The 57,671-nt window shown below is 31.8% G+C and carries 49 protein-coding genes and 2 tRNA genes (1 of these 51 cut by a window edge); 29 read left to right on the top strand and 22 right to left on the bottom strand.

Annotated features, from left to right (window positions below):
* A protein-coding gene (locus tag NHF47_RS05300; protein ID WP_252763952.1) for a DegT/DnrJ/EryC1/StrS aminotransferase family protein crosses the window boundary here: on the bottom strand, positions 1–368 show its 5' end (the start). 760 nt of this gene lie to the left of the window's left edge; the window shows 368 of its 1,128 coding nt (coding positions 1–368); its start codon is at positions 366–368; its stop codon lies beyond the left edge, outside the window.
* 93 nt (positions 369–461) lie between these two features.
* Here NHF47_RS05300 and NHF47_RS05295 point away from each other — a divergent pair, with 93 nt between their 5' ends.
* From NHF47_RS05295 to NHF47_RS05285, 3 genes are all read left to right on the top strand, one after another.
* A complete protein-coding gene (locus NHF47_RS05295) occupies positions 462–1,712 on the top strand; it encodes a 3-deoxy-D-manno-octulosonic acid transferase (RefSeq protein WP_252763951.1) in 1,251 nt (416 codons plus the stop codon).
* Positions 1,713–1,847: 135 nt separating this feature from the next.
* Positions 1,848–4,007, top strand: a complete 2,160-nt coding sequence (locus tag NHF47_RS05290) for a S46 family peptidase (protein WP_252763950.1) — start codon at positions 1,848–1,850, stop codon at positions 4,005–4,007.
* 154 nt (positions 4,008–4,161) lie between these two features.
* Positions 4,162–4,383 (top strand): hypothetical protein, encoded by a 222-nt coding sequence (locus tag NHF47_RS05285; protein WP_140997159.1) that lies wholly within the window; start codon positions 4,162–4,164, stop codon positions 4,381–4,383.
* A 230-nt stretch (positions 4,384–4,613) separates the two neighbouring features.
* On the opposite strand, the gene NHF47_RS05280 is transcribed toward NHF47_RS05285, so the two are convergent.
* Entirely contained in the window at positions 4,614–4,967 is a 354-nt protein-coding gene (locus NHF47_RS05280; RefSeq protein ID WP_252763949.1) for a DUF1508 domain-containing protein, read from the bottom strand.
* Positions 4,968–5,225: 258 nt separating this feature from the next.
* On the opposite strand from NHF47_RS05280, the gene NHF47_RS05275 reads away from it, so the two are divergent.
* From NHF47_RS05275 to NHF47_RS05265, 3 genes are read left to right on the top strand one after another with little or no spacing between them, the layout of a single operon-like run.
* Entirely contained in the window at positions 5,226–5,876 is a 651-nt protein-coding gene (locus NHF47_RS05275; RefSeq protein ID WP_252763948.1) for a hypothetical protein, read from the top strand.
* Between the two features lie 54 nt (positions 5,877–5,930).
* Positions 5,931–6,506: a hypothetical protein gene (locus tag NHF47_RS05270; RefSeq protein WP_252763947.1), complete on the top strand. Its 576-nt coding sequence runs from the start codon at positions 5,931–5,933 to the stop codon at positions 6,504–6,506.
* A gap of 8 nt (positions 6,507–6,514) precedes the next feature.
* Positions 6,515–7,483 (top strand): HTTM domain-containing protein, encoded by a 969-nt coding sequence (locus NHF47_RS05265; RefSeq protein ID WP_252763946.1) that lies wholly within the window; start codon positions 6,515–6,517, stop codon positions 7,481–7,483.
* A gap of 62 nt (positions 7,484–7,545) precedes the next feature.
* Here NHF47_RS05265 and NHF47_RS05260 read toward each other — a convergent pair.
* The 3 genes from NHF47_RS05260 to mutS all read right to left on the bottom strand — a co-directional run bounded on the left by NHF47_RS05260 (position 7,546) and on the right by mutS (position 10,452).
* Positions 7,546–7,631 (bottom strand) — tRNA-Leu (locus NHF47_RS05260).
* A gap of 26 nt (positions 7,632–7,657) precedes the next feature.
* A tRNA-Gly gene (locus NHF47_RS05255) sits at positions 7,658–7,730 on the bottom strand.
* A 151-nt stretch (positions 7,731–7,881) separates the two neighbouring features.
* Positions 7,882–10,452, bottom strand: coding sequence for a DNA mismatch repair protein MutS (gene mutS / locus NHF47_RS05250; protein ID WP_252766060.1), 2,571 nt, complete (start codon positions 10,450–10,452; stop codon positions 7,882–7,884).
* A gap of 199 nt (positions 10,453–10,651) precedes the next feature.
* Between mutS and NHF47_RS05245 the strand changes: the two genes are divergently transcribed.
* The 3 genes from NHF47_RS05245 to NHF47_RS05235 all read left to right on the top strand — a co-directional run bounded on the left by NHF47_RS05245 (position 10,652) and on the right by NHF47_RS05235 (position 12,742).
* Entirely contained in the window at positions 10,652–11,182 is a 531-nt protein-coding gene (locus NHF47_RS05245) for an RNA methyltransferase (protein ID WP_252763945.1), read from the top strand.
* A gap of 106 nt (positions 11,183–11,288) precedes the next feature.
* Complete coding sequence (locus NHF47_RS05240) at positions 11,289–11,432, top strand: hypothetical protein (protein WP_181369148.1); 144 nt, start codon at positions 11,289–11,291, stop codon at positions 11,430–11,432.
* Between the two features lie 179 nt (positions 11,433–11,611).
* On the top strand, positions 11,612–12,742 hold the full coding sequence (locus NHF47_RS05235; RefSeq protein WP_252763944.1) for a DinB family protein: 1,131 nt from the start codon (positions 11,612–11,614) through the stop codon (positions 12,740–12,742).
* Positions 12,743–12,784: 42 nt separating this feature from the next.
* On the opposite strand, the gene NHF47_RS05230 is transcribed toward NHF47_RS05235, so the two are convergent.
* The 3 genes from NHF47_RS05230 to NHF47_RS05220 are packed head-to-tail and all read right to left on the bottom strand — an operon-like array spanning position 12,785 to position 18,712.
* Entirely contained in the window at positions 12,785–13,993 is a 1,209-nt protein-coding gene (locus NHF47_RS05230; RefSeq protein ID WP_252763943.1) for a GIY-YIG nuclease family protein, read from the bottom strand.
* Positions 13,986–15,920, bottom strand: a complete 1,935-nt coding sequence (locus NHF47_RS05225; RefSeq protein WP_252763942.1) for a DEAD/DEAH box helicase — start codon at positions 15,918–15,920, stop codon at positions 13,986–13,988. Before NHF47_RS05225 ends, NHF47_RS05230 begins: the two co-directional genes overlap by 8 nt.
* 2 nt (positions 15,921–15,922) lie before the next feature.
* A complete protein-coding gene (locus NHF47_RS05220; protein ID WP_252763941.1) occupies positions 15,923–18,712 on the bottom strand; it encodes a DNA methyltransferase in 2,790 nt (929 codons plus the stop codon).
* A gap of 384 nt (positions 18,713–19,096) precedes the next feature.
* Here NHF47_RS05220 and NHF47_RS05215 point away from each other — a divergent pair, with 384 nt between their 5' ends.
* Together NHF47_RS05215 and NHF47_RS05210 are read left to right on the top strand one after the other, a co-directional pair.
* Entirely contained in the window at positions 19,097–19,633 is a 537-nt protein-coding gene (locus tag NHF47_RS05215; protein ID WP_252763940.1) for a helix-turn-helix domain-containing protein, read from the top strand.
* 181 nt (positions 19,634–19,814) lie between these two features.
* Positions 19,815–20,225, top strand: coding sequence for a hypothetical protein (locus tag NHF47_RS05210; protein ID WP_252763939.1), 411 nt, complete (start codon positions 19,815–19,817; stop codon positions 20,223–20,225).
* A 246-nt stretch (positions 20,226–20,471) separates the two neighbouring features.
* Here NHF47_RS05210 and folK read toward each other — a convergent pair whose 3' ends face one another.
* A complete protein-coding gene (gene folK, locus NHF47_RS05205) occupies positions 20,472–21,605 on the bottom strand; it encodes a 2-amino-4-hydroxy-6-hydroxymethyldihydropteridine diphosphokinase (protein WP_252763938.1) in 1,134 nt (377 codons plus the stop codon).
* Positions 21,606–21,725: 120 nt separating this feature from the next.
* Between folK and sppA the strand changes: the two genes are divergently transcribed.
* From sppA to NHF47_RS05185, 4 genes are all read left to right on the top strand, one after another.
* Positions 21,726–23,492: a signal peptide peptidase SppA gene (gene sppA, locus NHF47_RS05200; protein ID WP_252763937.1), complete on the top strand. Its 1,767-nt coding sequence runs from the start codon at positions 21,726–21,728 to the stop codon at positions 23,490–23,492.
* A gap of 90 nt (positions 23,493–23,582) precedes the next feature.
* Positions 23,583–24,290: a queuosine precursor transporter gene (locus NHF47_RS05195; RefSeq protein ID WP_252763936.1), complete on the top strand. Its 708-nt coding sequence runs from the start codon at positions 23,583–23,585 to the stop codon at positions 24,288–24,290.
* A 99-nt stretch (positions 24,291–24,389) separates the two neighbouring features.
* Positions 24,390–27,008 (top strand): AsmA family protein, encoded by a 2,619-nt coding sequence (locus NHF47_RS05190; protein WP_252763935.1) that lies wholly within the window; start codon positions 24,390–24,392, stop codon positions 27,006–27,008.
* A gap of 79 nt (positions 27,009–27,087) precedes the next feature.
* Complete coding sequence (locus tag NHF47_RS05185; RefSeq protein WP_252763934.1) at positions 27,088–27,579, top strand: hypothetical protein; 492 nt, start codon at positions 27,088–27,090, stop codon at positions 27,577–27,579.
* A gap of 53 nt (positions 27,580–27,632) precedes the next feature.
* Here the strand turns inward: NHF47_RS05185 and NHF47_RS05180 are convergent, their stop codons facing one another.
* Positions 27,633–28,424 (bottom strand): DUF2797 domain-containing protein, encoded by a 792-nt coding sequence (locus NHF47_RS05180; protein WP_252763933.1) that lies wholly within the window; start codon positions 28,422–28,424, stop codon positions 27,633–27,635.
* Between the two features lie 98 nt (positions 28,425–28,522).
* On the opposite strand from NHF47_RS05180, the gene NHF47_RS05175 reads away from it, so the two are divergent.
* Both NHF47_RS05175 and NHF47_RS05170 read left to right on the top strand, forming a co-directional pair.
* Positions 28,523–30,046, top strand: coding sequence for a GH3 auxin-responsive promoter family protein (locus NHF47_RS05175; protein ID WP_252763932.1), 1,524 nt, complete (start codon positions 28,523–28,525; stop codon positions 30,044–30,046).
* Between the two features lie 346 nt (positions 30,047–30,392).
* A complete protein-coding gene (locus NHF47_RS05170; protein WP_252763931.1) occupies positions 30,393–31,988 on the top strand; it encodes an OmpA family protein in 1,596 nt (531 codons plus the stop codon).
* 74 nt (positions 31,989–32,062) lie between these two features.
* Here the strand turns inward: NHF47_RS05170 and clpX are convergent, their stop codons facing one another.
* From clpX to NHF47_RS05130, 8 genes are all read right to left on the bottom strand, one after another.
* Positions 32,063–33,295 (bottom strand): ATP-dependent Clp protease ATP-binding subunit ClpX, encoded by a 1,233-nt coding sequence (clpX, locus tag NHF47_RS05165; protein ID WP_140997190.1) that lies wholly within the window; start codon positions 33,293–33,295, stop codon positions 32,063–32,065.
* A gap of 60 nt (positions 33,296–33,355) precedes the next feature.
* On the bottom strand, positions 33,356–34,015 hold the full coding sequence (gene clpP, locus NHF47_RS05160) for an ATP-dependent Clp endopeptidase proteolytic subunit ClpP (protein WP_140997191.1): 660 nt from the start codon (positions 34,013–34,015) through the stop codon (positions 33,356–33,358).
* A gap of 81 nt (positions 34,016–34,096) precedes the next feature.
* Positions 34,097–35,422: a trigger factor gene (gene tig / locus NHF47_RS05155; protein WP_252763930.1), complete on the bottom strand. Its 1,326-nt coding sequence runs from the start codon at positions 35,420–35,422 to the stop codon at positions 34,097–34,099.
* A 144-nt stretch (positions 35,423–35,566) separates the two neighbouring features.
* On the bottom strand, positions 35,567–35,911 hold the full coding sequence (locus NHF47_RS05150) for a phage holin family protein (protein ID WP_252763929.1): 345 nt from the start codon (positions 35,909–35,911) through the stop codon (positions 35,567–35,569).
* A 68-nt stretch (positions 35,912–35,979) separates the two neighbouring features.
* Positions 35,980–37,602: a G-D-S-L family lipolytic protein gene (locus NHF47_RS05145; RefSeq protein WP_252763928.1), complete on the bottom strand. Its 1,623-nt coding sequence runs from the start codon at positions 37,600–37,602 to the stop codon at positions 35,980–35,982.
* Between the two features lie 16 nt (positions 37,603–37,618).
* Positions 37,619–38,857 carry an OmpP1/FadL family transporter gene (locus tag NHF47_RS05140; protein WP_252763927.1) on the bottom strand — a complete coding sequence of 413 codons (1,239 nt, stop codon included), beginning with the start codon at positions 38,855–38,857 and terminating at the stop codon, positions 37,619–37,621.
* A gap of 121 nt (positions 38,858–38,978) precedes the next feature.
* Positions 38,979–39,740, bottom strand: a complete 762-nt coding sequence (locus NHF47_RS05135; protein ID WP_252763926.1) for an alpha/beta fold hydrolase — start codon at positions 39,738–39,740, stop codon at positions 38,979–38,981.
* Entirely contained in the window at positions 39,740–40,453 is a 714-nt protein-coding gene (locus NHF47_RS05130) for a pyridoxine 5'-phosphate synthase (RefSeq protein ID WP_252763925.1), read from the bottom strand. Before NHF47_RS05130 ends, NHF47_RS05135 begins: the two co-directional genes overlap by 1 nt.
* Positions 40,454–40,548: 95 nt before the next feature.
* Here NHF47_RS05130 and NHF47_RS05125 point away from each other — a divergent pair, with 95 nt between their 5' ends.
* The 8 genes from NHF47_RS05125 (at position 40,549) to murI (ending at position 48,631) form a co-directional block, all read left to right on the top strand.
* The gene (locus NHF47_RS05125) at positions 40,549–41,208 is read left to right on the top strand and encodes a CBS domain-containing protein (RefSeq protein WP_252763924.1); all 660 of its coding nucleotides are present in this window, start codon (positions 40,549–40,551) and stop codon (positions 41,206–41,208) included.
* Between the two features lie 34 nt (positions 41,209–41,242).
* Positions 41,243–42,121, top strand: a complete 879-nt coding sequence (locus NHF47_RS05120) for an NAD kinase (RefSeq protein ID WP_252763923.1) — start codon at positions 41,243–41,245, stop codon at positions 42,119–42,121.
* Positions 42,122–42,244: 123 nt separating this feature from the next.
* Complete coding sequence (locus NHF47_RS05115) at positions 42,245–42,928, top strand: DUF6089 family protein (RefSeq protein WP_252763922.1); 684 nt, start codon at positions 42,245–42,247, stop codon at positions 42,926–42,928.
* 2 nt (positions 42,929–42,930) lie between these two features.
* Complete coding sequence (locus NHF47_RS05110) at positions 42,931–43,671, top strand: isoprenyl transferase (RefSeq protein ID WP_252763921.1); 741 nt, start codon at positions 42,931–42,933, stop codon at positions 43,669–43,671.
* Between the two features lie 7 nt (positions 43,672–43,678).
* Complete coding sequence (bamA, locus tag NHF47_RS05105) at positions 43,679–46,327, top strand: outer membrane protein assembly factor BamA (protein WP_252763920.1); 2,649 nt, start codon at positions 43,679–43,681, stop codon at positions 46,325–46,327.
* Between the two features lie 119 nt (positions 46,328–46,446).
* The gene (locus NHF47_RS05100; protein WP_308219257.1) at positions 46,447–47,244 is read left to right on the top strand and encodes an OmpH family outer membrane protein; all 798 of its coding nucleotides are present in this window, start codon (positions 46,447–46,449) and stop codon (positions 47,242–47,244) included.
* Between the two features lie 27 nt (positions 47,245–47,271).
* On the top strand, positions 47,272–47,775 hold the full coding sequence (locus NHF47_RS05095) for an OmpH family outer membrane protein (RefSeq protein WP_140997204.1): 504 nt from the start codon (positions 47,272–47,274) through the stop codon (positions 47,773–47,775).
* 76 nt (positions 47,776–47,851) lie between these two features.
* Positions 47,852–48,631 (top strand): glutamate racemase, encoded by a 780-nt coding sequence (murI, locus tag NHF47_RS05090; RefSeq protein ID WP_252763919.1) that lies wholly within the window; start codon positions 47,852–47,854, stop codon positions 48,629–48,631.
* Positions 48,632–48,756: 125 nt separating this feature from the next.
* Here murI and NHF47_RS05085 read toward each other — a convergent pair whose 3' ends face one another.
* Positions 48,757–49,275, bottom strand: coding sequence for a gamma carbonic anhydrase family protein (locus NHF47_RS05085; RefSeq protein ID WP_252763918.1), 519 nt, complete (start codon positions 49,273–49,275; stop codon positions 48,757–48,759).
* 63 nt (positions 49,276–49,338) lie between these two features.
* A complete protein-coding gene (locus tag NHF47_RS05080) occupies positions 49,339–50,343 on the bottom strand; it encodes a type IX secretion system membrane protein PorP/SprF (RefSeq protein ID WP_252763917.1) in 1,005 nt (334 codons plus the stop codon).
* A gap of 157 nt (positions 50,344–50,500) precedes the next feature.
* Between NHF47_RS05080 and NHF47_RS05075 the strand changes: the two genes are divergently transcribed.
* Positions 50,501–51,400 (top strand): NifU family protein, encoded by a 900-nt coding sequence (locus tag NHF47_RS05075; protein WP_252763916.1) that lies wholly within the window; start codon positions 50,501–50,503, stop codon positions 51,398–51,400.
* A gap of 26 nt (positions 51,401–51,426) precedes the next feature.
* Here NHF47_RS05075 and NHF47_RS05070 read toward each other — a convergent pair whose 3' ends face one another.
* Complete coding sequence (locus NHF47_RS05070) at positions 51,427–53,670, bottom strand: inorganic phosphate transporter (protein WP_252763915.1); 2,244 nt, start codon at positions 53,668–53,670, stop codon at positions 51,427–51,429.
* A 158-nt stretch (positions 53,671–53,828) separates the two neighbouring features.
* Here NHF47_RS05070 and NHF47_RS05065 point away from each other — a divergent pair, with 158 nt between their 5' ends.
* Genes NHF47_RS05065 through NHF47_RS05055 form a run of 3 tightly spaced genes read left to right on the top strand, consistent with a single transcriptional unit; the run spans position 53,829 to position 56,919 of the window.
* Positions 53,829–54,029, top strand: coding sequence for a dodecin family protein (locus NHF47_RS05065; RefSeq protein WP_140997210.1), 201 nt, complete (start codon positions 53,829–53,831; stop codon positions 54,027–54,029).
* 54 nt (positions 54,030–54,083) lie between these two features.
* A complete protein-coding gene (locus NHF47_RS05060) occupies positions 54,084–56,108 on the top strand; it encodes a thioredoxin domain-containing protein (protein ID WP_252763914.1) in 2,025 nt (674 codons plus the stop codon).
* The gene (locus NHF47_RS05055; RefSeq protein WP_252763913.1) at positions 56,101–56,919 is read left to right on the top strand and encodes a mechanosensitive ion channel family protein; all 819 of its coding nucleotides are present in this window, start codon (positions 56,101–56,103) and stop codon (positions 56,917–56,919) included. The genes NHF47_RS05060 and NHF47_RS05055 overlap by 8 nt, the downstream gene beginning before the upstream one ends.
* A gap of 6 nt (positions 56,920–56,925) precedes the next feature.
* Here NHF47_RS05055 and tsaB read toward each other — a convergent pair whose 3' ends face one another.
* Positions 56,926–57,585 (bottom strand): tRNA (adenosine(37)-N6)-threonylcarbamoyltransferase complex dimerization subunit type 1 TsaB, encoded by a 660-nt coding sequence (gene tsaB, locus NHF47_RS05050; RefSeq protein WP_252763912.1) that lies wholly within the window; start codon positions 57,583–57,585, stop codon positions 56,926–56,928.
* Between the last annotated feature and the right edge of the window lie 86 nt (positions 57,586–57,671).

The following is a 57,671-nucleotide window of genomic DNA, read 5'->3' as shown; positions in this document are numbered from 1 at the left end:
GTAATTGCTTTTTTAATTCCTTCTAAAGAGATGTTCATATTGGTCATATCTACATCTACCAAAACAGGAGTTAATTGTAATAAAGCAATTACTTCTACAGTAGCAGCAAAAGTAAAATCAGCAGTAATTACTTCATCACCAGGTTTTAAATCCAATCCCATCATGGCAATTTGTAAAGCATCCGTACCATTTGCACACGGGATAACATGCTTTACTCCTAAGTATTTTTCTAAATCTGCTTGAAATTGGTGAACCAAAGGACCATTAATATAAGTATTCGTATCTAAAACTTCTTGAATAGAAGCATCAACTTCCGTTTTTATTTTTTCATATTGACTTTTCAAGTCAACCATTTGTAATTTTTTCATTCGCATAAATTTGGTAACACAAAAGTAAGAAATTATATGCTACTTTTTCGGTTAACCAAAAAGAAACGTATTTTAGCCGTAAAATTGATATTCATGTTTTTTTTATATAATCTTCTGGCCATTTTTGCGGGCTTTTTACTAAAAATAATTGCACTTTTTAGTTCCAAAATAAAATTATTTGTAAATGGTAGAAAGACTGTTTTTGCAACTTTAAAAGAAAGAATTCAGCCTTCCGATAACGTAATTTGGTTTCATGCTGCTTCTTTGGGCGAATACGAGCAAGGATTACCTGTAATGGAAGCTATAAAAGCAACGTATCCTCATCATAAAATTTTGCTTACATTTTTTTCTCCATCTGGATATGAAGTTCGAAAAAAAAACACCATCGCTGACCTTACGGTGTATTTACCTTTAGACTCCAAAAAAAACGCAATTGAATTTATCACCTTGGCACATCCGGAAATGGTGTTTTTTATCAAGTATGAATTTTGGCCTAATTATTTACAACAATTGCAGCAAAGACAAATAAAAACCTATTTAATATCTGGTATTTTTAGAGAAAAACAAGTTTTTTTTAAATGGTATGGCGGTTTTTACAGAGCAGCACTACATAGTTTTGAACATTTCTTTGTCCAAAATGAAAAATCAAAACAATTAATACAATCCTTAGGTTTTACCAATGTCACACTTTCAGGCGATACTCGTTTTGATCGCGTGCAAATGATTTTAGAAAGAAACAACACCTTAGATTTTATTGAACAATTTACATGGAATGCCTCTAAAAATGAGAAAGCTACAATTATAGTTATTGGAAGTTCGTGGCCTAAAGACGAACAATTAATTGTGAATTATATCAATCAAGCTCCTGAAAATGTAAAATTTATTATTGCACCTCACAATATTAAATCAGAACAAATTGCGCATTTGAAATCCCAAATAGAACAAAAAACAATTTTATTTTCAGAGAAAGAAAATCAAAATTCTCTTTCGGAATATACCGTTTTCATTATAGACACCATTGGAATTCTGACTAAGATTTATTCCTATGCTGACATCGCTTATGTAGGTGGCGGTTTTGGAAACCCAGGCGTTCATAACATTTTAGAGCCTGCAACTTTTGGAGTACCAATCGTTATTGGTCCAAATTTTGCGCATTTTGCTGAAGCCACAGCTTTAGTTCATTTAGAAGGATGCATTTCCATTTCCAATTTTAATTCTTTAAAAAATGCTTTCGACTTATTACTTCAAAATGAAGACGAACGCTATGAAAAAGGACATATTTGTAGCACATTTGTACAAATGAATCAGGGTGCTACACAAGCCATTCTTCGTTATTTAAAATAAAGTAAAGCATTGCTTATTTACAATTATAGCATGCGAATCAACTCATCTTATTTTAGTAGCATAAATCTGCATATACATTTTTTTTAAAGCGATTAAAAATTCCGTAAATTGCGCGCTATAACAAACCTATCAATTATGAAGTTTTTAAAATTACTGATTTTATTATTCACAATTCCTATTTTTTCACAACAAGGAGGTATGTGGATCCCCTCTTTATTAAAAGGGATGAATGAAACCGAGATGAAAAATCTAGGTATGAAAATGACCGCGGAAGACATTTATGATGTCAATAAATCCAGTTTAAAAGATGCCATTGTACATTTTAACGGTGGCTGTACTTCTGAAATCATTTCAAATCAAGGACTTATTTTAACCAATCACCACTGTGGTTATGATGCTATTCAAAGTCATTCCTCTGTAGAACATGATTATTTACAAGATGGTTTTTGGGCTAAAAACAAACAAGCCGAATTACCGAATCCTGGTATGGTTGCTACCTTAATTGTTAGTATTAATGATGTAACTACACAAGTATTAGAAGGTGTAGCTACTCTTTCATCAGAAGCTGAAAAACAAAAGAAAATTCAAGAAAACATTTCAAGTGTACAGAATACTTTCGCAAAAGAATCTTGGCAAGAAGCTAAAATCAGAACGTTCTATGAAGGCAATCAGTACATTCTTTTTGTAACGGAAACTTTTAAAGACATTCGACTTGTAGGTGCGCCTCCAAGTTCCATTGGCAAATTTGGATCAGATACGGATAATTGGGTATGGCCAAGACATACAGGCGATTTTTCTATTTTTAGAATTTACGCCAATAAAGACAACAAGCCTGCAGAATATGCAGCAGACAATATCCCTTATACTCCGAAACACTTCTTACCTATTTCTATTGATGGAATTAGTGAAGATGATTTTACTTTAGTATTTGGGTTTCCAGGAAGAACACAAGAATACTTGCCTTCCTTTGCTGTAGAACAACTTGTTAATACATTAAATCCAGCAAAAATTGAAATTCGTGATGCCGCTTTAAAAGTACAAGATGGTTTTATGAGAAAAGACAAAGCTATCAAGATACAATATGCTTCCAAATATGCTAGCGTTGCCAATTATTGGAAAAAATGGATTGGTGAAAAACAAGGTTTAGAAAAGTCAAATGCTATTAAAATTAAACAAAATTTCGAAAGTGAATTTTCCAAAAGAGTTGAAAATGCTGGTAAAAGCACAGAATACGGAACTTTATTAAAAGATTTTAAAGAGAATTATACTAAAATAAATGATTATGCCTTAGCGCGTGATTATTTTAATGAAGTCGTTTTAAGAAATACCGAATTACTTAGCTTTGGTTTCCAACTGTATCAATTGGAGCAAATTTTTAATACTAGAGGCGAACAAGCTTTTATGGATCGCAAACAAAACGCTTTACTACGTTTTGAAGATGCTTATAAAGATTTCAATCCTACCGTAGACGAACGTGTTTTTGAACAATTAATGCGTTTATACAGTACGAAATCTCCTTTTATACCTCCAAGTTTAAAATCGGAAGATATTACCATTTTAGCCAAAAACATCTACAATAATTCAAAATTGACATCTTATAAAGGGGTTCAGGAATTATTAGCGGGTGACAGTAATTTAGTAATAGAGCAATTAAATAATGACAAAGGATATCAATTAGTAAAATTACTAGCCGATTATTATGCTGCGAATGTCGCTGGAACTTATAATGAGCTTAATTTAAAAATTAATGCTTTACAAAGAGACTACATGAAAGCACAATTGGAACTCTTTCCAGATGCTCGTTTCTTTCCAGATGCTAACAGTACACTTCGTGTCACCTACGGTAAAGTAAAAGGCTACAGTCCGAGTGATGCCGTTTACTACCAACCTGTAACTCATTTAGAAGGTATTATTGAAAAATACGTTCCTGGAGATTATGAGTTTGATGTACCAGCAAAACTAATTGAATTATATAATACCAAAGATTATGGTATCTATGGAGAAAACGGAAAAATGCCAGTTTGTTTCATAGGAACCAATCATACAACGGGTGGAAATTCAGGTAGTCCTGCAATTGATGCTTCAGGAAATTTGATAGGATTAAATTTTGACCGTGTTTGGGAAGGTACGATGAGCGACATTCATTACGACCCATCAATTTGTAGAAATATTATGGTGGATATTCGTTATGTTTTATTCATTGTAGACAAGTATGCAAATGCAACAAATTTGATTGAAGAAATGAAATTAGTGCATCCTAAAAATTCAACAAAGAAATCTAAGAAAAAAAGATAAGATTTTTTATTTTTTTTGGCATGTAATTTGCTCATAATGAACACTAGAGTGAAGAATAAAAATTTTTAAAAAAAAATTCAAAAAATATTTTGTCAAGTCAAAAAATTTATATCTTTGCTCCGAATTAATAATTAACCTTTTATAATTTAGTAAGATGAAAAAAGTTGTTTTAAGTTTAGCATTAGTTGCTATGATGTTCGTTTCTTGTAAAGAAAATAACGCTGAAACTCCAGCTGAAGAAACTGCTGTTGAAGCTGTTGAAGCTGTTGAAGCTACTGCAGAAGAGGCTGTTGAAGCTGTTGAAGTTGCTGCTGACTCAGCTACTACTGCTGTTGAAGAAGCTACTGAAACTCCAGCTGAAACTCCAGCTAAGTAATTAGTTGCTAACTAGCAAAAAAAATCAAGCTCCACACGGTGGAGCTTTTTTTATGTCTTATTTTTTCAAAAAGATTATTTTATTCTTTCACACCCCTTAAAAAATACCCTTACTTCTTTTAAAAACAGTTTTTTCCTTATAAATATGTTTTTTTTTACTAAAATAAAAAAGTAACACTGTGTAAAACAAGTGTGTAAAATTTTTACACTTTAGTTTTACAAAAAAAGGATTCATTCAAAAGTTGCAAAAATATCTTCATCCGAAGAAAAATCTAAAATTTCTGCCAAAACCCCATACTTTACAAATTCATCTATACCTTTTTGAAGTAATAATTGCGTGGAATATTTTCTGCTTACCGCGATTTGTTTATCGTCTAAAATAATCCGAAAGAAGAACTTACCATTTCCCGATCTAAAACGCATAAAAATTAGTTTTTCAATATTCGCTTGCAAATGCAAAATATGCTCTTCACATTCAAAGCGCAACTCAAAACTATTACTGGTAAAAATAGTTTTTCCTTTACGAGAGGTTAATTCGTACTTATACTCCCCATTCAATCGTTTCGTAATTACAAAAGTTGCCATGTTTCATGTTTGTTAATTGCAGTGTCGCAAAATACTATTTTGAAATTAACTACAAAACAATATTAAAAATAAGTTATCAAGAAAATCATCACATTTCAATTTCGTAAAATCTATTTTGAACTAAAAAAAAGGGGAAATACCCGTTACAATTTCAGGTACAAACCCCTTTTAATCAATATATTATAGAATTAATTTTATGTTTTTATTGACGTAAGCCGAAAAGTCAACAATAGAGTAGGCAATTAAAAAAATAAAAACATGAAACTAAAAACAATCAGCTTAATTGCATGTCTTGCTTTGGGGGTATTCATACTCTCACAATGCAAGCCAAGAAAATCATTATTGTATAATGAAGCAGGAAATTATTTGGTTGATGGAAATTTCCTCATCCAAAGTACAAAAGAAATCTCCTCAGGAGATATTGAAAAATTACTAGCGTTAAACAAAGAGTATGCTGATCAAATTAAAGGAAAAGCATTTCTTTCTTATCTCGTAAACACGCAGCAAATTCAATTTATTCAAAGAATTCAAAATCTAGATCGAATATCTAGAATTCAAAGAATCAATTTTATCCATAAAGGATGCTTTGAAACCGCACAAATCGACTGGTCTCAATTTGGTGATTTAAAAAGTCAATTAGACGAAATTTTAAACAAATACAAACCCGAGTTAATCAATGGCAATGTTGCAATTAGCAATAATCAAATTGCAACTAAAGCAGTTAGAATGAGCGACAAAGACATTAATACGCTGTCAAAATTAAGCATTTACGGTCTTGATGACGCTAATATTTGTGGGGATTTTATGGGAGTAAATAAATATTCTAGAGTTTTATTCCGAGTGAACAATGTAGCTCCAGATAAAGAATTACAAACTCGCTTAGAAGGGGTTATTCAACAATACCGTTAAACACAAGACAAGACTGATTTAGTATTGGTCTTGTCTTTTTAAAAGTTTACTATAATGAAAAAGAAACTACAATTGATTGGCGTTTTTACCGTTCTTTTCTTGGTTTTCACTGTTGGCTTAAAAGGAACATTTGACGGCTATTATGGTTTTTATTATGCTGAAAAAGAATATAACAAACCCGCCATATACACCCTTTCAGAAGAAATCATCAAACTAAAACCGGTAAGTATTTTTTTATCCTACACGGGTTTTGATACAGGATATAGCTTCTTTGCACCCAATGTAGCTAGCGATTTTGTTTTGTTATTCGAATTAAAAGATGACAAAGGCCAAGTTATTGAAAATAAAATTATGCCTGCTTTTAAAAACAAAGAAAGCATTACACGCTATACTTCGGTATACAATATGTTTTTAGACAAAATATCAGCTGAAGGAGGAACCCTAAAAGACAATAAATACCAACAATATTTAGATATTATCGTGAAACAAATTGCAGTTTCTGTAAAAAATGAAAATCCAGCTACCAAGACCATAACCGCACGATTATATTTATACCATTACCCTGATTTAAAAAGCTATAAAAAAGGAGAAAAATCAGAACAACTAATTCTTATAGGCGAATATAAATAAATTCCAAAATGAAAAAGCTATCCAAAATCTATTCAAAAATTGAACATTTTTTCTTTGCTCCACCAAAAAATGATGAATTTCTATTGTTTTTCAGAGTGGCAGCAGGAATAATTATACTATTACACTTCATATCTATTTTTAGTGATTTCGACCAATTCTTTTCAAGCAAAAGTATCATTCCTATGGATATTATGGCTACTTTTAATCAAGATTGGCAACTTACTTTCCCGTTTATTATACAACAATTAGAAACTATTGGAATATCAGAAGCTACTACAATTGGGGCAACCAAAATAACCTACATCACTTTAGGAATCGCTATCATCCTTGGTTGCTATTCTAGAATTAGCGCCTTCTTACTTCTATTCATTCAAATACTATTAATGAAGGGTAGTAGCTTTTTTATTTATGGTGCAGATTTTTTCACCAGTATGTCGCTCTTTTATTTGATTTTATTTCCTGGAGATACTGTTTTTTCATTACGAAATCTATTCCGTTCCAAACAAAAAAAACACGCCAATTATATGCCTGTGAAACGTCTTTTTCAACTACACCTTAGTATGGCTTATTTTTTCTCAGGCTTTGATAAATTATTAGGATTTAATTGGTGGAATGGTGAATCGATTTGGAAAGCCATAAATTTACCTTATGCCAACAGAGACTTTAATTTTGATTTTGCTTGGCTGGCAGACCATAGTTTTATTCTAGTACTTATCGGCTGGTCTACCATACTCATTGAAATGTGCTATCCTATATTTGTATGGATTCCAAAAACCCGAAAATTATGGGTTATTTTAACCATTTCCATGCACATCGGAATCGCTTTAGTCTTGAATTTATATTACTTTTCTGCGATTATGATTGTTTGGAATTTAACCAATTTTTATTTTGAAGAAAACATAAGCTTAGTTACTGATAAGAAAATGATTGTAAGCGCTCTATTCCCCGATAGAAAGAAAGTTTTAAAGCTACGTTAACAAACTTATAAGAGAAACCGTTTTAAACAAAAAAAGCTCCTAACAAAGTTAGAAGCTTTTTGTACTCAAGGCGGGACTTGAACCCGCACGAACATTACTGTTCACTGGATTTTAAGTCCAGCGTGTCTACCAATTCCACCACTCGAGCAAAAATATTTTTATTTGGTAGTGTTGAGCGAAAAACGGGGTTCGAACCCGCGACCTCAACCTTGGCAAGGTTGCGCTCTACCAACTGAGCTATTTTCGCGTTTGCGTCTTTTTAAGAACTTTAGCAACACTCACTCTTGTTCCGTATTGCGAGTGCAAATATAGCACATATTTTATATTCTGCAAGTACTTTTGGTAAAAAAAATTAAAGTTTTTTATAACCATTTGGTAACGAATACCTTATTTTTAAATTATTTTTTGGTCAACATCCTTTTTATCTCATTTAGCTTCATCAAAGCCTCAACAGGAGTTAACGTATTAATATCAATATTTAAAATTTCCTCTTTAATTTCTTCCAATAAAGGATCGTCTAAGTTAAAAATACTCAATTGCATTTCGGCTTCTTTCTCTAATTTGGTTCCGTTTAAAGCATCACCAGAATGGTCTTTTTCTAATTTCTTTAATAATTTTTGTGCTTTTTGGATCACCACTTGTGGCATTCCTGCCATTTTCGCCACATGAATACCAAAACTATGTGCACTGCCACCTTTCACTAATTTACGAATAAATAAAACCGTATCTTTTAGTTCTTTTACTGAAACATTAAAGTTTTGAATGCGTTCAAAAATCGCTTCCATTTCATTCAATTCATGATAATGAGTAGCAAAAAGCGTTTTCGGTTTGTTAGGATGTTCGTGTAAATATTCAGAAATGGCCCAAGCAATCGAAATTCCGTCATAAGTAGAAGTTCCTCTACCAATTTCATCTAATAAGACCAAACTTCTATCGGAAATATTATTCAAAATTGAAGCGGTTTCGTTCATTTCCACCATAAAGGTCGATTCGCCCATAGAAATATTATCGCTAGCTCCTACTCTAGTAAAAATCTTATCTACAATACCCATACGTACACTTTCTGCAGGCACAAAGCTTCCCATTTGGGCTAACAACACAATCAGAGCGGTTTGTCTTAATATGGCCGATTTACCCGACATATTTGGCCCTGTAATCATAATGATTTGTTGGCTCACATTATCTAAGAAAACATCATTGGAAATATAAGGCACTCCTACTGGCAATTGCTTTTCAATTACAGGGTGTCTTCCTTCTTTAATTTCTAAATCGTAACTATCATCGATTACGGGTTGTACATATTTATGCTCTATCGCTAATTGGGTAAACGAATTCAAACAATCCAATTGCGCAATTAAATTGGCGTTGTGTTGCACAGGTTTAATATAGGTTGCCATCCAGTTGACCAATTGTTCAAACAACTGACTTTCGAGTTGCTGAATTTTATCTTCTGCACCTAAAATTTTACTTTCGTATTCTTTCAGTTCCTCTGTAATATAGCGCTCGGCATTTACTAGCGTTTGTTTTCTAATCCAATCCGCTGGAACTTTATCTTTATGGGTATTTCGTACTTCAATATAATAACCAAACACATTATTAAACGACACTTTTAAAGAAGAAATTCCTGTTTTCTCACTTTCTCTCACTTCTAAATCTTCCAAGTAGCCTTTTCCTTTAGAAGAAATGGCTCTTAATTCGTCTAATTCTGCATGTACTCCTGTTGCAATCGCATTTCCTTTATTCACATGTACAGGTGCCTCTGGATTTAAGGTCGTTTGAATTTTTTCACGCAGCAATTCGCAGGCATGCAAACTATCGCCTATCGCTTTTAAGGCTTCGTTTTTACTTTGTAAAGCGACTTCCTTAATGGGAATAATCGCATTTAAAGAATCGTTCAAATACACCACTTCTCTTGGAGAAACTTTTCCTGTTGCCACTTTAGAAATCAAACGCTCCAAATCGGAAATTTGCTTAATTTGGTACTGAATCTTTTGTAAGGTTTCCGTATTCTCTTTTAAATACGCCACTACTTCATGGCGACTTTGAATGCGTGCAGCATCTTTAAGCGGTAAAGCCAACCAGCGTTTTAACAATCGCGACCCCATAGGCGACAAGGTTTTGTCGATTACATCTAAAAGCGTTACTGCATTTACATTGGTTGAATGATACAATTCGAGATTGCGAATGGTAAAACGATCCATCCACACGTAGGCATCTTCTGCAATACGCTGAATGTTTGTAATATGTTGAATTTTATTATGTTGGGTTTCCGATAAATAATACAAAATGGCACCCGAGGCTACAATACCTTCTTGCAATTCTTCTATACCATAGCCTTTTAGGGAATTGGTTTGAAAATGCTTGGTTAGAGTTTCCATCGCATAATCTTCCTTGTACACCCAATCTTCAAGAAAAAAGGAGTGTAAATCATCACCAAAAATTTCTTTAAACTGAGTCTTGTGGTGCTTTGGTACTAAAACTTCACTTGGATTAAAGTTTTGCAAGAGTTTGTCGATATATTCCTCATTCCCTTGAGCGGTTAAAAACTCACCCGTTGAAACATCTAAAAAGGCAATTCCTAGGTTCTTTTTACCAAAGTGTACCGATGCCAAAAAGTTGTTGGATTTCGCTTGCAGCACCTCATCGTTCATGGCTACTCCTGGTGTTACTAATTCGGTAACGCCTCTCTTCACAATGGTTTTGGTCATTTTTGGATCTTCTAATTGATCACAAATAGCTACTCGAAGTCCTGCCTTAACTAATTTAGGCAAATAGGTATTTAAAGAATGGTGAGGAAAACCCGCTAAAGCAGTTTCGCTATCAGAACCCGCACCTCTTTTGGTTAGCGTAATTCCTAAAATTCCAGCCGAACGAACAGCATCTTCTCCAAAGGTTTCGTAAAAATCACCTACACGAAACAACAAACAAGCATCGGGATATTTGCGTTTGATTTCATTGTATTGCTTCATTAAAGGAGTTTCCTTTTTCTCTTTGGTTTTCGTTGCTTCTTTCTTAGCCACAATTTTTAAATTTTAGTATCGTTGCGAAGGTAATAAAATCAAGAATAATTTCAAGTGGAAGAACAAGAACAATTTTAATTTCCCTTACGCGTTCAAATTGACGTATTGACGCATTGTCAAATTGCCGCATTATCTCTATTTTTGCCTCATGAGAAAATTAGCCAACGCAGAACTAGAGCGATTAGACAAAGAAGGCTTTAAAGAAGCAGAGAAAACACCGCTCATTTTAGTATTAGACGACATTCGAAGTTTACATAACATTGGTTCGGTATTTAGAACGGCCGATGCCTTTTTAGTAGAAAAAATTTATTTATGTGGTATTACTGCCGTGCCGCCCAATAAAGAAATTCACAAAACCGCTTTGGGTGCGACTGAAACGGTGGCTTGGGAATATGCCAAAGATGTATTAGAAGTGGTAGACCGCTTGCACCAAGAACAAGTTGTGGTGTATTCTATTGAGCAAACCGAAAACTCGATTATGCTGAACGATTTTAAAGTAGATGCTACTAAAAAATATGCGTTAATTTTTGGAAACGAAGTAAAAGGGGTGTCTCAAGAAGCAATTAATAAAAGTGATGGGGTTATTGAAATTCCTCAACTGGGTACCAAGCATTCTTTAAACATTTCGGTGAGTGCCGGAATTGTGGTTTGGGATTTGTTTCAAAAGATGCAAAACTAAAAAAACTCTTTATTTTAACGCTCTTTTACAATAGTTTAGGATAGTTTTAAGAGAATTTGAATTTATATTTTTTATATTCTTCCTATAACATTAAAACACACATATTATGGGAATTATTAAAGATTCAAAAAAGTTTAAAACAACCAAAGAACAGACTAATCCGACGAATCCTACTGGGAATGTCGATCAGAAAACCAATCAATTTGATATTGATAAAAAAACCATTAAAAAGCAACAGCAAAAACACTAGTCCATAAAAACAAGGACTACGGTTTGTGCATGAAAAAAGCGTTCTCAACAAAGAACGCTTTTTTTGTATGCTGTTCTTTCAAAAAAAAATCATAAAAATGTTAATTTTTCTATTAAAAGTGCTAAACCCAAAATGCGAATTAATGAAAAATACTAGTTTTGCCCTCAAACTAAAACATCATGAAAAAAACATTCTTACTTATTGGATTATTGATCCAATTTGCATTACATGCACAAGACACAAAAGTAGTTTCCAGTACATGGACATCGTTTACACAATCGATTAACGTAGAATCTAAAACCGAAAAGAAATTTAAAATTGAAGCCTCTGTAAAAGCAGTTATTGCAGATGAACATGCTTGGGCAGGTGTGTGGGCAAGAGTAGACAAAAAAGACGGCGGTTATGGTTTCTTTGACAATATGGGAGACAGACCTATTAACACCGACACTTGGCAAACCTATGCTGTGGAAGGAACTTTTGATGCAACTTCTAAATCCATCAATTTTGGAGGTTTATGTGAATACAATGGTAAATTTTATTTTGACGATTTTAAATTATACATTGAAAATGACAAGGGCGTTTTAGAACCTGTAAAAATAACCAATGGCGATTTTGAAAAGAAAGTAGAAAACGGAACTGTTCCAAGATGGAGCTTTGGCGTTTCAAAAGGAAAAAGTATCAAGGTAAAAGAATTTGACGTTACCTCAACTACTGACAAAGCCGAAGGAAAACTGGCATTACTTGTAGAAGGCAAAGGCATAGTCTTTAAAGACTCTTATAAAATTAAGCCTATGGAGGATGTTTCTCCTCAAATTGGAACTTTAATTGCCATGTTAGAAAACTTAAAAGACCGTGTTGAAAATCAGGTAAAAAATATGAGTCAGTATGAATTAGACTACCTTCATGATGACAAAGCCAATCGTATTGGTTCATTAATCATGCATTTAGCTGCTGCTGAAAAATACTACCAAGTATATACATTTGAAAACAGAGGTTTTACAGAAGAAGAAAGCAAAATGTGGCAAACGGCTTTAGATTTAGACCAAGGCGGTCGTGATGAATTACGCAATCATGATGCTCAATATTATTTGGATATTTTTAATGAAGTAAGAGCTAGGACCATTGCCGAATTAAAGAAAAGAGACGATGCTTGGTTGATGGAAGTACATGAAAACAGTGGAATGAATAACTTTTTTGGTTGGTTCCATGTTATGGAACACCAATCGAGTCATTTAGGACAAATCTTATTTTTAAAGAAACGTATTCCACCAGAACCGGAGGTAAACTTGGAACAACCGATTAAAAATTAAAATAAAAAATGCGTTCTATTGAGAACGCATTTTTTATTTAATTTAGTTTATATCATTTTTAAACAAAACTTTCATAGTTTTATCATATTTATATTTCAAAACCTCTCCTGACAAAATTAATCTTATAACCTTATCAATTATAGGCAATGGAACAACAAACCATTCTCTTGGAGTTATTCTTCTACCTTTATCATCATGAATATCTACATTTAAGCAAACTTCAGCAAAAAACCTATGAAGCAACTGTTCAAATTTATGAGGATTAAGGTTGTAACATTTATAAGTTGATATTATTTGAACATCAGCCATTAAATACGTTGGTTCTTTATTAGCATTTTTGATACGGTCCTTAACATCAACTTTGGAAAAACCAATTTTATATAAATCTTTAATTTCTGAAATTTTTGCATTTGTAGATTTAGATTTTAAAATATAAATCCAGCCGGTTTCTAAGTCCTCTTCCTTAACAATATTAGCATTCTTAAACAATTCATTTTCTGATCCTAAATCGGTTTCTGAAACTATTTTACCGTTATTATACAAAGCTTTTGCTAATGAACGGTAATACATGTTACTTTCCGTACCATTCTCGAAAATAATCCTTGTTCTACCGTCTTTTCTAACTCTATCTTTAATTTGTCTATCTTCAACACCGTCACTTTCTAAAAATAAAAGAATACCATCTAAAATATAATATTTACCTTGTTCTAGATTTTGTTCAACATCTTTAAACTCTGAAAGTTTTCTTTTACCTTCTCTTAAATCTTTATGTATTTCTTTGAATTTTGATTCATATGGAGCAAAATCTTTGTCTTTCATTTTTTTTCGTCTAGCAACAAAATCAGTTTCTGCTCTTTCATCTGAAGTTGGAATATTTTTAATTTTAAAAATTTCTAATGTTTCATCAGTATCTAATATTCCTAAAATGTCATCATTTAAAATATCATTTACTGAATTAATTTCAACAGTAACTTCTCCCAGTAGATTGTGAATATCATAAGGTTTTAGAATTTCAATATCTTTTGAGTTATTTCTAAAACCTTTTAATCGAACACCTAAACTTCTTTCATTAACTATAAACACATCAGGTTTAGGTTCTCTTTTATTTTTTTCAAAAAAAGCATTGATTTCTTGGAACGAATCTATTAATCGTTCATCCTCTGATTTTACATTAGATACTTTAGCCTTAGTGTCTAAAATACCTAAATCATCATCGTTAAAAATATCTTCTAATGTTTTTTTCTTACTCATTTATCATTGCTTTACGCTTTTGTTCTTTTAAATAGATAATGATTTCAGCCATCCTTTTTTCTTTTGGGTCTAAAGCATCTATTCTTGGTTGCGTACCAGTTCTTTTAATCCATTCTTTTATAGTAGGCCATTTTTCTATTGCTTCATCCTCGGTTACTTCAATTCGAGTGGCTTCAATGGTTTCTTGAATGGCTCTAAATACAGATGCTGTTACTGACTTAGATAAGATTTCAAAAGCCTTTTGAAATGGATTAATCTGGTCTATTAAATCAATATGTATATCGTCTATATTTACAAAACTATCAGCCATACGGATAAAACGTTTATCACCTTGCGTCTCAATAGTTCCATTTTTAATTACTGAATCGACCACAACATGTTGACGTACTTCTTCAACTTCATCATCAGTTAAATCAGGATATGTTTCTCTAATGATTTTGGGAATTAATACCTTATTAATGACTTCTGGGTCAACATTCCCAGGTAAAGCTTTTATCATAGTGTCATCTTGAAGAATCGTAGCTTTTAAATCATTAATATCTGATTCAATAATGTTTTGTACTCTTGCAGAAGATGGTACTTTGAATCCATTAATTCTAATTGTATTCTCATCATCTTCCGATTCATCACCTTCCTCTGGAAATTTTGGTTTAAATTTGAAATTAGGTGCTAAAACTTGTTCCATTAACAACGATGCAGTAATAGCCTTCAACATATTATTTACAGATAGTTTTACTTCTCCATCTTCAGCATCGGGTTGAGCAATAAGATTTGTAAACTGTGCATGTGTTTTATTGCTACTGTCTCTTGTTGCTCTACCTATAATTTGAATAATTTCTGTTAACGAACCTCTATAACCAACAGTTAAAGCATGTTCACAATAAGGCCAATCGAAGCCTTCTTTTGCCATTCCTAAAGCAATAATAATATCAATATCATCTGGGCTTTTAACCTCTCTTAAATAAGCTTGAATTTTATCTCTTTCTTTTTGAGTATCATGCACCAAATCAGCAACTTTTAGTGTATTACCAGTTTTATGGCTGATTACATACATTACACCTGTTTCAGGGTCTTGATAATCTAATTCTCCTAAACTATCAATAATTCTGCTTACTTCTTCATATTTGTCTTTTGTAGATTCACCTGAATTCACACTAGGTATGTGAATAATAGTTTTCTTCTTTTCATCTAATATTTCATCAATTGCAGAAGTATATTTTCCTTGATAGAAATGATAGCCAATTCCCAATGATTTTAAATATTCATAGCCATTTAATTGCTCATAGTAATTATAGGTAACTTTTATAAACTGAGCCTCAACTTCAGGCAATAAAACAGGAACACTATCACCTCTAAAATAAGAACCCGTCATTGCTACTACATGAGCAGTCGATTTTTGCATAACTGACCTTAATACTTCTCCTAATCTATTATCACCATCGGCAGATACGTGGTGGAATTCATCAATAGCTAAAACCACATTATTAAAAGCTTTCTCTTCAACAGCTTCAAAGGCAAAACGTAAAGTTGCATGTGTACAAATTAAAATTTGTTCATCACTTTCTAAAAAATTTAAGAATGCAGTTACCTTGCTTTTTTCACCACTTGCAGTACATAAATTGTATTTTGGATTTGGATTCCAATTTTCAAAGAAACCATACGTTTTTAAATCTGTTTTATTGAAAGAACTACCAATACTTCTTTCAGGAACTGCAACAATAACTTTTTTTAACCCTTGGTTTACTAACTTATCTAGACCAATGAACATTAAAGCTCTTGATTTACCAGAAGCAGGTGGTGCTTTAATTAATAAATATTGTGCTGAACGTGCCTCAAAAGCTCTTGCTTGCATTTCACGCATACCATATTCATTAGTGCTTTTACTTTTTCCTGTTTGGTTGTATGTTACGTGTACTATATCTGGCATATTTACTTAGCTTTTTTAGTTTTCTTTTCTTTTTGAAATAAATTATTTTTTTGGGTCATTTCCTCATACATTTTGAATAAGTATTCTAAACGCTCTGTGTCACTATCAAAAGGTTTTAAACGATAACATCGCTCAATAGCTAAATCTAATTCTTGATGAGCCTCTTTTAATCCCATTGGCATTTTCTCTGGGTCATAAAGTTGTGCTAGAGTTTTACTAGGATGCTTTGCTCTTTCATCTAGAACCCCAAATACATGTAAGTTGATAGTTTCTTTTTGTTTTGCTGAAATTTCAGGAAATGGAAATGTGTTATAGCATAATTTAGCTGAATATCTATAATCAGTTTTTAATTTTCCACCGATGTTTTTAACCCAAATCATATGCATTTTTGAAGTTACCAAACCGAAAACCCACGGTTGTGCATTGTAGATTGCTTGAGCAGAATTTTTGATTATTATTCCTTTTTCGAGAAAACCAATTGGAATATAATTTCTCTTTTCAGAAGAAGTTGCTGGAACAATTATACTTTCTGTCTCTTTATGTCTATCTTCTCCAAATTGGTGGGGATAATTAGATAATACATTTGTTGCTTGACGGGGGCTATTTTCTCTATAAACTTTTACATTCTTGATTTTTTCAAGTATAAATCTATTTTTTGAAGCCTCTTCGACTGACTCATTATCTATCCATAAACAATAAGATTCTATTCCTTTTATAAATTCTTGACCACCTAAAATAGGTCTGACAAATTTTTTATAGTCATCATCTAAATTTTTAAATTCATCAATTGTAATTGATAAGTGTCCACCATCATTAGGCATACTTCCAAAGCACATTTCTGGAATTTGAGAAAGAGGCTTACTTCTTTGTAAAACAAATGTGGAATTTCCCTCAACCAAATATGAATTTATATTTAAAACATTCTTTTTAATATTATCAATATATAAATACTTTTGCTTTGATGATTTATTTCTTAATCCAACGATAATTACTGTAACACCAGCATTTCCCTTTGCATTGTTGGTCCACTTAAATGATTGGTGTGCAAAGTCAATTTCAATTTCATCATTGAGAATATTTGGCCATATTAAGGCAACTTGCTCTCCTTGGCATATTGAATTTGTTGATACTAAAGCACATTTTGCATTAAAATCTTGAATATATTTAGCTCCTAAGTAAAACCAGCAGGCAATATAATCCATATTGTTATATCCATTAATTTTATTAAAAACAATACTCATATCTTTTTTCTGTTCCTCATCTTGAAGTCTTGCACCTAAATAAGGAGGGTTCCCCAAAATATAAACCTCATCATCTAAATCAATTGGACAAACTGTTTTCCAATCTAAACGGGTTGCATTTCCCTCGGTAATATTTCCTGCTTCTTTTAAGGGTAAAATAGGTTTTGCTCTACCATAATCATGTAATTCATCTACAAAGATTTTATTCATCTGGTGTTCAGCCAACCATAAAGATAGTATTGCCATTTCATGAGCAAAGTCATCTAACTCGATACCATAAAACTGTGAGAGTTTTATTTCAGTAAACCATATTTCAGTTTGTCTACCTGCAAAATTCATTTTTGCTTGTGGAGCATTTGAAACTATTTGATGTCCGTTTTTAGTAAAATGTATTTTAGACTGGCTACCATCGAAGATTATTGCGTTATCTGGAGTATTTATTTCTTTAATAATTTCTATTTCTAAACGTCTTAATTCCTTATAAGCAATAATCAGAAAATTACCGCTACCACAAGCAGGGTCAAAGATTTTAATTTTTGATATTCTATAAATTAATTTTCTTAATTTGTTTACATTGCCTTTACTTCTTTCAAACTCTTCTCTAAGTTCATTTAAAAATAAAGGTTCAATTACCTTCATAATATTGGGAACTGAAGTATAGTGCATCCCTAAACCACTGCGATAGTCATCATTTACAACAGCCTGAATCATGGACCCGAAAATATCAGGGTTAATTTCACTCCAGTCTAAATCACCGCATTCTAAAATTATTTTTCTAGCCTTACTTGAAAATATAGGAGAGTGGATGTCATCTCTAAAAAGTCCTCCATTAACATATGGAAAAGCTATTAGATAGTCAGGTTCATTGCTATTATCTTCAGTATTTAATATTCTAAAAAGTCTGTCTAAAAATAAATGAGTATCACTACCGTCTGGCTTAGTGTGTTGTGCTATTGCTTCGGTAAACATCCCCTCATTCGGAAAAATGTTCGTGTCTTCAGCAAAGAAGCAAAATAAAAGTCTTGATAAAAAAATATTTAGATTGTGGCCACCATCATCATAAATGTTTGGGTTTTCATGAACCAAAATATCATACAGCTTAGCCATTTCATAAGATGCTTTTCGGTCTGCATGATTTTCATTTTTTGATTGGTATTTTTCTTGTCCAGCCCAAGGTAAAAAGAAATCGTATCTTTTATTTAGATCTTTGATTGGAGTATCTAAAGTTACCCCAGTTCTAATATCTTTTGCTAATAATGTTTTATAGTCTGTAACAATTACAAAGCGTGGGTTATGTTTTAAATCTTCTTCACTCTTTGTTAAATCGTCAATTGTAGTAAGAAGTTTATCATTAGCTACTTCTTTAAAAAGGACTTTCTTTTTGTAAAGAACTTCTCCTTCAACTTTAGATAAGTTAAAATCACCTTTTTTTAATCTGGTAACCGATGTTTTTGATATACCATAGGCCATTAATAAATCATAAATAAAATTTTCTTTATCTATTGATTTTACTAATTCATCTAGGTTTTTTTCTATTTGAGATTTATTCATTTATATAATATTCAAGGATATTCAAACCAACCAAAATTAAACTATTTCAACAATATTTGTGTAAGTATTTCAACCTGTTTTTCAAAGATAAAAAACAATAATAGAATTTCATATGGTTTTATGTATTCAAAAACCATTATAAAAAATATTGTGCTTTTCTTTAAATTTTAAAAAAAATGTCACGGTTTTTGTTGCATACTTAAAATATAATTAAAAATGTCACGGTTTTTGTTGCAAAATGCAATTTTGAATAAAAAAGCCACAGAAGTTTAGACAGGAAATATTTTCCAATCATATTAAAATAATTGGCTTATTTATTGCAAAAAATCATATAAAGAAATTTTAAAAAAAACAAACAATTATAAATGTACAAACATATTAAACATGAAAAAAGAAAATTTAAAAATTACAGAATTATTAGGGATGAAACAAGAAGAGGTTGCTCTAATATTAGAAATATCAAGAAGTCATTGGTCTATGTATGAAAGTGGTAAACGTAATTTACCTACATCTGCCAAATTAAAATTAGCAGAAATACTAACTTTTGTTCAACAACCTGAAACTTTTTGGAAAAAACAATTTCCTTTTTTAAATGAAAAGAAAAATGAAAAGAAAAAAGTATTAGAAGACTTACTTGTTATGAATAAACATAATCAATTAGTAACAAATAATAAATTAAATGATATAAAAAAGAAATATGATATAAGTGTCAATCGATTGAAAGTAATGCTTTATTTTGAATCTAATCCCATAGAATTAAATAACAATGCAGATGATTTACTATTTGAAATAATGAACAATGGAGCAAAAATTAATTTAGAAAAAAAAGGGGATTTAGTGCAAATGGAGTACGAAATTAAATTAGAAACCTTAAAGAAAGAAGAAGAAATTATAAAATATAAATTGCAAAATTTAGTATAAAGATTTATAAATAATTAATATTAAATTTCATTCAATAAAAAATCTTAATTTTTTCTTAAATTTTAACTCATTTTTAAGCAAATTCTTACAAATGGTTAATTTTTTTATAAATTAATTTTTACCTTATTTATTGGCATTTCGTTTGATGATTATGTAATATAACATTTAATTTTTTAAAAACATGAATTACTCAATCAACAATGTAACTCAGGTTACAGACTGCGACGTGCTAATCTCTTGGGCGGAAAAAGAGAAAGCTGAATTAACTTTTAAAAAAATTTCAGAAGAACGTTTAACAAATAAGTATGCTAGTACTTCATTAGAGGTAGAAGCTATTTTACAAGGTGTTTTAGCTGAAATTTCTGCTGTTGAAACAGTAATTAGCGTTTTACCTGATGGTCAAACAAAAGACGAGGAGATCAAAAAGAAAGTAAAGTTAGAGTACAAAAAATTCTTACTGGAAAACCGTAAAGAAAGTTATGGCGCCGTAGCATTACTGGAAAAAGAACTTGATTTGGAACGTATTAATAAAGAGCTACTAGAAGTAGATGCTTTTATTACTACTATTACTAATCATAAAGCTAACTTATAGTTAACTTTTATAGGTAAGAAAAGGGTTGACTAAAATAAGTCAACCCTTTTTATTTTATTAGATTTTAAAATTACTCACAAAATCCTCAACCGCCAATTCACCTCACGCCAACGCGAATATGAACTAATTATTTACGACCATTTGTATCGCTATTATAAAGCCAACTATTTTAAGAAAGTACTAGTTCGTAGCTAAAAATCTACTAAATGATAAAGGGAAACTGAAAACTGAGACTGAAAACTGAAATTACCCCAACTTCTCTTTAATACGTGCCAATAAAAACACATAATCCTCTTGGCGTTTTACAAAATCCAAATCGGAAACATCAATTACCAGCACGTTTAAGTCGGTTTGCGTTTTGATATAATCCAAATACCCACGGTTGATTTTCTCTAAGTATTCTGCCGGAATTTCTTGTTCGTAACTTCTCCCGCGTTTTTTAATATTGGCTAACAGGCGTTCGGTATTTTGGTACAAGTAAATATACAAATCGGGTTTAGCCGTTTCGCGATGGATAATGTCAAACATGGTTTTATACAAGCGAAACTCGTCTTCTTGCAAGGTAACCTTAGCAAAAATTAACGATTTAAAAATATGATAATCGGCTACGATAAAATCTTTAAACAAATCAAATTGCGCCAAATCATCGGTGAGTTGTTGGTACCTGTCGGCTAAAAAAGACATTTCCAAAGGAAACGCATAGCGGTTTTGATCTTTATAAAATTTAGGCAAAAACGGATTGTCGGCAAAGCGTTCCAGCACCAATTTCGCATTGCAATCTTCCGCAATTTTAGTCGCCAAAGTGGTTTTTCCTGCCCCAATGTTCCCTTCAATCGCAATATAATTGTATTGCTGCAAGCCCAAGCTTTCTACCGGAGAAACCAGCTGATGTACTTTGGCACACACACTCGTATCGCTAGTGGTAGCCAGCAATTCAGCAACCGATTTTTTAAGAACAGGATGTACCCAATTAGGCACTACCTCTTTTAAAGGTAATAGCACAAAATTGCGATGTTGCAGTTGCGGATGGGGAATTTGTAAGGTTTCAGTAGTAAGTTGTTCTTCGTCGTAACTAATAATGTCTAGGTCAATTATTCGAGCTTGATAGCCTTGGTCTTGCGTACGCACGCGACCCATTTGCTTTTCAATTTTAAGCAATTGCGCTAAAATCTTTTGCGGACTTTTATAAGAATGCAAGACTACCACTCCGTTATAAAAAGCAGCACTCTCAAAGCCCCAAGCAGGAGTTTCATATAGTGGAGATACTTTTACCACACTGGCCACTTGCTCGTGTACCAAATGAATGGCTTGTGTAAGGTTCTCCAACCGATTGCCCACATTACTCCCTATAGAAACTAGTATTTGATGTTGCTTTTTCATCGGAGGCAAAATAACAAACAATTTTAGACTTATAATTTCTATTTTCTATTTTTTTATGAACATGTAACATTTTAACATTTTAGCAGACATATAAGGCAGATAAAATTAAATGAATAGAAAATGAAATTTTTAGGAAATGTATTTGCCACCGTAATTGGAATTTTTGTGTTCTGTATGGTGTTCTTTTTTGGACTTCTATTTTTAGGAGCTATCATGGGTGGAGACAAAGACACCGTTAAGGTGAAAGATAATTCGGTTATTGAATTAGACTTGTCTAAAGTAACACTCGACTATGGTGGAAAAGTAAACTTTAAAGAATTCAATTATTTTGAAACCAAACATGATGGTTTGATCGATGTGATTAATGCCATAGACGCAGCCAAAGCAGACGACCAAATTAAAGGGATTTCTATTTTAAATAACGAATCACAATTAGGGATGGCGCAAAGTAAAGCGTTGCGCGATAAATTAGAAGACTTTAAAAAATCGGGGAAATTTGTTGTTGCGTATTCCAACTATATTTCACAACGGGATTATTATTTGAATTCGGTTGCCGATTCGTTGTATTTGAATCCTATTGGAGAGTTAGAATTTAAAGGGTTGTCTTCTGAAATCTTATACTTAAAAGAATTACAGGAGAAAACGGGTATTAAAATGGAAGTTATTCGTCATGGAAAATACAAAAGTGCCGTTGAGCCTTTCTTAGCACAAGAAATGAGCCCAGAAAACAGAGAGCAAATTTCGGTATTATTGAATGGGGTTTGGAACACGGTAGTGACTGATATTTCAAAAAGCAGAAACATCTCGGTAGACAGTTTGAACAGTATTGCCAATTCTTTAGGAGCGCGTACTCCAGAATTAGCCTTATCGAAACACATGATTGATAAAATTGCGTATGAGGATGAATACCACAATGCGATTAAAAAACAGTTAAAGGTAAAAGAGGATGAAGATTACAAAACCGTTGCCATCTTAGATTATGCTAAAAAAGTAGCGACATCTGCTGTGGATTATTCGGTAAAAGATGTAATTGCGGTTGTGTATGCACAAGGTGAAATTCAAGGTGGTGAAGGCGATGTAAACATTATTGGCGAAGGTGCTGTAAAAAGAGCTTTAAAAGCGGCTAGAGAAGACGAAGATGTAAAAGCCATTGTATTGCGTGTGGATAGCCCAGGAGGAAGTGCTTTAACTTCTGAATTGATTTGGAGAGAAATTGAAATTACGAAGAAGGATAAACCTGTGATCGTTTCTATGGGGAATGTAGCCGCTTCTGGTGGGTATTATATTTCATGTAACGCAGATCGCATTTTTGCAGAACCTAGTACAATTACCGGTTCGATTGGTGTTTTTGGAATGTTACCTAACATGAACGAATTAGGAAAAAACATTGGTATTAATGCAGAACAAGTAGCAACGCATGACAACGCAGCGGGTTATAGTTTATTTGAACCGGTTAGTGAAGACTTTAAAGCGTTTACACTAGAAAGCATTGAAAATATTTATACCACTTTCTTAACCAGAGTGGCTACAGGCAGAAAAATGACTACCGAACAAGTAGATGCTATTGCACAAGGACGTGTTTGGACGGGTACAGACGCTTTAAAAAATGGTCTAGTAGATGAATTAGGTGGTTTAGATGACGCTTTAAAATATGCAGCTAAAGTGGCTAAGATTGAAGATTACCGCATTGAAAACTACCCAGAATATGATAAAAAATTGGAAGATTTGATTGCTAATTTTACAGGGATTTCCATGTTCCAATCGAGAGAGGCTTTATTAAAAGAACAAATTGGGGAAGAGAATTTCCAATTATTAGAACAAATTAAAAGAGCCAACCAATTGAAAGGAGTTCAAGCCATGATGCCTTTTGAATTGAAGATAAAATAAGTTTTTCTTATAAAACTAGTTTAAAAAGCTATTTCTTTCCAAAGAGAGAAATAGCTTTTTTTTGTAAACTTGTATTCTTAATTTTACTCCATGAGCATACCAGACAAACTTTTAGCACAACGCATCTATTTAATTCTTGCGAGTTTATTTATTTGTTCTTTAGTGGTTTCTAATTTAATTTTTCAAAAGTTTTTTTACTGGTATCCATTTGGAGATGTGGAAATTTTTGGAGCCAAATTATTCCAGATTTCGGTAGGTATTATTCCCTATCCTATTACCTTTTTAATTACCGATATTATTTCGGAAATCTATGGCAAAAAGAAAGCGAACCAAGTGGTTACCACAGGGATTTTTGCTTCGGTTTTTTCTTTAGGAATAATTTATATTTCAAATGCTGTTCCTGCTATAGATAATTCTCCGGTTACGGATGCTTTGTTTACCCAAGTATTTGGACAAACAGCTTTAGCCGTTATTGCTTCTATGCTGGCTTATTTATTTGCGCAATATATCGACATTCAGGTATATCACTTTTGGAAAAAACTTACGAAAGGTAAAAAATTGTGGGTGCGTAATAATTTTTCAACCATTACCTCGCAAGCGGTCGATACGTTTTCGGTCTTATTGTTATTATGCAGCTTTAAAATTCTTACTTGGGATTTATTTCTACCCTTGTTTGTTAGTGGTTTCCTTTTTAAAGTGGGAGTTGCCCTGTTAGACACTCCTTTTATGTATTTGGCGGTTTACTTTTTTAGAAAAAGATTTCAGTTGAAAATGAATGAAGAGTTAAGCATCGATTAATCAAAATTATATAAAAATTTATCGGAATCTTAATACAATATTTTTTAATTTGGTAGTACATTTGTATATCTAACCTATAAATCTTCAAAAACAATTACTATGGCTAAAAAGTTCACATTCAAGAAAGTACTTAAAATTGTAGGTATATTTCTTCTCGTAGTTATTATTGCTTTAGCAGCTGCTCCTTTTCTTTTTAAAGATAAGATTAAAGCTTTGGTCTTAAAATCAATTAATGAAAGTGTAGATGCTACCGTAGCATTTGAAGATGTAGATTTGAGTTTGTTCCGAAATTTTCCAAATGCTACTGTTAACATTGATAAATTAAGCATTATCAACAAAGCACCATTTGAAGGAGATACGCTTTTTTATGCGGGTGATGTCAATTTAAAAATGAGCATTAAAGAATTATTCAAAGGAGATGACGAGCCAATGAACTTACAAGGTTTTAGTAGTTCCAATGCCGTAGTAAATGTAATTTTTAATAAAGACGGTTTAGGTAACTTTGATATTGCCCTAAAGGACCAAGAAGAAGATACTAGTACTAGTGAAAGCAAACCTTTTGCTTTAAACATTCAGGAATATGCTATTAACAATTTACGTTTTACCTTCTTAGATGAGGGCGCAAATATGAAAATGGTTTTGGATAGTTTGAACCATACTGGTAAAGGAAACTTTGCCCAACAAAAATTAGATTTGGAAACGAAAACGACTACCAAAGTATCCTTTGAAATGGATAGTACGAACTTCATGAAAAATGTTACGTTATCGCTAGATGCGGTTTTAGGTATCGATTTAGATAATAGCAAATATGAATTTAAAGACAACAAGGCTTTAATCAATCAATTGCCTTTAGAATTCAATGGGTTTATCCAAATGTTAGAAGACGGACAATTGTACAACCTAACATTTAAAACGCCAACTTCCGATTTTAAAAACTTCTTAGGACTTGTTCCAGAAGCCTATGCAGGAAATATCAATCAGGTAAAAACAACAGGAGAATTTAAAGTAAGTGGTAAAGTAGACGGTAAATTAACCGAAACTACGATTCCTAAATTCAATATTGAATTGGCATCTAATAATGCTTCTTTCCAATATCCTGATTTACCAAAAGCAGTTCGTAATATTATTATAGATACACACATCGTGAATGAAACGGGTTTAATGAATGATACTTATGTAAATTTAGACCAACTATCCTTCTCGATTGATCAAGATGTCTTTAATGCAAAAGCAACGATTAAAAATGTAGCGGAAAATCCTTTAGTAGATGCCGCTTTAAAAGGAACTATTAATTTAGCGAATGTTACCAAAGCCTATCCAGTACAGTTAGACAAACCACTAACTGGGATTTTAAAAGCAGATGTAACGACTAAATTTGATATGAAATCGGTAGAAACAAGTCAGTACCAAAACATTCAAAACGCAGGGACGCTTTCTTTAACTGGATTCAAATATGAAGGTCCAGAAATGGCAAAACCTTTTGAAATTAAAAGTACGTCTTTGGCCTTTAATCCCAATCAAATTCGTTTGAATGAGTTTGACGCTAAAACAGGTTCATCTGACCTTCAAATTACTGGTGGTTTAGACAATTTATATGGCTTCTTATTTAAAAAACAAGTTTTAAAAGGAAGCTTTGATATGAATTCTTCTCGCTTAGTAGTGTCTGATTTTATGGCTCCAACTACAACCACATCTGATGATGGTAAAAAAACAACAACTGAAGCGGTAAAAATTCCAGATTTCTTAGATTGTAGTATTTCTGGTAAAGCAACAAATGTGGTATATGATAATTTAGATTTGAAAAATGTGAGTGGTAACTTAGCCATTAAAGATGAAGCTATTTCATTAAGCAATCTAAAAATGGATGTATTTGGCGGAAGCATTGGGTTAAACGGAATGGTTTCTACCAAAGGAGCCAAACCCATTTTCAATATGGATTTAGGTTTAAATGCGGTTAATATTGCAGAATCATTCACTCAAGTGGAAATGCTGAAAAGCATTGCTCCTATTGCCAATGTGATTAACGGTAAATTAAATTCAACCATTAAATTATCGGGAGATTTAACAGATGATATGACACCCAATTTAAAAACTCTTACTGGTGATTTAGTGGGGCAATTGTTATCAACTACTGTAAATGAGAAAAATTCGACTTTATTGACAGCTTTAAGTTCGAATGTAAAATTCTTAGATGTAAGCAAATTAAATTTGAATGATATTAAAGCTGCTTTATCTTTTAAAGATGGAAAAGTAGCTGTAAAACCAATTGATTTAACCTATCAAGATATTAACATAACTGTGGGTGGAACGCATGGCTTTGATCAAACCATGAATTATGACGTTCAATTTGATGTGCCTGCTAAATATTTAGGAACTGAAGTAACCAATCTATTGAGTAAATTAACGCCAGCAGACCAACAAAAACTGGAAAGAGTTCCAATAACCGCTAATTTAACAGGTAATTTTACCAATCCAAATATTAAAACCGACTTAAAACAAGCCACTACTAATTTGGCTACTCAAATAGTAAAACTGCAAAAAGAGAAATTGGTTAATGAAGGCACTAGTGCTTTAACCAATTTATTTAATGGCACTAAAGACAACACCACTTCTACTGACACAACGAAAACAACCACACAAACTCCTAAAGAAGAAATTAAAGAAGGTGTTAAAAATGTGATTGGCGGTTTCTTAGGTGGTAAGAAAAAGAAAGAATAAATAATTTATTTCATATCCTGAAATCCCTATTTCATAAAAAATAGGGATTTATTTTTTAACAAATAAACAACAACAAACTATGAAAAAAGTAACGTATTTATTTATGGCACTAACGCTATTTATGAGCTGTAAAGAAAAAACAGAGGAAGATACTACTACAGTGGCACAACCAAATGAGGAGCAAATTATAGAAGATGATAGAACTTCAGAAGCAACTCCTGTGGCATTATTAGAAAAAGGGTGTTATACCTATAATCAAAATGGGAACGCTATTGAAATGAAGATTACTACTATTGGTGATAGCGTTAAAGGAAATTTAAAAATAGCTCTTGCAGAAAAAGACGGAAATGAAGGTACCTTTGCAGGAACTTTACAAGAAGATAAACTTATTGGAAGTTATACTTTTTCATCTGAAGGTGCGGTAAGCAAAAGAGACATGGCTTTTTTAGTAAAAGACAATAAACTCATAGAAGGATATGGTGAAATGATTGAAGGTATTACGTTTAAAAACGTAGATCAACTTACCTACTCTTCGACTATGCCTTTGACTAAAGGGGATTGTTTAGAATAATATAGAAACCAATTAAAAAATCCCTAATAGTAAAACGCTATTAGGGATTTTTTTTATACACTCATTTTTACCACATATCCTTCATAGGTTCTTATGTTAAAAACGGTTCCATCTTCAAATAAAAGATACTGTCCTTTAATTCCAATAATCTTTCCTGCATAATTAGGTGTTTTATCTAAATTAAGACTACTCACCTTTTTGGGATAGTGCAATACTGGAAATTCTAAATCATAGATTTTTTCTTGTGTAGCAAAATACGGTTTTACTTCTTCCGGAATCCAATCAATTGTTTTTTGCCTTTCCGCTTGTAAATCCACAGGTAACACTTCATTTTTTAGCATTTTTTGCCAGCTGGTTTTATCGGCAAAATGATTTTTCAAAGCTACCTCAGTAATTCCTGCTAAATAACGATTCGGTACTTCTACTATAGGAACTGCTTGTACAGCACCTTGATCAATCCACCGCGTGGGAACTTGCGTTTTTCGGGTTACCCCTACTTTTACTTCACTAGACAAGGCTAGATATACAATATGAGGCTGTAATTGTACTTTCTTTTCATACTCTAAATCGCGATCTTCAATATCTAAATGTGCTGTACTTAGCTCTGGTTTCATTATCCAATCTCCCACAGCAGGACTACTCATAAAACAATCATAACAAAAACCTTGTCTAAAAATCTTCTTAGGCTGTCCACAATTTAAACATTGGTAACCTTGAAATTGCAATTCTATTTCTTTGTTTAATAACTGATTAACATTTAAAAAACTATCGTCAAAAACTAAATAATATTGAATAGGTTGCGCAAATTCGGTTTGCATTTTTTGAAGTACACCTTGATATGTCATGTGCTTTTTACTTTTTAATGAGTTTAGATTTAAAAAAAATGTTATTTTTGGTAAAGTTATCATTCGTATTTTATAATTCATAATTTGTAATTCTAAAAATGGCATTCCCTATTATCAATTCAATTGCTTCGTGGATTTTAAAAAAGCGAATTCATCAAATGGAGTTGTTTTTAAAATACCCTCATGAGGTTCAGGAAGAGTTGCTTTTAAATTTGATAAAGTCAGCTGAGAATACGTATTTGGGTAAAAAGTATGATTTTGCTTCTATCAAAAACTATCGTACTTTTTCAGAACGAATTCCTATTTCAACCTATGAAGAATTAGAACCTCTTATAGAACAAACGCGCAAAGGAGAACAAAATGTTTTTTGGAACACCCCGATAAAATGGTTTGCTAAATCGAGCGGAACTACTAACGCCAAAAGTAAATTTATACCTGTCAGTAATGAAACTTTAGATCTTTGCCATTATAAAGCGAGTAAAGATTTATTGTGTTTGTACTTAAATAATAATGAAGATTCACAATTATTTACTGGAAAAAGTTTACGTTTAGGAGGTAGCAAACAATTGTATGAAGATAACAATACTTTTTTTGGTGATTTATCGGCTATCTTAATTGATAATATGCCAATTTGGGCAGAATTTAGTTCTACACCTAGCAATAAGGTATCTCTTATGGGAGATTGGGAAACCAAATTACCTGCAATTATTAATGAAACTATTCAAGAAAATGTAACGAGTTTAGCAGGAGTTCCTAGCTGGATGATGGTACTCTTAAACAAAACCCTTGAAACCACAGGTAAAAATAACTTATTAGACATTTGGCCAAATGCAGAAGTTTATTTTCATGGTGGTGTTAATTTTGAACCGTATCGCGAACCTTATAAAAAATTATTCCCAAAAGATAATTTTAGATATTATGAAATTTATAATGCTTCTGAAGGATTTTTTGCGATTCAGGATCAAAATGATTCTAATGAATTATTGTTGATGCTAGATTACGGAATTTTTTATGAATTTATTCCAATGGATACTTTTGGCACCAGCATGCAAAAAGCCATTCCTTTGAACGAGGTGGAACTTCATAAAAATTATGCTATTGTTATTTCTACGAATTCTGGACTTTGGAGATATTTAATTGGAGATACGATTCGTTTTACTTCAATAAACCCTTATCGTATAATGGTTACTGGAAGAACCAAACATCATATTAATGTTTTTGGAGAAGAATTAATGGTTGAAAACACAGATAAAGCCATTGCTAAAACCTGTCAAGAATTGAATTGCGAAGTAATTGATTATACTGTTGCTCCTATATTCATGCAAGAAAGAACCAAAGGCGCACATGAATGGATTATTGAATTTAAAGTGAATCCTGAGGATTTACAAACTTTTTCTGCCGTTTTGGACAAGAACCTTCAACTCTTAAACTCTGATTATGAAGCTAAAAGACATAATAATATGACTTTAAATCCGTTAAAAGTAAATGTGGCAAGACCAAATTTATTTTATGACTGGTTGAAAGAAAAAGACAAATTAGGAGGACAACATAAAATTCCTAGATTATCGAATGAAAGGAAATATTTAGAAGAATTATTACAACATCAGATGTATCAAGTATAAAACCGAAAACCCCAATGAAAAAAATACTAATCCTACTTCTTTTTACAAGTATCTTTTTATCTTCTTGTGGACCGAAAAGATATAAATGTGGCCCTTACAGAAAATGTCAAATAGAGCAATTCAAAGAGCAAAAATCTCTAACAGACATTATCCTTTGTTAAACCTTGGTCAACCACTTAAGAAATTGATTCTTAATTTATTAACTATTTTATTAGTAAGTTAAATTTATAATTTAAGTTCATATGGCTATATAACGAGTTTTTTTAACAATTAACCGATTATTCTTTTTTTATGCGGTATTTAGACTTAATATTTGCACCTGCAAAGTCTAAATTAACCTATGATTATGAGAAAATTATTTTTTTGTGTTTTTTGCATCCCTTTTTTAGGCATGAGTCAAGATTCATTTATGGATGACTCGATAGCTAAAAACAACACTACATTAAATAATGATTCCTTATTAAAATACATCCTTACGGACACCGGTATTAACACCGAACTTTCTGAAATTGGTGCCAGCTTTTTTAAAGATAAATTTCTTATCGTTTCAAACAAAAAAAGAAGACATACCAAAACTACTTTTAACGAAAAATCAAATCAATTCAACAACAATATTTATTGTACCAATGTGGATAAAAACGGGAATTTATCCTTCCCTTTACAGTTTTCTACCGTATTAGATTCTGATTTCAACGAAGGTTCGATGACTTTTTCTAATGAAGACAAAACCATTTATTTTACGCATACAACAGAAAATTCGGATAATTTCAAATTATACAAAGCCGATTTAGATGTTGAAATACAAGGGTATTGGAAGGATGTGGTTGAAATTGAAATTACAACACCAGAATACTCGGTAGAAACTCCTTATTACACGGCTGGTACGAATAAAATTTATTTTTCTTCTAACATGCCAGGTGGTTTTGGAGGTTACGATTTATACGTGGCAGATATTAACACTAATGGAACTTTAGAAAATATTCAAAATTTAGGCAAAGAGGTAAACTCTTCTAAAGATGAAAAATATCCATTTGTTACTCCCGATTCTAAATATCTTTATTTCTCATCTACAGGACATGATACTTTTGGTGGATATGATGTTTTCAGAAGTTCAATTGTTAACAATGCATACATCAACAGAAGAAATATTGGTTCGGGTTTGAATTCAAATAAAGATGAAGTGGGCTATATTTTAGTTAATAAAGACCAAGGTTATATTTCTATCAATAAAGAAGATGATAAAGAAAATTTCGATGTATTTCGTTTCGAAGTTCAACAATTGGAGCAACAATTAAATATTTTGGTTGTTGAAAGCGATTCAAAAATCAAATTACCAAACGCAAATGTGGTTATCACTGATGAATTTGGTATTACTATCAAAGAAACAAAAACAAATGATAAAGGAGAAATTAAATTAATTATTAACCCTTTAACTGCTTATACTATTTCAACTTCAAAAGATGGTTACGAACCGAATTTAAATGCAGTAACGGCATCGACTGAAAATAATTTTGTTTCTGAAACCATCAAAATGACTCAGAAGAAACCAGAAATCGTTAACGACGCGATTGTTATGGAAAATATTTTCTTTGACTTTAATAAAGCTACTTTAAAAGAAGAATCACAATTGTCATTGAATAAAGTAGTTGCCGTAATGAATGAAATGCCAGACATGACGTTGACTATAAACGCTCATACAGACAACAAAGGTTCAGATAAATACAATTTAGCTCTATCTCAAAAAAGAGCAAAATCAACTTATGACTATTTAGTTTCTAAAGGGATTGACAAATCACGCTTAGCTCACAAAGGGTATGGCGAATCAAAACCGTTACATGATTGCCAACAAAATTGTACGGAAATTCAAGATTCTGAAAACAGACGTGTTGAATTCCTAATCAACAAAGCAATTGAATTTACAGACGCTACAACCAATAATTAAAATAAACAGGTAAACAATAGATAAAAAAATCCCGAGAGTCATTTTCTCGGGATTTTTTGTTTTTATTTTAGATTTTAAGATGCCGTTTTTAAACGCTGCAACAGGTTTTTATTCAAACTGTGTTCTGCAAATTCTTTAGTTACATGCAATTCTTTTTCAGAAGAACCAGGCAAATCAAACATTGCATCAGTTAGTATAGCTTCACACAAAGAGCGAAGTCCTCTTGCTCCTAACTTATATTCTAAAGCTTTTTCTACAATAAACTGTAATGCCTCTTCCTCCATTTCAAAATGCACATCATCCATTTCAAACAATTTTTTATATTGTTTTACCAAAGCATTTTTAGGCTCTGTAAGAATAGCTCTTAACGTTTCTGCATCTAAAGGATTCATATAAGACAATACGGGTAAACGACCAATAATTTCTGGAATTAATCCAAAATCTTTTAAATCTTTTGGAATCACATATTGCAACAAATTGTCTTTGTCAATTTCGTTGTTATCTTTAGAAGTACTATACCCTACTGCTTGACGGTTTAATCTTTTGGAAATTATTTTTTCAATTCCATCAAAAGCTCCACCTGCAATGAACAAGATATTTTGCGTATTAACCTCTACAAATTTTTGATCTGGATGCTTTCTTCCCCCTTTAGGCGGCACATTTACAACAGTTCCCTCTAAAAGTTTCAATAAAGCTTGTTGTACTCCTTCACCCGAAACATCACGTGTGATAGACGGATTATCGCTTTTACGAGCAATTTTATCAATTTCATCTATAAAAACGATACCTCTTTGCGCGCGATCCACATCATAATCTGCAGCTTGTAATAACCGTGTTAAAATGCTTTCTACATCTTCACCTACATAACCCGCTTCTGTTAATACAGTAGCATCTACAATAGCCAAAGGAACATTTAACATTTTTGCAATGGTTTTTGCCACTAAAGTCTTGCCGGTTCCTGTTTGACCTACCATTATGATGTTGCTTTTTTCTATTTCAACCTCATCATCAGTCTGAGCTTGCATTAATCGTTTATAATGATTGTAAACTGCAACACTCATTACTTTTTTAGTCTGATCTTGACCAATAATATATTGATCTAGAAACGTTTTAATTTCTTTAGGCTTTAACAAAACTAAATCAGACAACAGTTCTGTTTTACCACTTTGTTTTAGTTCTTCTAAAACTATTCCATGCGCTTGCTCAATACAACGGTCACAAATATGTGAATCTATACCTGCAATTAACAAATTAGTTTCTGGCTTTTTTCTTCCACAAAAAGAACACTCTAATACTTCTTTTGCCATTTTTACTCTTTTAGACACAACACATTAAGAAAAAAACTTAATCCGATGCCTCTTGTTTTTTTATTTTCTTTCTAAAACCTCATCAATCATTCCATACTCTTTTGCCTCAGAAGCAATCATCCAGTAATCTCTTTCACTGTCTTTATATACTTTATCGTAAGGCTGTTTGGAATGCTGAGAAATAATACGATATAACTCTTCTTTTAATTTTAACATTTCCCTCAAGTTGATTTCCATGTCTGTTGCAACACCTTGTGCTCCTCCTGATGGTTGGTGAATCATTACTCTGGAATGAGGCAAAGCTGATCTTTTACCATCTGCGCCTGCACATAATAGAACTGCTCCCATAGAAGCTGCCATTCCTGTACAAATGGTAGCCACATCAGGCTTTACCAATTGCATCGTATCATATATTCCTAAACCAGCATACACACTTCCTCCTGGAGAATTAATATAAATACTAATATCTTTAGAAGCATCTGTACTTTCTAGAAACAACAATTGCGCTTGAATAATATTGGCTACATAATCATCAACTCCTGTTCCTAAGAAGATGATGCGATCCATCATTAAACGTGAGAAAACGTCCATTGAAGCCACGTTCATCTGACGTTCCTCGATAATATAAGGAGTCATACTATTAACAATTTTATCATAGTACAAACTATTTACTCCATGATGCTTAGTAGCGTATTTTTTAAATTCTTTTCCGTAATTCATAGTAACTTTATTAATGGTTTATAAACTAAGAACGTCAAACCACAGTTTGACGTTCAAAGATAATTATTTTTTGTGAGAAATTTATTCTCCGTACATCTCTTTAATAAACTCTTGATAGTTTACTTTTTTAGATTTTGCTTTGATTTTCTCTTTGAACAAGCTCAACATTTTTTCGCTCATTACTTGCTCAGACAAACGTTTTACTTCTTCTTGATTAGAAAGTACTCTAGCCACAATTCCATCAACCTCTTCATCTGTTGGATTCAATTGTCCAAACTGAGCCATTTGTTTCTTAATTAACTCTGCAGTATGTGCTTTTAAATCTTCAAATTGAATTTGCAAATTATTAGAAGCGATGATTTTGTTTTCAATCAATTGGTAACGTAACCCTTTTTCCGATTTAGCATATTCTTCTTCTGCTTGTTCAGTAGACAATGGATTTTCACCTACAGTTTGAATCCATTTTTTTAAGAATACAGCAGGTAAATCAAATTTTGTATTATCAATTAATGACTCAATAACATCATTTAAGAATTTTTGATCGGCTTGTTGCGCAAATTGTGCTTCCGCATCTTCTTTTATTTTAGCTTTTAATTCCTCTACAGAAGTTACATTTCCTTCTCCAAATAACTTATCAAACAATTCTTGGTTTAATTCTGCTTTTTCAACTGCATTGATTTCTTCAATAGTGAAATCAACCGTAATATCTAAACCGTGAACATCATCATGAGAAACTTTTAAATAATCCATTAATTTATGGTCGTCATCAAAAAGTCCTTTTGTTTCTAAAGAAACAACATCACCTACTTTTTTACCAACAAATTTCTTTGCTGTTTTTTTATCATTAAAAATATCTAAAGTAATGGTAGTGGCATTGTGAATTCCTTTTTCTTCGTTTGAAAAAGTCCCTCTTAACGTATGATCTTCTGCAACTTTATCTTGAGAAATCATCTTTCCATATTGCTTTTGAATACGCTCAACTTGTTCGTCAAGCATTTTATCATCAGCAACTATATCAAATTTAGTTACATTGGATTTTGCATCTAAATCAACTGCAAATTCTGGAGCTAAACCTAATTCAAATTCAAAAGTAAAATCGTCTTTGTTCCAATCGAAATCTTCCGTTACTTTTGGAAGTGGATTTCCTAAAATATCTAATTTTTCTTCCACTAAATAATCATTTAAAGAAGCTTGTAATATTTTATTTACTTCATCTAAAAGTACTGCTTTACCATATTGTTTTTGAATCAAACTCATTGGCACTGCTCCTTTTCTAAAACCTGGTATGTTAGCATTTTTTCTATAGTCTGCTAATACTTTTTGCACTTTATCTGCATAATCCTCTTTAGTAACCGCAACTTTAACAATTGCGTTTAAAGCATCAACTTGCTCTCTTGTAATATTCATTATATTATTTTTTATTGACATGAAAATTGGGTTGCAAAATTAAATATTTTTTACAACTCAAGCAACTTTTTAATTGATTGAATTTCAATTCTGTAAAATTTATTCCTTAGAATTCTATTCTATCCATTTCTTTGCATACAGAAATTAGTCTTTTTCGATAAAAATCCCATTTAATATTGATTGACAAACGGAAAGAATAATACTAAATAAGAAAGCCGTCCAAAATCCTGAAACAGAAAAGCCATCTACAAAATAATCACCAATCATTATAATTACCGCATTAATAACTAACAAAAACAATCCTAAGGTAAGAATAGTTGCTGGTATAGTTAAAAATATCAAAATTGGTTTTAAAAAAGCATTTAACAATGCCAAAACAATAGCCACAATAAAAGCACTTTGATAACTTGCAATACTTATACCAGGCAAAAATTTAGAAATCACAACTACTAGAACAGTTGTAATTAAAAGTTTGATCAGTAAATTCATTTTTTATTTTAAAGATAAAAAAAAGACACCTAAAAAGGTGTCTTTTAAAACAATTTTTTATCAACTTATTAGTTATTACTAGCCAAAATATGAATTCCTGGATAATCATTTGGATTTAATAATGGCAAGTTTGCTTTGTAATGTGAATTAATCACTTTTATAATTTCATTTGATATTACTGAATAACCTCTTGCATTTGGATGCACACCATCTAAAGAGAATAAAACTTTAAACTCTGTTGTACCGCTGTTAAAATAATTAGCAGTATATAATGTTCCATTATCTGCTCTTAAACCACTCACTAATTTGTTTAAAATAGTATTCATATCAGCAACAGCTAAATCTTTTGATGCTGCTACTGAAACTATAGCATTATTATAAGCCGCTGTAGCAGTAGCAATAGCCGTTTGTTCTGATGGGATTAATATATGCTGATCTTGTAAAGGATAAGTTATTCCATATTTATCCAAAGGAGCAGGAACACCAGCAGGAGCAGTTCCTATAACAGAACTTGTTGTTAACAATACTAAATCACTAGCTGTAGCTTGTCTTGCTTGCCCAAAAACACTTCCATAAAAAGCTGCTGTAGAAGCACCTAAAGTTGGAGTAAATGCAGCAGTTAATTGAGCTGATAAATCAGGCAAAGTTTCATCTTTAATTAATAGTGGGTTTCCTCCAGTAGTTACCAATAAATCAATTCTTGAACCTGCATTAAAAGCTGTTAAAGCTTGCTTAAGTGGCCCATACAATTGCGCATTTAAAGCATTTATTGTAGCCTCTCCGATAGCTTGATTATTCCCACCTAAAGAACAAGCTGTCAAAGGATTGTAAGGAACTGTTGTAAAGAATGGAATTGAAGTTACACTTGGAATAGTTGCTACAACCCCTTTTGCTCCATTTGCAGTCAGACCTGTTACTGGACCAAAAGACGGATGTGTACCTCCATTGATGATTAAATTATAATGAAAAGCAAAAGTTTGAGGATCCGTAATATCATTCATTCCATATGTAGCGATATTTGAATTTCCTGTTTGATTCACGCCAATTCCACCAGAAGTAGCATAAGCCAACACATCGTTTGCACCAATCCAGTTAGTAAAAAAAGTTGGATTTTTCATCATTGCATCCCCTAATACAGTTGAAGTTGAAGATGTTGCATGTCTTGCATAATATGGGTTTAAAGAACCATATCCAGGAAGTAATAAATGAAATGATTTTGCTCCAGGAACCCCCATATTATTATAAGCAGTGGCTTGTGGTGCTAAAGTAACTGTTGATGTACCTGCAATTGGCTGCAAACCTTTTAAAATTGGATTCCCATTACAGTCTAATAAAATATTTCCGCTTCCATCAGTTTTTGGTTCAGTATTAATTATTAATCTTGTACTTGAAAATCCAGCTATACCACCTAAGTTGTTAACATCATCTTCGTAAGAAGGTTGTGTAAACGCACCTCCTCCTACAACAGAAAACTGTTTTGCTAATAGATTGGGAAAAGAGTTTTCTTGACCTGATTTATAAACAGTACCATCCATGTACCCAGCAGTTAAAGAGTTCCCTACTGCAACATAAGAAGAAAAATCAGCTTCTCCAGCAGAATAGTCATCAGTTGATACTGGATTATCAAATTCTGGCTCACATGAAGCAAAACCAGCAGCCAAAATAGCTAAGTATATAAATTTATTTTTCATTTTCTATATTTTTTTATTAAAAACCATAAGTTATACCAACACCTGGAGAAAACACAACCGATTTGTAAGTTCCTCTAAATTCACCATTAGGATTGTAATCGTAAGAATTCTCAATTTCGTCAAAATGAATATATAAGAACGAAACATCAATTCCAAATTTTTCATTTAATTGATATGTTAAACCTCCAGTGAAAGCATTAGAATCATTACGTGGCGTTTCTGGCGCAAAATAGCCATCTTGAACTGGACTTTCGTCAAAATAATAACCCGCTCTAAAAGTAAATTTATCGTTAGCTTTATATTGAGTTCCAAATCTATATGTAGATGCATCTTTATAATTTCTTGGATTTACAGAAGTTGGTAATCCATTATTAAAACTTACATTTAAACTTTTGTAAGCACTCCACATTGTATGATTAAAATCAAATGCAAACAACCATTTGTCAGTTACTTGAACCGAAATACCAGCAGTTACTTCTGCAGGCAACGGCAAATCTGCATTAAAAGTTGTGTTGGTTAACGACGTTTGAGCAAAATCTGGAACATCGTTAAATGTAGCATCTCCATCTCTAGCTTCCATCATTATTTCTGAACGGTAATTTAAACCTAATCTAATTTTATCCGTCGGATTAAACATCATACCTATATTATATCCCCAAGCAGAAATCCCTTTACCTTCAATAGTTAAATCCGTTGGATCACCATCTACTTGAAAAGTAGTGTTTGAAGCATATAAATTTCTATTAAAAGTAACAGCGCCAGTAGCATATATAGGTCCTCCACCAATACTGAAATGTTCACCTACTCTAACAGAAATAGTTGGTTGAATAAAAATTGCTTTTAAATCAATATTATTAACCAAGTAAGCTCCTTGCCAGTTTTGATCCCAATCTACAGCACTTCCATATGGAGTATAAACTGCCAAACCTGCTGTTAACCAGTCATTCAATTTATAGGTAGCATAGGCATTAAATGGTGTACCAAAATTATCCGAAGAAGCCGTCGTATTAAACGTATTTTCTTGAAATCTTACTTTTGCAAACAACCCACTAGCTCCAACAGATAAGTTAAATTTCTTATCTAGATAAGCCATCCCAGCAGGATTAAAAAAAGCTGTCTCTGCACTATTTACTACAGCGACACCCGTATGCCCCATAGCCAATTGTTTCTGACCTTGAATACTCACCCTATAACCACCCGCAAAAGCAGTAGAGCTCGCTAAAGCCATTAATGTTAAAGAAAGTAATTTTCTCATAATGTTAAAATGTGTTAGTTTTTCTTGAATTTATTAATATCTATATACCAAAATTATAATAAAATATGGAATTTACAATTTTTTACCTTAAAATATTATGCATTCATAATAAATTTATTTTTTATTTCAAAAAATTCATTACTTCCATAAAAAAATCTTTAGGATTTTCAGCATGCAACCAATGTCCAGCGTTTGAAATTGTAACTATCTCACTCTTAGGAAATACTATTTTTATAGTCTCAAAATCTACATCTTCAATATAATTAGATTGCGCTCCTCTTAAAAAAAGAGTTTCTTTTTGAAAAGTTAAACCTATTGGTAATTCTTTTCCAATTTCGTTACTATTTTTTGTCAAGCTTTTTAAATCAAAACGGAAAGCCAGTTGACCCGACTCAATCCAATACAAGTTTTTCAACAAGAATTGACGTGTTCCGAAATCGGTAATATACTTTGACACTATGTCATCAACATCGTTTCGACTTGGTTTAATATCAAAATTGACTGCATTTAAACCTTCTAAAATAGTTTGATGATGAGGCGCATAAAATTTAGGACCTATATCTGCTATTATCAATTTTGAAACCAAATCAGGGTATTGACATGCGAATTGCATCGCCACCTTACCACCCATCGAATGACCTAATAAAACAACATCCTTCAACTCATTTTCATTACAGTAAGCTACTACATCTTCTACCATTACATCATAATTAAAGATATCGGAATGAAAACTTCTACCATGATTTCTCATATCAAGCAAATGTACTTCATATCCTTCATCAGCAAACTGCCCTCCTAATGTTTTCCAATTATCAGACATCCCTAAAAACCCATGAATGATTAAAAAAGGTTTTCCTTTACCTTCTACTTTTGAAAAAATCATTATTTTAGTTTTTGAAGATACATATTTACAACATTTTCTATTCCAAGATAAATAGACTCAGAGATTAGAGCATGGCCAATTGAAACCTCTAACAAGTTAGGAATATTTTCTTTAAAAAAACGTATATTCTCCAAACTTAAATCATGTCCTGCATTGATACCTAATCCTAAATCATTAGCTCTAACAGCAGCCGCTACATATGAATCAATTCCATTAGTATTGCCTAACTCATATTGTTTCGCAAATTCTTCAGTATATAATTCAATCCTATCCGTTCCTGTTTCTTTGGCTCCATCAATCATTTCAAGGATTGGATCCACAAAAATAGAAGTTCGAATCCCGTTTTTTTTACACTCTTGTATCACATCAATTAAGAAATCTTTATGTTTTACAGTATTCCAACCAGCGTTAGATGTTATGGCATCATCAGCATCTGGCACTAAGGTAACTTGGGTAGGTTTAATTTGTAAAACCAAATCCATAAATTTTGGAATTGGATTTCCTTCAATATTATATTCGGTATGCACCACAGTCTTTAAGTCGAAGGCGTCTTGATATTTAATATGTCTTTCATCGGGTCTAGGATGAATGGTAATGCCTTGTGCTCCGAAGTGTTCTAAATCTTGGGCTACTTTTAATAAATTAGGAACATTTCCACCTCTAGAATTTCTTAAAGTTGCTATTTTATTAATATTTACTGATAACTTTGTCATATTCTTTTTTATTAACTTTACAAAAATACAAAGTATTAATAGCTTTGATAAGCAATTTTTGATTAATTTGCAGTAAAATAATTATAAAATCTACAATGAACACATTAATTGATTTTTTAAATATAGACATTAAACCTCTTAAAAGCAAAGAAACTATTGCTGAAGCACAAGATTTATTTGCTGATTATAATTATTCTCATTTTCCAGTTACTGAAGAAAATGTTTTCATAGGTTGTATTTCCAAAGAAGAAGCCGAAATTCATCCAAGTCATAAGACTATTGGAGAATGTCGTTATGAATTTGACCGTTTTTATGTTCGTTCTGAAATGATTTGGTTAGACGTCTTGGAAGAATTTGCAAAAAACGAGGCCAATATTGTTCCCGTATTAAACGAACAAAATAAATATATCGGTTATTATGAACTTGACGATGTTATAAAATTTTTCCACGAAACCCCTTTTCTAAGAGAAGAAGGAGGCATTCTTGTCATTAAAAAAGAAATTTCAGGATTTTCGATGAGCCAAGTTACCCAAATAGTTGAAAGTAATAATGCTAAACTATTAGGTCTTTTCATTTCAAAAACAGAAACTAATTTTATTGAAGTTACATTAAAAATTAGTGAGAGTTCCTTAAATGAGATTATTCAAACTTTCCGAAGATATGAATATGAAATTATTTCAGAACATCAAGAAGACTCTTATCTTAAAAATTTAAAAGAGCGTTCGGATTATTTAGACAAATATTTAAACATCTAATTGGCATATCCAATTAAACAAACAGCATCTCTACATGAAAATTGCAATTTTTGGCCAATATTATCAATCCGATACAGAAGAAATTGTAGAAAAGGTACTTCAAATACTCCTTGAAAATAAAGTTGATGTCATTATTGAAAAAAATTTCAAACAAAATATTAAGACAGAATTAAAACAAAAGTGTCATATCTATTCCTCCCATGAAGAACTGGAAAACGATATCGATGTTTTAATTAGCATTGGTGGAGATGGAACCATTTTAAGAGCAGTCACCTATGTCCGTGATAAAAACATACCTATAGTAGGTATTAACGCGGGAAGATTAGGTTTTTTAGCGACGGTACAAATCAAAAGCATTGAGCCTTTTTTGCATCGAATTTTAGCCAAAGAGTATTCCATTTCTAAAAGAAGTTTACTAAGCTTATCTTGTACTCCTAAAAATCCAGATTTAGTAGATTTAAATTTTGCCTTGAATGAAATAACCGTTTCAAGAAAAGACACCACATCAATGATAACTATTGAGACCTATTTAAATGGAGAATATTTAACATCGTATTGGGCTGATGGACTAATTATATCTACGCCAACAGGTTCAACAGGCTACTCGTTAAGTTGCGGAGGCCCTGTTCTAACTCCAAATGTAAATAGTTTAGTCATCACTCCTATTGCTCCACACAACTTAAATGCAAGACCTTTAGTTATCCCAGATGATACTGAAATAACACTAAAAGTTTCTGGAAGAGAAGAACAATACTTGGTTTCGCTAGATTCCAGAATTACTTCTGTAACTAACGAAACACTATTAAAAATAGAAAAGACCTCATTTGAAATAAATATGGTAGCATTTAATGAAGAAGGATTTTTAAAAACCATCCGAAAAAAACTGCTCTGGGGTGAAGATCGAAGAAATTAATGCTCCCCATATAACTTTTACTTTTTTTTTGCGTTTATACATAACCGATTAAATAGGAATAAAATTTTCATTTAAGTGCGGTAAAGAAATCTATATTATTATATTTGCAAACTATTTTTAAAAATGAGAAAGTTTTTTATTTACATATTCTTATTCTTGAGTACAACTGCTATAACAGCTCAAATTAATGAATTAGGTGTTTTTTTAGGAGGTTCCAACTATATTGGTGATGTTGGACCAACTGATTATATTTCCCCTAATAAAGTTGCTTTTGGGTTTTTGTATAAATGGAACAAAAGCACAAGACATTCCTACCGTTTATCTTATACCTACTCCAAAATTGAATCAGCCGATCGAGATAGTGATGTTCCAAGTAGATATTTAAGAGATAAAAGTTTTCAGAATAGCATTCATGATTTCACTTTAGGACTAGAGTTTAATTTTTTTGAATTCAATTTACATGATTCTGAAAAAGCATTTACCCCATATGTTTCAACTGGAGTAAGTTATTTTGTATATAATGAAATTTTTTATCTTACCAAAACAGAAGAGTTAGATTACAGATCCAGTCAAATTGCTATACCTATGATTGTAGGCTTAAAGACTAGACTGTATCGAAACTTTGTTTTAGGAGCAGAAGTAGGAATACGATATACATTTACAGATAATTTAGATGGAAGCAATCCTAAAAACAATAATTTAGCTCCGCTTCGATTTGGAAACCTAAATAGTAAAGATTGGTATGTTTTTTCAGGAATTACTTTAACTTACACTTTTGGTCAAAACCCATGTTTTTGCGCTAATTAATTATGAGTATAAAAGAACAAATAGACATCACAAGATTACCAAGTCATTTAGCTATTATTATGGATGGTAATGGACGCTGGGCAAAACAAAAAGGTCTATTACGAACTCTAGGACACGAAAGTGGCACAAAATCAGTAAAAACAACTGTAGAAACTTGTACCAAACTTGGAATAAAGAATCTAACACTTTATGCCTTCTCTACTGAAAACTGGAATCGTCCCAAATTAGAAGTTGACACCTTAATGAAACTCTTAATTTCTTCATTAAAAAAAGAAATGAAGACATTATCACAAAATAATATCCGATTAAATGCAATTGGAAATTTAACAAATTTACCCGTTAAAGTTCAAAAAGAATTAAATGAAGTAATTCAAAAAACTTCCGAAAACACTAGAATGACATTAACTTTAGCTTTAAGTTATGGCGCTAGAGAAGAACTTATTCAAGCTGTTAAAAAAATTTCAGATAAAGTTAAAAATAATATAATTTCTACTAACACTATTGACGAATCAATTATTAATGAGCATCTTTACACGCACAATTTGCCAGATGTTGATTTAGTAATTCGTACCAGTGGTGAACACCGAATAAGTAATTTCTTACTTTGGCAAATTGCATATGCTGAATTTTATTTTATAGATGTCTTATGGCCTGATTTTAGCGAAGAAGATTTATATAAAGCAATCTTAAGTTATCAAAGTAGAGAAAGAAGATTTGGAAAAACAAGTGAACAAATTTCATAAGAAAAAAATGTTAAAAAAAGGTTTACAATTACTTTTTACCATTGTGATTATAGGTAATAGTACTAAATTAGTTGCACAAGAAACAAAATTAGAAAACGGAAAAGAATACATATTAGGAGGTGTAGAGGTAACTGGCAAAATTAAATACAGTGAACAAACTGTTGTTACCTTTTCTGGACTTGAAAAAGGCCAAAGAATAGTGGTTCCTGGTGAAGACATTAGTACAGCTATTAAAAAATTATGGAAATTAGGCCTTTTTAGCGATGTTAATTTTTATGTAAACAATATTAAAGGAGATAGTATTTTCTTAGAATTAAACTTAATCGAATCTCCAAAATTATCTGACGTTAAAATCCAAGGAATTAAAAAAGGTAAAGCCGAAGATTTAATCAAAGAAGTTGATTTAAAGAAAGGTAAAGTAGTCAATGAAAATTTAGTAACTACTACTAAAAATTACATAGAAAACAAATACAAAAAAGATGGCTTTTACAATACCAAAGTATTTATAACTACTACTCCTGATTCTACTGAAACACAAGTAAAAATGCTTGTTAACATAGACAAAGGTGACAAAGTAAAAGTTAGAAGTATTGACTTTGAAGGTAATTCTGAAATTTCAGATTCGAAACTCAGAAAAGCATTCAAAAATACCAAACAAAAAAATCCAATTCGAATCTTTAAAGCTTCAAAATACATCAAAGACAAATACAAAGAAGACTTAGTTACTGTTATTGATAAATACAAAGAAAAAGGGTATCGAGACGCCCGAATTATTTCTGATTCAGTTACTTATGATAAAGAAAAAAACCTTATCGATATAAAAGTAAATCTTGAAGAAGGTCGCAAATATTATTTTGGTAACATTAGATATTTAGGTAACACGGTTTATACAGACCAACAATTAGCACGATTAATTGGTATTAAAAAAGGCGATGTATATAATGGTGTTCTTTTACAGAAAAGAATAGCTGACAACACAAAACCTGACGCAGAAGATTTGACTAATTTGTATCAAAACAGTGGTTATTTATTTTCTAGCATTAACCCAGTTGAAGTGAAAACCGTTAATGACACAATTGATTTTGAAATTCGAATTACGGAAGGACCTATTGCTTATTTTAATAAAATTACAGTAGTAGGAAACGACAAAACAAATGATAAAGTTATCTATCGTGAATTACGCACAAAACCAGGTAATAAATACAGTAAAGAAGATTTAGTACGTTCTATTAGAGAAATAGGTCAATTAGGATTCTTTGACCCAGAATCTATTAAACCCGATTTCAAAAACGTAGATGCTCAAGCAGGAACTGTTGATATTGAATATAATGTAGTAGAAAAAGGAGCTAGCCAAATTGAACTTCAAGGAGGTTATGGTGGCGGAGGATTTATAGGTACCTTAGGTCTTTCTTTTAGCAATTTCTCAGCTAGAAACATTTTCAACAAAGATGCTTACAAACCGTTACCTATGGGAGACGGACAAAAAATGTCTTTGCGTTTACAAGGTAGTTCTTATTTCCAAACGTATAGCTTATCCTTTTCTGAACCTTGGTTTGGAGGAAGAAAACCAGTAAGCTTCTCAACCTCTATTTCACACAGTAAACAATTTTTATACAACTATAGTACAAGAGATGTAACAAGAAATCAAAGTTTCAACATTACTTCTTTAAGTGTCGGAATTGCTAAACAATTAAATGTACCAGATGATTTCTTTGTATTGTCTCAAAGTGTATCCTTTCAATATTACGATTTGAATAATTACAATACTGGATTATTTACTTTTGGTAATGGAGCCTCTAGAAATATTGCTTATACAATTGGCCTAAGTAGAAATAGTAAAGGGGTAAACCCCATTTACCCAACGTATGGTTCTGAATTTAGCGTAACTGGTAGATTTACACCACCTTACTCTTTATTTAATGGTGTAGATTATGCTGACTTGAAAAACCAAGATGAATATAAATTGAGATACTCTTCGAGCAGTAATTTATCAACTGGAATTAATTCAAATGGAGAACTAGTTCAAGAAGGTGATTATATTGCTTATTCATCTGCAACTGGAAAGTATTTAAAAGTTGATGCAAGTGAGGCTGACTTAGACCAAGGAAAATATGACCAAAAAAGATTTAATTGGTTAGAATATTATAAAATCAAATTTAAAGCGGATTGGTATACAAGAATTTATGACAAATTAGTATTACGTTCTTTAGGTGAGTTTGGGTTTATGGGAGCATACAATCAAGATAGAGGATTAGTCCCATTTGAACGTTTCTACTTAGGTGGAGATGGATTAGCCAATTTCTCGCTAGACGGTAGAGAAGTAATTCAATTAAGAGGTTATCCTAACAATTCCCTATCTACAACAGACGGAGGTACTATTTACAATAAATTCTCTTTAGAATTAAGATACCCTATCACACTAAAACAAGCCGCATCCATCTACGGATTAACCTTCTTAGAAGCGGGTGCTGCTTATAATGAGTTTAAAGATTACAATCCATTTAAAATGCAACGTTCTGCCGGTTTTGGATTACGCGTTTTCATGCCTGCATTCGGATTATTAGGTATCGATTTTGCACATGGATTTGACCCTATTCCTGGACAAGGAACAAAGAGTGGATGGCAAACCCATTTTATCATTGGACAACAATTTTAGTATTTTTTACGTTTAGTTTAAAATCAAAAGATGAAAACAAAACTTATAAAAACATTTCTTATCTTTCGGACAGTTTTTTGAGTTGCATCTGAAAATTAAAAACTAAAAATAAACAACAGATGAAAAAAATATTTTTTATAACATCAGTATTACTTTCTCTCACGAGCTTTTCACAATCAGCAAGTGTTCGCATTGGATATATCGACATGGAATATATCTTAGAAAAAGCTCCCGATTATGCAGAAGCAAAAATGCAATTAGAGCAGAAAGCTTCAAAATGGAAAGAAGATATTGAAATTAAAAAAAACGAAATAAAAAAATTAAAAGAAAGTTTAGATACCGAACGCGTATTACTTACTAAAGAACTTATAGAAGAAAGAGAAGAAGAAATTGCTTTTCAAGAGAAAGAACTATTTGACTACCAAGAAAAAAGATTTGGTGCTCGTGGTGATTTAATTATACAAAAGTCTATCCTTGTAAAACCGATTCAAGATCAAGTTTTCACTGCCATTCAAGACATTGCTGAACAAAAAAGATATGATTTTATTTTAGATAAATCTTCGGACTTAACCATTCTATTTGCTGACAAAAGGCACGATATAAGCGACTTAGTGGTAAGGGCTATTATGCGATCTGAAAGAAGAGAACAACTGTCTAAAAAAGAACTAAAAGCGCAAGAAGCTAAAGAAGCTAAAGAAGATATTCAAGATGAAAATCCAGCCTTAGCAGAAAGACAAAAAGCTTTAGATGAAAAGAAAGCCGCTAGAGAAAAATTAATGGAAGAACGAAAAGCAGCAAGAGAAAAAATTATTGAAGAGCGAAAAAAAGCAGCCCTAGAAAAAAGAAAACAACTCGAAGCTGAAAAAAATGGCACAGTAATTGAAAAAGATAAAACAGACGAAAAAGAAGATAAATAATAACCTAAATAAATTTAAAATAGAAAAATGAAACAATTAAAAACTTTAGCTATTGCATTCGTACTTTTTATTACAGCTCAAGTATCAGCGCAATCAAAAATGGCTCATATTGATGTTAAGGAATTGATGACGAATATGCCAGAAATGAAAGCGGCTCAATCGCAATTAAAAACAATCCAAGATACTTATGATAAAGAATACAAAGGTATGGTTCAAGAGTATCAAACAAAATTACAAAAGTATGAGCAAGAAGCTCCTACTGCTGGAGAAGCTTTAAACGAAACACGTTCTAAAGAAATGCAAGGAATGGGACAACGTATCCAAGAATTCCAACAAAGTGCTAGTAAACAATTACAACAAAAAGAATTGGATTTATTAAAACCAATCATGGAAAAAGCGCAAGCTGCAATTAAAAAAGTAGCAACTGCTAAAGGTTATGATTATGTAATTGACGCAACAGAAGGAAGTGGTTTATTAGTAGCAAATGGACCAAACATTCTTGCTGATGTGAAAAAAGAATTAGGTTTCTAATAAAAAAACAAAACAAAAGCATATTTAACTGTTCAAATTTTAATTAATTTGAACAGTTTTTTTTTACATTTGTTTTATGAGTAAGGATTACCCTATAGGCCTTTTTGATTCTGGTATTGGAGGCACTTCAATCTGGAAAGAAATTCACGCGTTATTACCCAATGAAAACACCATCTATCTTGCCGATAGTAAAAATGCTCCATATGGTTTAAAAACCAAAGATGAAATTATAGCACTATCCATGAAAAACACAGAATTCTTATTAAATAAGAATGCTAAAATCATTGTGGTAGCCTGCAATACTGCAACTACAAATGCTATAAACGAATTACGAGCAAAATATGATGTCCCTTTTATAGGTATTGAACCGGCAATAAAACCTGCTGCCAACCAATCAAAGACACAAACTATTGGCATTTTAGCCACAAAAGGGACATTAAACAGTGATTTGTTTCATGAAAAACTCTCTCACTTTAAAAACATCAAAGTAATTGAACAAATTGGCCATGGTTTGGTACAATTAATTGAAAATGGTGATATCAATTCTGCAGAAATGAATGAACTATTGGAAAGTTATTTAAAACCTATGATTGATCAGAATATCGATTATTTAGTATTAGGCTGCAGCCATTATCCGTATCTTATTCCTCAAATTAAAAAAATCATACCAGAACATATCCAAATAATCGATTCTGGTGAAGCCGTAGCACGACAAACTAAAAAAGTATTAGAGAAACATGATTTGCTTTCTAACACTACAGAAGCTAGTTGGCAAAAATTCTATACCAATGCTAATCCTCGTGTATTAGAAAGCATTTTAAATCACGAACAAAGTGTGTTTGAGAGGGATTTTTAATTCCAAATAATACACAAAACAACCCATTTTAACCCTGATGGAAGTGATAGCTTTCTAAAATTAATTTTAGAAACTAAAACGAACAGCAGGATTACGGTTAAAAAACAAGCCTAAAAGACTCGTTCCTATTCTTCTTCTTTAAACCAACTAGAATACATTACATAATTATTCGAAATACGTTCAATTTCACCCGAAAAATCGCTTTCATCAATTGCTTTTACTTTCTTAGCTGGCACACCTGCATAAATGGTTCCCGATTCAACAACGGTATTTTGAGTAACTACAGAACCTGCCGCAATAATGGAATTACTATTTACAACACAATTATCCATCACAATAGCACCCATTCCAATTAAAACGTTGTCTTTAATTTCGCAGCCGTGAACAATTGCATTATGACCAATTGAAACATTATTTCCAATTTTAGTAGGATGCTTTAAATAGGTACAATGAATGACGGCACCATCTTGAATGTTCACCTTATTCCCTATTTCAATTCGGTTAACATCGCCTCTAATAACAGCATTGAACCAAACACTACATTTTTCGCCTAATTGCACATCTCCCACAATAGTCGCATTTTCTGCCACATAACAATCTTCAGGTATTTGAGGGAATTTACCTCTTACTTCTTTAATAATCATAATAAGTTATATAAAAATGTCCCGAAAAATCGGGACATTAATTATTTGTATCTATTCAAGGAATTAATTAACCGCAGGACAATTACAACTCCATTCTTTCGCTTTACAGAACACATCAATACCTAAAGTAATTTGATGAAATCCACCATTATCAAATTTAATATCGCCTATAATGTGAGAATAGGTGTAAGCAAACATAAATTGTTTGTAATTAACTCCTAAAATTGGGGTGATATATTGTAATTTTTGCTCTCCAATTGCATTTCCATCTAAATATTCAGCTCCGTCAAAACTTCTTCTGTAAGAAAGACCTCCCCATACTCTACCAAATTCAACACCTTTATAAACTTTTAAGTTTAAATCAATTGCCTTTTCAGTAGTTTCTTGCGTATATTGAAACATAAAAGAAGGCTCCCATAATAATCTATCCTCATCTCCAAAAACTGCTCCAGCACTCCATAAGAATTTTCTTAAATTATCAGACTCAATTCCTTCAGTATAAATTTCTCTTCTATTGGCTAAAAAGTTTTTAACAGTCACATGAGTAAAAAAATCAAGAAAATGATACGATACCCCTAAATCAACATTAAAATAAGCGTCTTTTTGATAAATCCCTCCAAAAATAAAAGGGTCAAAAGCTTGATTTGTAAAACTAGTCTCATCTAATTGACTTTGAATAAACGCTGCACTTAATCCAAAAGACAATTGATTTAAGTCAGTCGTTCCTCTTGAAAAACGCAAATGGTGCGCATAAGTTAATTTAGCTCCTCTTTGAGAGTGATATCCATTTTTATCATTAAAAACAATAGCTCCTATACCTGATTTACCGTCTTGATCTATCGAAGTATTAAAACTTAACGTTTGCAAAGAGGGTGCGTCTTCTTGTCCAAACCATTGTTGGCGACCTGTTAAACGTATTTTTCCACAATTTGCAGCACCTGCCATGGAAGGGTGAATTAAATAATAATTATCAGATAGATAATCGGAGTAAACAGCAATTCCTTCTTGGGAAAATGAGAGTTGTGTTAAAAACAACACAATAATTAAATAACTTTTTTTAAAATCCATTTCTTTTATCAAGATTTTATTTGATTAAATGCCTTTTGTCTAATTTTTCAAAGATATAAATTTTATGTTATTATCAATGGTTTTTGCTTACAGATTTAAAAGTTAAATTCTTTTTTACGTTATAAGTTCGTTATCTTTGCAAAAAGATTACTAAATAATGTCAAAAATAACCATAAAAAACACCACTAATCCTTCCATTTTAAAATTTGAATTGGAAGAGACCATCATTAAAGGTCAAAATTTTGAATTTAAAAACATTGACGAGACTAAAAATTCACCATTAGCCATGCAACTGTTTTATTTACCCTTTGTTAAAACAGTATATATTTCAGGTAATTTTATTGCAATAGAAAAATTTTCTATAGTAGAATGGGAAGATGTTCAAGATGCGGTAGCCAATCAAATTGAAGAATTTATCAAAAATGGAGGAGAAATTCTGAAACAAGAAGTTACTTCTGTAAAAAAACAACCTATTACGATTTATGCAGAAACCACTCCTAATCCAGCGGTTCAAAAGTTTGTAAGCAATAAATTATTAACCAAAACCTTAATTGAATGTAAAAATATTGATCAAACTAAAGCTTCTCCTTTAGCTAAGGAATTGTTCCAATTCCCCTTTGTCAAAGAAGTTTTTATTGATGAAAATTACATCTCAATTACTAAATATGAAATTGCTGATTGGAGTGAAATCACAATGGAATTACGCTCTTTTATAAAAGAATATATTGAGAACGGGAATCTAGTAGTGGATGAATCACAAATTGTAACGACTGAAACCCATAAGAAACAACAAGAAACATATTTTGAAAATTTAGATGTAACCTCTCAACAAATTGTAAATATTCTAGAAGAGTATGTAAAACCCGCGGTACAAAGTGACGGAGGTAACATTATGTTTGAATCCTTTGATGCAGACTCCAAAAAAGTGAAAGTAATTTTACAGGGAGCTTGTAGTGGATGTCCTTCATCAACTTTTACCTTAAAAAACGGGATTGAAAATATGTTAAAACAAATGCTTAACGACAGTGGAATTGTGGTTGAAGCTACTAATGCATAACAAAAAAGAGCCTTAAAGGCTCTTTTTTATTTTTTCTTTTCGACTTGTTTATTAAATTCTTTAAACAACTCTAGTAAATTCATAGTTGCTTTTACTAAATCATTGGTTTCTAAAAGCAATCCAAAATATAATTTACTGTTTTTTGGACTATTTTCAGTAGTTCTAATTCTTATGATTTGCTTCTGAATTAATTCTGAAATAGATTCCAAAAGATTTGCCTTTTCTTTTAATATTTCATCAATTTGAGAAAAGTCTTCTTTCTGGAAAGTTACTGTAAGTCTATCAAATAGATGCTTTAATTTGTTATCAACCGACTTTAAATCTCTAATTTGATTGAACTTTAATTGCTTGTGATTGTTATTAATATGAGAATGACTATTTACCGTAATATATCCAATCGATTGAACCATATCTTGTAAGTAGCCTAAAATAAGAACATAAAACTTACTTGCTTCTAATGAGGTTTCATCTAAATTTTTAATTACATAGTATACATTACTCTTTAAGTCATCAATATCTTTTTCTAACTTTTTAAGTTTCTTTTTATTATCTTTTAGTTTGGCTAAATCTTGCAATCCTAAATTGTTAATTACATCTGTATACAATGCATTCGTTTTACGAATCACTTTACCTACTTGAGAAGAACTTTCAGAAATAACTTCTTTAATAGAAAATATATCTTCTTTCTTTAATTTTATTTCTTCTTCTTTTTCCTTTGTTTTTTTCATGTGCTTTCTAGCACTTCTATATAAAAGAATTCCAACAGTCACCATTAAAGCAAAAAATGCAAACACTTTCCCAAAGGTTAAAAGTACGGCTATCGTTCCAGCCATTAAGAAAGCAACAAACGCCGTTACAAACCAACCTCCAATAACATTAATAACTCCCGCTACTCGATAAACAGCACTTTCTCTATCCCAAGCTCTATCTGCAAAGGAAGTACCCATAGCTACCATAAAGGTTACATAGGTTGTAGATAAAGGTAATTTTAAAGAAGTCCCTATGGCAATTAAGATACTAGCAACCATTAAATTTACTGATGCTCTCACCATATCAAAAGCAGGTTGTTCACTCTTTTTAGAAGTAGGTACTACTTTGGTAAACTGCTTATCAATTTTAACTTCTAATGATTTTGGCAAAAAGTAATTTAATACTTGACCAATATACATAACACCTCTTACAATAACTCTTGATAAATTATTCGCATCAAAACGTTCCGTTCCTTCACTCTGCCTTGATAAATCTACTCCTGTAGCAATTACTTCTTTTGCTTTTTTGGAAGTCCAAAGCGTATATACCATAATACCACCACCAATCAATAGCAACCAAAAATTAGCTTTTAATTCGGAAGATGCTAAAGCACCCATCAACATCGTAGAATCACTACCACTTGCGATATAAATATCATAGGATTGTAAAGCAGCAATAGGCACCCCAATAAAGTTTACTAAGTCATTACCTGCAAAAGCTAGTGCTAAAGCAAAAGTTCCAATTATAATAATAATTCTAAAGATGTTTACTTTTAAACTGATTAAAACTTGAGACAATAACGTCCAAAACACAAAACAAACTGCAATAATTAGCATTTGATTTGATTTCATCAACTCTTTTACATCAGCGGTCATGAAAGAAGAACTTTTCAAACCTTTAAATAAAATAAAGTAAGTAATAGCTGTAATACCAATACCCCCGAAAATAGCACCAAAGTATTTTATTCTTTTTTCATAGTGAAAAGAAAATATAATTCTAGATACATATTGTATTAATGCCCCAATAGTAAATGAAAGCGCTACAGAAATTAAAATACTCGAGACAATTTCAGTTGCTTTCTCTTGATTGATAAAGTCTAAAATCGTGTTGGTATTATTAGCATTGGAAATCATTTTATAAACCCCTAAACAAACAGCACCTCCTAACAAAGAAAAAACAACAGAAACTGTAGTAGAAGTTGGCAATCCTAATGAATTAAAGATATCTAATAACAAGACATCTGTAATCATTACTGCCAAGAAAATAATCATTACATCATTGAAGGTAAACATGGCAGGGACAAAAATACCACTACGAGCAATTTCCATCATACCACTTGAAAACAAGGCTCCTAGTGCAATTCCAATACTTGCAACTATCATTAAAGTTTTAAAAGATACTGCTTTAGATCCTATTCCTGAATTTAAAAAATTAACAGCATCATTAGCTACTCCAACCATTAAATCTATTGACGCTAATAATGCTAATGCCACAAGCATTACAAGATATATTTGTTCCATCTACTCTTAAAGTTTTTTCTTTTGCAAAAGTCCTGCAACTATTTCTTTTCAATGTTAAGTTAATGTTATTAATTTTTATTTTTAAAAATATACAATTTGCAATTTCTCAATAATTTGACTACCTTTAAATACATTATTAACAACAAAATAAACAAATTATGGCAGTATTAAAAGTTATAGAAATTTTATCCAGCTCAGAAAAAAGCTGGGAAGATGCAACAAAACAAGCAGTTGAAAAAGCATCAAAAACATTGAACAACATTAGATCTGTATATGTTAAAGAACAAAGTGCAGCAGTAAAAAACAATCAGGTAACTGAATTTCGTGTGAATTTAAAAGTCACCTTTGAATTAGATTAATTTTAATTCTTTACTTACCTTTAAGCGTTCTTTACGAACGCTTTTTTTATCCCTATGAACGAACTACATTTAGAATCAAGTCCTTATCTACTACAGCATGCCACAAACCCAATCCATTGGAAAGCTTGGCATACCGAAACACTTAATTTTGCTCAAAAAAACAATCAATTAATCATCGTTAGTATTGGTTATGCTGCTTGCCATTGGTGTCATGTTATGGAACATGAATCTTTTGAAGATGAACAGGTAGCAGAAGTGATGAATCGTTCCTATGTATCTATAAAAGTAGATCGTGAAGAAAGACCTGATGTGGATGCCATTTACATGAAAGCGATTCAAATTATGAGTGGACAAGGGGGATGGCCTTTGAATGTAGTATGTCTACCCGATGGAAGACCAGTTTGGGGAGGCACTTATTTTCGTAAAGAAGAATGGACAAATGCCTTGGAACAACTCCAAGAACTTTTTGTAAATAATCCGCAAAAAATGGAGGAATATGCTACTAAATTACATCAAGGCATTCAATTGCTAGGTTTAGTTCAAAAACCTAAAGAAACTATCCTTTTTTCCAAACAAAACATGAGTCTATTAATCGAAAAATGGCAAAGAAGTTTTGATTTAGAATATGGAGGTTATTCTCGAGCACCAAAGTTTATGATGCCAACAAATTTAGAATTTTTACAACGCTATGGTTTTCAAAATAACAACCAACAATTGTTACACTATGTAGATTTAACTCTTACAAGAATGGCTTGGGGTGGTTTATTTGATACCGTTGAAGGTGGTTTTTCCAGATATTCCGTAGATAGTAAATGGCACATTCCTCATTTTGAAAAAATGCTTTATGATAATGCCCAATTGCTTTCTGTTTATGCAGATGCATACAAACGCACAAAAAATGAGTTATATAAAGAAGTCATTGAAAAAACCATTCGCTTTTGTGATAATGAACTTCTAAATAAGAAAAAAGGCTATTTCGCCTCCCTTGATGCGGATAGTTTAAATGCAAACCAGCATTTAGAAGAAGGAGCCTATTATAGTTGGACCAAAGAAGAATTACAGGCAATTTTAGAGGATGACTATGATCTATTTTCAACAGTATTTAATATTAATCCTTTTGGATATTGGGAAGAAGAAAAAAAATACGTCTTTATTCAAAAGGAAAGTCTTGAATTAATTGCAAAAAAAACTTCTGTTTCTGTTGCTTTCGTCAAAGAAAAAAAGAAAATTTGGGAAGAAAAATTGTTTCACATTCGTAAAGAAAGAAACAAACCTCGTTTAGATGATAAAAGTATTACTTCTTGGAATGCTTTGCTCATTAAAGGACTTGTTGATAGCTATACGGCTTTAGGAAACATAGATTATTTGGATAAAGCGGAAGGAATAGCTGCTTTTATACAGGACCAGCTCACAGCTGTAGACGGAAGCCTTTGGCACACCTATAAAAATGAAGAAAGTAAAATTAATGGCTTTTTAGATGATTATGCTTTTACCATTCAGGCCTTTATTCGATTGTATCAAGTTACTTTTAATTTTCATTATTTATCTCAAGCCAAGCAATTGACAGATTATTGCTTCGAAAACTTTTACAATGAAAACGAGTTATTTTTTACTTTTACTTCCAGAAATGCACCTGCCTTAATTGCTACACATTTTGAAATAGAAGACAATGTTATTCCTGCTTCTAATTCAGTTATGGGGCATAATCTTTATAAGTTGAGTATTTACTATGACAATAGTTATTATGAAAAAGTGTACCAAAATATGTTGGCTCAAATTTTACCGACCATTGATTATGCTTCTGCTTTTTCCAATTGGCTCTCCTTATGGATGAACACTTTAGAAGGACAAAAAGAACTTGCTATTTGCGGAAATAATGCTGTAGCAAATACTATTCAGGTTCAAAAAAACTATGCACCCCAACTTTTAATTGCAGGAACTACTACTGCAGTCAACCTTCCCTTTTTACAGGATAGATTTGACAAAGACCAAGACTTCCTGTATCTTTGCACTAATAAGACGTGTCAAATTCCTGAGATTAAAGTAGAAAACATTATAAACCAAATAAAAAATGACTAGCGAAAAAATTGAAAAATATACTGAAATTGTAATTAAAACCATAGTTGAATATTCTCCCAAAGTAGTAACGGCAATTATCATCTTATTTTTAGGATTGTGGCTAACCAGCATTCTTACAAAAACCATAAAAAAAATACTTCTAAAAAGAGAAGTTGATATTACCCTTTCAAATTTTATTGGCAATTTTATCTTTTGGACCCTTCGTATTCTCGTATTTATTACAGTAGTTTCTAATTTAGGTGTTCCTACTTCTTCTTTTGTTGCTATTTTAGGTGCCGCTGGTTTAGCGGTAGGTTTAGCACTACAAGGTTCTTTATCTAATTTTGCTGGTGGGATTTTAATAATTTTATTCAAGCCATTTAAGTTAGATGATGTTATTGAAGCGCAAGGCGAAATTGGCACTGTAAAAGAAATTCAAATTTTCAATACTCGACTTTTAACAGCCAATAATCAAACCGTTTATATTCCAAATGGTGCTTTATCAAATGGTGTCATTAAAAATTATACCCAAGAAGGCATTCGTAGAATTGACTTAACTATTGGTGTTGATTACAATTCCGATTTAAAACAAGTAAAAGAAGTCATTTTAGAAGTATTAAGTAAAAATGAATTGGTTTTAAAAGAACCTGCGCCAGCGGTAGTTGTAATGGCTTTAGCGGATAGCTCCATTAATTTAGCGGTGCGACCATGGGCAAAAGCAGAAAACTTTTTAACTGTTCATAGTCAGACCTTAGAACAATGTAAAGTGGCATTTGACAAAGCTGGAATCGAAATTCCTTATCCGCATCAAGTGGAGATTCAAAAAAAATAATACAAACTATTTATTTAAGACAAAATCTTTTAAATAAAAAGGTTCAAAATAAGCGACATCTACAAAGTCGCTTTTTTTGTACTTTTCATAGGACAAACTACTCATTTCATTTGCTGAAGGATAAACAATATCGTCATGAAAAACAAAATTACTTTTGGTTAAAATGGCTTTAAATTTGAGCGCACCATCACCAACCAAGTGTAGGGTTTCCGTTAGAGTATCATAGGAATTCGCATCGATAATTTCAGCTTCAGTAGCTCTAATTCTACCGTAGTTTTTATCATAAAAAGCTGTATACACTTCCATTCTTCTTGCATCAATCATCGGAATTATAATACCTTCCTCAATGGTAATTTGTTTGGCTAACAAAGCCAACGTATCAATAGCAATTAACGGAATACCTAATGCATAACACAAGCCTTTAGCAGACGAAACTCCAATTCGCAAACCGGTGTATGAACCAGGACCTTGACTTACTGCAATTGCTTGAATGTCGTTAAAACGATACTGCGTTTCTTCTAAAATTGCTCCTATAAAAACATGCAATTTTTCAGCATGTGAAAAATTTTCAGTTGCAATTTCTTTACAAAGTAATGTTTTGCCTTCTTTGGCTATTGAAACCGAACAATTTTTAGTTGCTGTTTCTAAGTTTAAAATGATGGCCATTTTGATTTTTATATGATTGCAAAAATACAAACTAGTACTTTACTAAAACAAAAAAAGACGCAAATAAAATTTGCGTCTCAAAAAAA

Origin of the sequence: Flavobacterium sp. NRK F7 (genome assembly GCF_024054195.1) — a bacterium.
Classification (GTDB): Bacteria; Bacteroidota; Bacteroidia; order Flavobacteriales; family Flavobacteriaceae; genus Flavobacterium.
Note: the sequence above shows the minus strand (reverse complement) of the source record. Positions and strands in the feature narration are given on the sequence as shown.

Excerpts from the sequence above, each read along its gene's own strand:
- clpX (WP_140997190.1), bottom strand. The coding sequence starts at position 33,295 with ATGGCAAAAGAAGTATTAGAGTGTTCTTTTTGTGGAAGAAAAAAGCCA.
- NHF47_RS05060 (WP_252763914.1), top strand. The coding sequence starts at position 54,084 with ATGAACGAACTACATTTAGAATCAAGTCCTTATCTACTACAGCATGCC.
- NHF47_RS05270 (WP_252763947.1), top strand. The coding sequence starts at position 5,931 with ATGAAAAAGAAACTACAATTGATTGGCGTTTTTACCGTTCTTTTCTTG.
- NHF47_RS05065 (WP_140997210.1), top strand. The coding sequence starts at position 53,829 with ATGGCAGTATTAAAAGTTATAGAAATTTTATCCAGCTCAGAAAAAAGC.
- tig (WP_252763930.1), bottom strand. The coding sequence starts at position 35,422 with ATGAATATTACAAGAGAGCAAGTTGATGCTTTAAACGCAATTGTTAAA.
- NHF47_RS05130 (WP_252763925.1), bottom strand. The coding sequence starts at position 40,453 with ATGACAAAGTTATCAGTAAATATTAATAAAATAGCAACTTTAAGAAAT.
- NHF47_RS05275 (WP_252763948.1), top strand. The coding sequence starts at position 5,226 with ATGAAACTAAAAACAATCAGCTTAATTGCATGTCTTGCTTTGGGGGTA.
- NHF47_RS05170 (WP_252763931.1), top strand. The coding sequence starts at position 30,393 with ATGAGAAAATTATTTTTTTGTGTTTTTTGCATCCCTTTTTTAGGCATG.
- NHF47_RS05180 (WP_252763933.1), bottom strand. The coding sequence starts at position 28,424 with ATGACATATCAAGGTGTACTTCAAAAAATGCAAACCGAATTTGCGCAA.
- clpP (WP_140997191.1), bottom strand. The coding sequence starts at position 34,015 with ATGAATTACGGAAAAGAATTTAAAAAATACGCTACTAAGCATCATGGA.
- NHF47_RS05070 (WP_252763915.1), bottom strand. The coding sequence starts at position 53,670 with ATGGAACAAATATATCTTGTAATGCTTGTGGCATTAGCATTATTAGCG.
- NHF47_RS05265 (WP_252763946.1), top strand. The coding sequence starts at position 6,515 with ATGAAAAAGCTATCCAAAATCTATTCAAAAATTGAACATTTTTTCTTT.
- NHF47_RS05175 (WP_252763932.1), top strand. The coding sequence starts at position 28,523 with ATGGCATTCCCTATTATCAATTCAATTGCTTCGTGGATTTTAAAAAAG.
- murI (WP_252763919.1), top strand. The coding sequence starts at position 47,852 with ATGAGTAAGGATTACCCTATAGGCCTTTTTGATTCTGGTATTGGAGGC.
- NHF47_RS05230 (WP_252763943.1), bottom strand. The coding sequence starts at position 13,993 with ATGAGTAAGAAAAAAACATTAGAAGATATTTTTAACGATGATGATTTA.
- bamA (WP_252763920.1), top strand. The coding sequence starts at position 43,679 with ATGTTAAAAAAAGGTTTACAATTACTTTTTACCATTGTGATTATAGGT.
- NHF47_RS05125 (WP_252763924.1), top strand. The coding sequence starts at position 40,549 with ATGAACACATTAATTGATTTTTTAAATATAGACATTAAACCTCTTAAA.
- NHF47_RS05080 (WP_252763917.1), bottom strand. The coding sequence starts at position 50,343 with ATGGATTTTAAAAAAAGTTATTTAATTATTGTGTTGTTTTTAACACAA.
- NHF47_RS05110 (WP_252763921.1), top strand. The coding sequence starts at position 42,931 with ATGAGTATAAAAGAACAAATAGACATCACAAGATTACCAAGTCATTTA.
- NHF47_RS05055 (WP_252763913.1), top strand. The coding sequence starts at position 56,101 with ATGACTAGCGAAAAAATTGAAAAATATACTGAAATTGTAATTAAAACC.
- NHF47_RS05215 (WP_252763940.1), top strand. The coding sequence starts at position 19,097 with ATGAAAAAAGAAAATTTAAAAATTACAGAATTATTAGGGATGAAACAA.
- NHF47_RS05140 (WP_252763927.1), bottom strand. The coding sequence starts at position 38,857 with ATGAGAAAATTACTTTCTTTAACATTAATGGCTTTAGCGAGCTCTACT.
- NHF47_RS05295 (WP_252763951.1), top strand. The coding sequence starts at position 462 with ATGTTTTTTTTATATAATCTTCTGGCCATTTTTGCGGGCTTTTTACTA.
- NHF47_RS05145 (WP_252763928.1), bottom strand. The coding sequence starts at position 37,602 with ATGAAAAATAAATTTATATACTTAGCTATTTTGGCTGCTGGTTTTGCT.
- NHF47_RS05075 (WP_252763916.1), top strand. The coding sequence starts at position 50,501 with ATGTCAAAAATAACCATAAAAAACACCACTAATCCTTCCATTTTAAAA.
- NHF47_RS05135 (WP_252763926.1), bottom strand. The coding sequence starts at position 39,740 with ATGATTTTTTCAAAAGTAGAAGGTAAAGGAAAACCTTTTTTAATCATT.
- NHF47_RS05150 (WP_252763929.1), bottom strand. The coding sequence starts at position 35,911 with ATGAATTTACTGATCAAACTTTTAATTACAACTGTTCTAGTAGTTGTG.
- NHF47_RS05190 (WP_252763935.1), top strand. The coding sequence starts at position 24,390 with ATGGCTAAAAAGTTCACATTCAAGAAAGTACTTAAAATTGTAGGTATA.
- NHF47_RS05095 (WP_140997204.1), top strand. The coding sequence starts at position 47,272 with ATGAAACAATTAAAAACTTTAGCTATTGCATTCGTACTTTTTATTACA.
- NHF47_RS05235 (WP_252763944.1), top strand. The coding sequence starts at position 11,612 with ATGAAAAAAACATTCTTACTTATTGGATTATTGATCCAATTTGCATTA.
- NHF47_RS05210 (WP_252763939.1), top strand. The coding sequence starts at position 19,815 with ATGAATTACTCAATCAACAATGTAACTCAGGTTACAGACTGCGACGTG.
- NHF47_RS05120 (WP_252763923.1), top strand. The coding sequence starts at position 41,243 with ATGAAAATTGCAATTTTTGGCCAATATTATCAATCCGATACAGAAGAA.
- NHF47_RS05245 (WP_252763945.1), top strand. The coding sequence starts at position 10,652 with ATGAGAAAATTAGCCAACGCAGAACTAGAGCGATTAGACAAAGAAGGC.
- NHF47_RS05085 (WP_252763918.1), bottom strand. The coding sequence starts at position 49,275 with ATGATTATTAAAGAAGTAAGAGGTAAATTCCCTCAAATACCTGAAGAT.
- sppA (WP_252763937.1), top strand. The coding sequence starts at position 21,726 with ATGAAATTTTTAGGAAATGTATTTGCCACCGTAATTGGAATTTTTGTG.
- tsaB (WP_252763912.1), bottom strand. The coding sequence starts at position 57,585 with ATGGCCATCATTTTAAACTTAGAAACAGCAACTAAAAATTGTTCGGTT.
- NHF47_RS05225 (WP_252763942.1), bottom strand. The coding sequence starts at position 15,920 with ATGCCAGATATAGTACACGTAACATACAACCAAACAGGAAAAAGTAAA.
- NHF47_RS05115 (WP_252763922.1), top strand. The coding sequence starts at position 42,245 with ATGAGAAAGTTTTTTATTTACATATTCTTATTCTTGAGTACAACTGCT.
- mutS (WP_252766060.1), bottom strand. The coding sequence starts at position 10,452 with ATGAAGCAATACAATGAAATCAAACGCAAATATCCCGATGCTTGTTTG.
- NHF47_RS05285 (WP_140997159.1), top strand. The coding sequence starts at position 4,162 with ATGAAAAAAGTTGTTTTAAGTTTAGCATTAGTTGCTATGATGTTCGTT.
- NHF47_RS05100 (WP_308219257.1), top strand. The coding sequence starts at position 46,447 with ATGAAAAAAATATTTTTTATAACATCAGTATTACTTTCTCTCACGAGC.
- NHF47_RS05195 (WP_252763936.1), top strand. The coding sequence starts at position 23,583 with ATGAGCATACCAGACAAACTTTTAGCACAACGCATCTATTTAATTCTT.
- NHF47_RS05290 (WP_252763950.1), top strand. The coding sequence starts at position 1,848 with ATGAAGTTTTTAAAATTACTGATTTTATTATTCACAATTCCTATTTTT.
- NHF47_RS05280 (WP_252763949.1), bottom strand. The coding sequence starts at position 4,967 with ATGGCAACTTTTGTAATTACGAAACGATTGAATGGGGAGTATAAGTAC.
- folK (WP_252763938.1), bottom strand. The coding sequence starts at position 21,605 with ATGAAAAAGCAACATCAAATACTAGTTTCTATAGGGAGTAATGTGGGC.
- NHF47_RS05185 (WP_252763934.1), top strand. The coding sequence starts at position 27,088 with ATGAAAAAAGTAACGTATTTATTTATGGCACTAACGCTATTTATGAGC.
- NHF47_RS05220 (WP_252763941.1), bottom strand. The coding sequence starts at position 18,712 with ATGAATAAATCTCAAATAGAAAAAAACCTAGATGAATTAGTAAAATCA.
- NHF47_RS05240 (WP_181369148.1), top strand. The coding sequence starts at position 11,289 with ATGGGAATTATTAAAGATTCAAAAAAGTTTAAAACAACCAAAGAACAG.